This is a genomic window from Phenylobacterium sp. RIFCSPHIGHO2_01_FULL_69_31 (assembly GCF_001824475.1).
Classification (GTDB): domain Bacteria; phylum Pseudomonadota; class Alphaproteobacteria; order Caulobacterales; family Caulobacteraceae; genus Phenylobacterium.
On record NZ_MHXN01000010.1, the window covers coordinates 1 to 41,562 of the forward strand.

Annotated in this window: 39 protein-coding genes; 16 read left to right on the top strand and 23 right to left on the bottom strand. The window is 69.1% G+C overall.

From position 1 onward, the window contains the following. From A2790_RS07315 to flbT, 3 genes are all read right to left on the bottom strand, one after another. Positions 1-309, bottom strand: a 309-nt coding sequence (locus A2790_RS07315; RefSeq protein WP_293389315.1) for a flagellin, incomplete at its 3' end; no start/stop codon positions are given. A 275-nt stretch (positions 310-584) separates the two neighbouring features. Then, positions 585-953, bottom strand: a complete 369-nt coding sequence (gene flaF / locus A2790_RS07320; RefSeq protein WP_293389317.1) for a flagellar biosynthesis regulator FlaF — start codon at positions 951-953, stop codon at positions 585-587. Further along, entirely contained in the window at positions 913-1,338 is a 426-nt protein-coding gene (gene flbT, locus A2790_RS07325) for a flagellar biosynthesis repressor FlbT (protein WP_068878587.1), read from the bottom strand. The genes flaF and flbT overlap by 41 nt, the downstream gene beginning before the upstream one ends. Before the next feature lie 201 nt (positions 1,339-1,539). Here flbT and A2790_RS07330 point away from each other — a divergent pair, with 201 nt between their 5' ends. Continuing rightward, on the top strand, positions 1,540-3,336 hold the full coding sequence (locus tag A2790_RS07330; RefSeq protein WP_293389319.1) for a tetratricopeptide repeat protein: 1,797 nt from the start codon (positions 1,540-1,542) through the stop codon (positions 3,334-3,336). 60 nt (positions 3,337-3,396) lie between these two features. After that, positions 3,397-3,867 carry a hypothetical protein gene (locus A2790_RS07335; protein ID WP_293389321.1) on the top strand — a complete coding sequence of 157 codons (471 nt, stop codon included), beginning with the start codon at positions 3,397-3,399 and terminating at the stop codon, positions 3,865-3,867. On the opposite strand, the gene pseH is transcribed toward A2790_RS07335, so the two are convergent. Then, complete coding sequence (gene pseH / locus A2790_RS07340) at positions 3,864-4,430, bottom strand: UDP-4-amino-4,6-dideoxy-N-acetyl-beta-L-altrosamine N-acetyltransferase (RefSeq protein WP_293389323.1); 567 nt, start codon at positions 4,428-4,430, stop codon at positions 3,864-3,866. The genes A2790_RS07335 and pseH overlap by 4 nt on opposite strands. Beyond that, the gene (locus A2790_RS07345) at positions 4,427-5,125 is read right to left on the bottom strand and encodes a glycosyltransferase family protein (protein ID WP_293389325.1); all 699 of its coding nucleotides are present in this window, start codon (positions 5,123-5,125) and stop codon (positions 4,427-4,429) included. The genes pseH and A2790_RS07345 overlap by 4 nt, the downstream gene beginning before the upstream one ends. A 185-nt stretch (positions 5,126-5,310) precedes the next feature. Here A2790_RS07345 and A2790_RS07350 point away from each other — a divergent pair, with 185 nt between their 5' ends. The 3 genes from A2790_RS07350 to A2790_RS07360 all read left to right on the top strand — a co-directional run bounded on the left by A2790_RS07350 (position 5,311) and on the right by A2790_RS07360 (position 7,851). Beyond that, positions 5,311-6,183 carry a MoxR family ATPase gene (locus A2790_RS07350; RefSeq protein ID WP_293389327.1) on the top strand — a complete coding sequence of 291 codons (873 nt, stop codon included), beginning with the start codon at positions 5,311-5,313 and terminating at the stop codon, positions 6,181-6,183. Between the two features lie 81 nt (positions 6,184-6,264). Further along, entirely contained in the window at positions 6,265-7,101 is an 837-nt protein-coding gene (locus A2790_RS07355; protein ID WP_293389329.1) for a hypothetical protein, read from the top strand. An 87-nt stretch (positions 7,102-7,188) separates the two neighbouring features. Further along, positions 7,189-7,851: a dihydrofolate reductase family protein gene (locus A2790_RS07360; RefSeq protein WP_293389331.1), complete on the top strand. Its 663-nt coding sequence runs from the start codon at positions 7,189-7,191 to the stop codon at positions 7,849-7,851. A gap of 6 nt (positions 7,852-7,857) precedes the next feature. Here the strand turns inward: A2790_RS07360 and A2790_RS07365 are convergent, their stop codons facing one another. Together A2790_RS07365 and A2790_RS07370 are read right to left on the bottom strand one after the other, a co-directional pair. Further along, positions 7,858-8,232: a hypothetical protein gene (locus A2790_RS07365; RefSeq protein ID WP_293389333.1), complete on the bottom strand. Its 375-nt coding sequence runs from the start codon at positions 8,230-8,232 to the stop codon at positions 7,858-7,860. A 31-nt stretch (positions 8,233-8,263) separates the two neighbouring features. After that, the gene (locus A2790_RS07370) at positions 8,264-9,076 is read right to left on the bottom strand and encodes a universal stress protein (RefSeq protein ID WP_293389336.1); all 813 of its coding nucleotides are present in this window, start codon (positions 9,074-9,076) and stop codon (positions 8,264-8,266) included. Between the two features lie 159 nt (positions 9,077-9,235). On the opposite strand from A2790_RS07370, the gene A2790_RS07375 reads away from it, so the two are divergent. Further along, on the top strand, positions 9,236-9,829 hold the full coding sequence (locus A2790_RS07375) for an HD family hydrolase (RefSeq protein WP_068878577.1): 594 nt from the start codon (positions 9,236-9,238) through the stop codon (positions 9,827-9,829). Then, positions 9,826-10,785, top strand: a complete 960-nt coding sequence (locus tag A2790_RS07380) for an NAD regulator (protein ID WP_293389339.1) — start codon at positions 9,826-9,828, stop codon at positions 10,783-10,785. The genes A2790_RS07375 and A2790_RS07380 overlap by 4 nt, the downstream gene beginning before the upstream one ends. A 2-nt stretch (positions 10,786-10,787) precedes the next feature. Here the strand turns inward: A2790_RS07380 and A2790_RS07385 are convergent, their stop codons facing one another. The 3 genes from A2790_RS07385 to A2790_RS07395 form a co-directional block, all read right to left on the bottom strand. Then, positions 10,788-11,705, bottom strand: coding sequence for a sterol desaturase family protein (locus A2790_RS07385; protein ID WP_293389341.1), 918 nt, complete (start codon positions 11,703-11,705; stop codon positions 10,788-10,790). Continuing rightward, entirely contained in the window at positions 11,702-12,091 is a 390-nt protein-coding gene (locus A2790_RS07390) for a hypothetical protein (protein WP_293389345.1), read from the bottom strand. Before A2790_RS07390 ends, A2790_RS07385 begins: the two co-directional genes overlap by 4 nt. Before the next feature lie 154 nt (positions 12,092-12,245). Further along, complete coding sequence (locus tag A2790_RS07395) at positions 12,246-12,794, bottom strand: porin family protein (RefSeq protein ID WP_293389348.1); 549 nt, start codon at positions 12,792-12,794, stop codon at positions 12,246-12,248. 195 nt (positions 12,795-12,989) lie between these two features. Here A2790_RS07395 and A2790_RS07400 point away from each other — a divergent pair, with 195 nt between their 5' ends. Together A2790_RS07400 and A2790_RS07405 are read left to right on the top strand one after the other, a co-directional pair. After that, positions 12,990-14,102 (top strand): beta-ketoacyl-ACP synthase III, encoded by a 1,113-nt coding sequence (locus A2790_RS07400; protein ID WP_293389351.1) that lies wholly within the window; start codon positions 12,990-12,992, stop codon positions 14,100-14,102. A 31-nt stretch (positions 14,103-14,133) separates the two neighbouring features. Then, positions 14,134-15,852 (top strand): D-aminoacylase, encoded by a 1,719-nt coding sequence (locus A2790_RS07405; protein WP_293389354.1) that lies wholly within the window; start codon positions 14,134-14,136, stop codon positions 15,850-15,852. A gap of 39 nt (positions 15,853-15,891) precedes the next feature. On the opposite strand, the gene ppdK is transcribed toward A2790_RS07405, so the two are convergent. From ppdK to A2790_RS07430, 5 genes are all read right to left on the bottom strand, one after another. Further along, positions 15,892-18,585 carry a pyruvate, phosphate dikinase gene (ppdK, locus tag A2790_RS07410; RefSeq protein WP_293389356.1) on the bottom strand — a complete coding sequence of 898 codons (2,694 nt, stop codon included), beginning with the start codon at positions 18,583-18,585 and terminating at the stop codon, positions 15,892-15,894. 17 nt (positions 18,586-18,602) lie between these two features. Then, complete coding sequence (glyS, locus tag A2790_RS07415; RefSeq protein WP_293389358.1) at positions 18,603-20,873, bottom strand: glycine--tRNA ligase subunit beta; 2,271 nt, start codon at positions 20,871-20,873, stop codon at positions 18,603-18,605. 2 nt (positions 20,874-20,875) lie between these two features. Continuing rightward, on the bottom strand, positions 20,876-21,760 hold the full coding sequence (locus tag A2790_RS07420) for a glycine--tRNA ligase subunit alpha (protein WP_293389361.1): 885 nt from the start codon (positions 21,758-21,760) through the stop codon (positions 20,876-20,878). A 97-nt stretch (positions 21,761-21,857) separates the two neighbouring features. Then, complete coding sequence (locus A2790_RS07425) at positions 21,858-22,289, bottom strand: hypothetical protein (protein ID WP_293389363.1); 432 nt, start codon at positions 22,287-22,289, stop codon at positions 21,858-21,860. Between the two features lie 109 nt (positions 22,290-22,398). Continuing rightward, positions 22,399-23,001, bottom strand: a complete 603-nt coding sequence (locus tag A2790_RS07430) for a fasciclin domain-containing protein (RefSeq protein WP_293389365.1) — start codon at positions 22,999-23,001, stop codon at positions 22,399-22,401. Between the two features lie 381 nt (positions 23,002-23,382). Between A2790_RS07430 and A2790_RS07435 the strand changes: the two genes are divergently transcribed. Beyond that, positions 23,383-23,721 carry a P-II family nitrogen regulator gene (locus A2790_RS07435; RefSeq protein WP_068878565.1) on the top strand — a complete coding sequence of 113 codons (339 nt, stop codon included), beginning with the start codon at positions 23,383-23,385 and terminating at the stop codon, positions 23,719-23,721. A 22-nt stretch (positions 23,722-23,743) separates the two neighbouring features. Beyond that, positions 23,744-25,291 carry an ammonium transporter gene (locus A2790_RS07440; RefSeq protein WP_293389369.1) on the top strand — a complete coding sequence of 516 codons (1,548 nt, stop codon included), beginning with the start codon at positions 23,744-23,746 and terminating at the stop codon, positions 25,289-25,291. 88 nt (positions 25,292-25,379) lie between these two features. Here the strand turns inward: A2790_RS07440 and A2790_RS07445 are convergent, their stop codons facing one another. From A2790_RS07445 to A2790_RS07460, 4 genes are all read right to left on the bottom strand, one after another. Then, entirely contained in the window at positions 25,380-26,255 is an 876-nt protein-coding gene (locus tag A2790_RS07445; protein WP_293389372.1) for a 4-(cytidine 5'-diphospho)-2-C-methyl-D-erythritol kinase, read from the bottom strand. A gap of 1 nt (position 26,256) precedes the next feature. Further along, positions 26,257-27,951 carry a tetratricopeptide repeat protein gene (locus tag A2790_RS07450; protein ID WP_293389375.1) on the bottom strand — a complete coding sequence of 565 codons (1,695 nt, stop codon included), beginning with the start codon at positions 27,949-27,951 and terminating at the stop codon, positions 26,257-26,259. Between the two features lie 66 nt (positions 27,952-28,017). Further along, positions 28,018-29,688 (bottom strand): electron transfer flavoprotein-ubiquinone oxidoreductase, encoded by a 1,671-nt coding sequence (locus A2790_RS07455; protein ID WP_293389378.1) that lies wholly within the window; start codon positions 29,686-29,688, stop codon positions 28,018-28,020. Positions 29,689-29,804: 116 nt separating this feature from the next. Further along, positions 29,805-31,202, bottom strand: a complete 1,398-nt coding sequence (locus A2790_RS07460) for a M48 family metalloprotease (protein WP_293389381.1) — start codon at positions 31,200-31,202, stop codon at positions 29,805-29,807. Positions 31,203-31,288: 86 nt separating this feature from the next. Between A2790_RS07460 and A2790_RS07465 the strand changes: the two genes are divergently transcribed. After that, a complete protein-coding gene (locus A2790_RS07465) occupies positions 31,289-32,122 on the top strand; it encodes a uracil-DNA glycosylase (RefSeq protein ID WP_293389383.1) in 834 nt (277 codons plus the stop codon). A 75-nt stretch (positions 32,123-32,197) separates the two neighbouring features. Continuing rightward, on the top strand, positions 32,198-33,799 hold the full coding sequence (locus A2790_RS07470) for a lytic transglycosylase domain-containing protein (protein ID WP_293389385.1): 1,602 nt from the start codon (positions 32,198-32,200) through the stop codon (positions 33,797-33,799). Here A2790_RS07470 and A2790_RS07475 read toward each other — a convergent pair. Next, the gene (locus A2790_RS07475; RefSeq protein WP_293389387.1) at positions 33,707-34,153 is read right to left on the bottom strand and encodes a cell wall biosynthesis glycosyltransferase; all 447 of its coding nucleotides are present in this window, start codon (positions 34,151-34,153) and stop codon (positions 33,707-33,709) included. The genes A2790_RS07470 and A2790_RS07475 overlap by 93 nt on opposite strands. 76 nt (positions 34,154-34,229) lie before the next feature. Here A2790_RS07475 and A2790_RS07480 point away from each other — a divergent pair, with 76 nt between their 5' ends. After that, positions 34,230-35,324: a PA0069 family radical SAM protein gene (locus A2790_RS07480; RefSeq protein WP_293389390.1), complete on the top strand. Its 1,095-nt coding sequence runs from the start codon at positions 34,230-34,232 to the stop codon at positions 35,322-35,324. Positions 35,325-35,347: 23 nt separating this feature from the next. Here A2790_RS07480 and A2790_RS07485 read toward each other — a convergent pair whose 3' ends face one another. Then, positions 35,348-36,640 carry an RNA methyltransferase gene (locus A2790_RS07485; protein WP_293389393.1) on the bottom strand — a complete coding sequence of 431 codons (1,293 nt, stop codon included), beginning with the start codon at positions 36,638-36,640 and terminating at the stop codon, positions 35,348-35,350. 144 nt (positions 36,641-36,784) lie between these two features. Between A2790_RS07485 and A2790_RS07490 the strand changes: the two genes are divergently transcribed. Next, on the top strand, positions 36,785-37,387 hold the full coding sequence (locus A2790_RS07490) for a glycine zipper 2TM domain-containing protein (protein WP_293389396.1): 603 nt from the start codon (positions 36,785-36,787) through the stop codon (positions 37,385-37,387). A 58-nt stretch (positions 37,388-37,445) separates the two neighbouring features. Here the strand turns inward: A2790_RS07490 and A2790_RS07495 are convergent, their stop codons facing one another. Next, positions 37,446-38,174, bottom strand: a complete 729-nt coding sequence (locus A2790_RS07495; RefSeq protein WP_293389406.1) for a TlyA family RNA methyltransferase — start codon at positions 38,172-38,174, stop codon at positions 37,446-37,448. Beyond that, positions 38,171-39,925 carry a class I adenylate-forming enzyme family protein gene (locus A2790_RS07500; RefSeq protein WP_293389399.1) on the bottom strand — a complete coding sequence of 585 codons (1,755 nt, stop codon included), beginning with the start codon at positions 39,923-39,925 and terminating at the stop codon, positions 38,171-38,173. Before A2790_RS07500 ends, A2790_RS07495 begins: the two co-directional genes overlap by 4 nt. A gap of 235 nt (positions 39,926-40,160) precedes the next feature. Between A2790_RS07500 and A2790_RS07505 the strand changes: the two genes are divergently transcribed. Further along, positions 40,161-41,531, top strand: a complete 1,371-nt coding sequence (locus A2790_RS07505; RefSeq protein ID WP_293389402.1) for a TonB-dependent receptor — start codon at positions 40,161-40,163, stop codon at positions 41,529-41,531. Positions 41,532-41,562: the final 31 nt, after the last annotated feature.

Sequence of the window (41,562 nt, forward strand, 5' to 3'; positions counted from 1 at the left end):
CGAGGCGTCGGCGGCGGCCAGGGCCTTTTCCTTCATCTGAAGGAGCAGGTCCGACACGGTTTCGCCGGCCGAGATGGCCACGTCCACCGTGGATTGACCGCGCTGCAGAGACTCGCGGACGGCGTTCAACGACTGGGACGTCGCACGCTGGTTCTGAGCGATGGCCCAGACAGCGCCGTTGTCCTTGGCGTTGGCGATCCTCAGTCCGGTGTTGATCCTCCCCTGCGTCTTGTTGAGATCCGCATTGGTCATGTTCAGGTTTTGCAGCGCGATCATCGCGCTGACGTTCGTGTTGACCGAGTTGGCCATGGGTAGATCCTTCCATTCTGGAGGGGTTGTCCGGACTTCTGCCGGCGGGCGATTTTTCGCCCATGCACGACCAAGCAAGTCCCAGGCCAGGATTAACCACGCCAGGACCGCCTCAGAATGTTGTTTTTATTGCTATTTCCGGATATCAGCGTGCGCCGTTTGGACCGTCGCCATTAGCCATTTCTGCAGCCCGGCAGGACCTGCCGACCACATGGCGCGCAAGCAAAAGGCCGCGGGGTCGCCGCGGCCTTTGAAACCTACGAAGCGGTCGGGCGTCAGGCCGCGGCCTGGGATCCCTGGCTGGCGAGGCCCTGCATAATCATGCGGTTGATCTCGATCAGGGGCTCGATCTCCTCCTGGTTCCGGATGACCAGGGTGGTGTGCTTGCTGACCCAGATGCTGAGCGAGATGAACGAGGCCCGCAACGGCGCCGGCAGGCCGTTCTGGGGGTTGGCGCAATCCGTGCCCAGCGTCGCCCACATCCGGCGGTTCCAGTCGAGCGCGTCGACGCGCTTGCCGACCTCCGTACGATCGAGGGCGGCGGCTTCCATCAGCGCGCGGGTCACCTGCGCGAACAGGCGGTATTCCATGTCGCGGGGGTTTTCAGCCCGCGTCGCCGCCTGTTGATACGCCTGAAGGGACATTCCCCAGCCTTTCGTCTTCGTACTCGATGAGCTTCCGGCAGAGCATCAGCGCCTTGTAGTACTCGCGCGCCATGCAGTGCTTCGAGATGTTCACGCAATCCGCCAGCACCGAGGGGTTCGTGATCACCCCCATGAACTCGGTCAGCCGGCGCACGAACTCGTCGTAGTGGCGTTCGGCGCCCCCCTCGTCGAGGTACATCATCATCACCGGGAAGTAGATCCGCCGCGCGGGCGTCTGAACCTCGTCGGGCTGCATGATGTCCTTCTCGCGAAGGACCGAAGCCTTGTTCTGGAGGACGAGCACAGCCCGGCGGTCGCCGTTCTGAACGACAGCGCCGTTCAGGACGAACTTCTCACCAGGCCTCAGTGACAGCTTCAGCGGCACGTCCCGCCCCCTGTTTTCGGAGCCTGTGAATCGGCGAAGCGATTCGTGTGAACCATATTCGCCCTCCTTCGGTCCGAACGCATCCCACGCTTATCGACGGAGCGTTAACGCCGGATTGCCGGCCCACTTCGCCGCAGGCCTTAAGCGGGAATTAAGCATGATCGGGGCATCTGGCGGACCATCCTCCGGAGTCTCCGCCCGATGTCCATCAAGGCCCCGCCCAGCGCTGCGTCCGCCCTCGCGCTCGAGAGCGCTGTGGGGCCCGCGGCCAGCGCCGCCCGGATGGTGGGCGGCCCCATGGGCGAAGCCGGCTCGAAGGAGGCGCTGTCCAAGCTGACCCAGGCGATGGGCGAACTGCGCGCCCTGGCGGTCAAGCCGATGCTGGACCGCGCGGTCGCCGCCCTCAACGCGGAGAAGCACCAGGAGGGCGCCGAGTGGGCCCTCAAGGCGCTGGAAAAAGACGAGACCAACGGCTTCGGCTGGTACTTGCTGGCCATCAGCCGCGAGCGCGCCGGCGACTTCGGCTCGGCCATCACGGCCTATGAGACGGCGCTGCGCCTCCTGCCCGATCACGCCGAGGTCGCCAACGATCTCGGCCGCCTGGCCTACCGCCTCGACATGAAGGACCACGCGGAGAAGTTCTTCCGCCACTTCCTGGCCCGCTTCCCCGGCCACCACGAGGGCGCCAACAACCTCGCCTGCGTCCTGCGCGACCGCCTGGCCTACGGCGAGGCTATCGAACTGCTGCGGCCGGCGATCGTGGCCAATCCCGAAGTAGCCATGCTCTGGAACACCATGGGCACGGTGATGGCCGAACAGGGCGACTATGCCAACGCCGAGGTCTTCTTCCGCGAAGCCGTCCGCCTCAACGAGAGCTTCGCCAAGGCCCGCTACAACCTCGGCAACGCGAGACTGTCCCAGGGCGACGCCGAGGAGGCGCTCGCACTCTGCGAAAGCGCCCTGCGGCACGAGATGGCCGACCACGAGCGGCAGATGATGCGCCTGTCGCTGTCGACGATCCTGATCGCCCTCGGCCGCATCGCCGAGGGCTGGGAAGAGTACGAGGCCCGCCTTCACCCGGCGCATCCCGACGTCACCCACTTCCTGGTCGACGTGGCGCGCTGGGCGCCCGGCGCGGACCTGCGCGGCAAGTCGCTGCTGGTCGTCGGCGAGCAGGGGCTGGGCGACGAAGTGCTCTTCGCCAACCTGCTGCCGGACGTGATCGAGGCGCTGGGCCCCGAGGGCAGGCTGACCATCGCCGTGGAGCCGCGGCTGGTGACGCTGTTCCAGCGCAGCTTCCCGACGGCCACGGTCGGCGCGCACGCGACCTACCTCAAGGCCGGCCGCACCTATCGCACCCTGCCCTTCGTCACCGACTTCAAGGCCTACGACCTCTGGACGCCGATGGCCTCCCTGCTGCGCGAGTTCCGTCGCACCACGGGCGCCTTCCCCGAGCGCGTCGGCTTCCTGACGCCGGACCCGGAACGCGTCGCCTACTGGCGGGCCGAACTGGCCAAGGCGCCGGCCGGCGTGAAGGTCGGGCTGCTCTGGAAGAGCAACCTGCACAACGGCGCCCGCCACCGCTTCTTCTCGCCCTTCGCGGCGTGGGCGCCGGTGCTGCGGGCCCCGGGCGTCACTCTGGTGAACCTGCAGTACGGCGACTGCTCCGAGGAGATCGCCCAGGCCGAACGTGACTATGGCGTGCGCATCTGGACGCCGCCGGGGATCGACCTGAAGCAGGACCTCGACGACGTGACCGCCCTCTGCGCGGCCATGGACCTGGTCGTGGGCTTCCAGAACGCCACGCTGAACCTTGCTGCGGCCGCCGGCGCGCCGACCTGGCTGATCTCCACGCCGGGCTCCTGGACACGGTTGGGGACGGCCCGCTTCCCCTGGTACCCCCAGGTCCGGACCTTCACCGCCACCGCCTTCGGCAACTGGGAGCCCGTCATGGCTTCCGTCGGAGAGGCCGTGGAAGCGTTCGCCGCGGAACGCTGACCGCGCCCAGGGATTGATCGCCCAGGCGCCGCTCCGGCGCCGGATGCGAGGAGCCCGGAGATGTCCGAATCCCCCGACCTGGACGGCCAGGAAGGCGCAGAGGCCTACGACGCCCTGCTCGACGACGACGGAAGCGGCCTCGGCGAGGAGCGCACGTTCGAGGAACTGCCGGAGGTCGAGGATCTGACCCAGCTCGCCGGCGACCGTGACGAAGACGAGGCGCTCGCACTCGACGCGGACGAGTTCGACCCCGAGGCCATCGACGACGGCGACACCGAGGAAGACAACGAGCTCGACTATCGCGCCGCCACCGCCGAGCGCGAGGACGATCTCGACGGCCAGGGCCCCGAGGACGGCTTCGACGAGAGCCGGGTCGCCGCGTCTGACATCGATGGCCTGGAAGAGACGGGCGATGCGCTGTCGGTGGAAGGCGGCGAGGACGACTTCACCAACTTCGAAGCCAAGAAGGTCGACGACGCCGACCTTGCCGACCTGGGCTACGCCCGACCGGACGGCCGCGCGCGCAGCTAGGCGAGGTCGAAGCCCTTCTCGCGCAGGCGGGCCAGGCTGGTCGGGCGCACGCGCGCCCAGTCCTCGGCCAGCAGGCCCAGCCCCACCACGTCCAGCGGCTGGCCGTGCTTCCAGACATGGGCGCGGAGCAGGGCCTCGCGCTGGAAGCCGAAGGATTCGTGCAGCTTCCACACCGCCTCGTTGCCGATCAGCACCTCGCAGCACAGCTTGTTGAGGCCGTGGTCGGCGAAGACGTGCTCGATCACCTGGAACTCCACGAAGGCCCCCACCCCCTTCCCCCGCGTGGCGGGGTCGGCCAGGTAGTAGGCCCACGAGCATTTCCGATGCGCCGGGGCGATGTCGTACAGGTTCGCCAGCCCCACGGGGCGGCCATCGAGCTCGATGATCCAGTACTTGCGCGCGGGATCCGCCATGGCCGCGTTGAACCAACGCTCGTGCTCGGCCTCCGAGATCTCGTGATCGCTGTACATCCAGGCCGAGATCTCCGGCAGGTTCCGCCAGGTGCGGAGCTGGGCCTTGTCGGCGGCCTCGACGGGCCGCAGGACGATCTGTGGCGCGCTCATGCCACGGCTCCCGAACTGTTGTGTTCCAGCGCCGCGACGTCGGCGCTCGTGAAGGCCGGATTGCCCGGATAGAGCCGCTCGTAAACGTCGCGGACGAAGGCCAGGTCCTCGGGCAGATCCACCGTCCACCGCAGGTGCGCCTGCGACACCGGCTGCGAGAGGTAGGCCAGGCGGAACCGGCCCGGCCGCCGATAGATGAACGGCGTCACATGCTCTCGCTCATAGGGGTCGGTGGCCTCGCGGCACGCCGCCTCCAGCGCCGTGCGGCGCATCACCTCGGTATCCAGCCCGTGCGCATAGGTGCGGACGGCAGGCGTATTGCTGGCGTAGTCGGCGCCGGTGTCGCGGAAGTGGTCGATGGTCGCGTCGATCACGCGCCAGTCCGCCAGCGGGCAATCCGCCGTCAGCCTCACGATCGTGTCGGCGTCGGGAACCAGGGCCATCGCGCCGGCGAAGCGGGCCAGCACGTCCGTCAGCGAGCCGCGGAAGACCGGATGCCCAAGGCCGGCCACATAGTCGGCCAGCGGATCGTCGGAGGGGTCGGTGCTGGTGGCCACGACGATGCGACCGATCCGCGCGGAGCGGCCCAGCCGTTCAAGCTGGCGGCCGATCATCGGCTCGCCCAGCACCGGGGCCATGACCTTGCCGGGGAGCCGACTGGACGTCATCCGCGCCTGAAGGATCGCCAGGTTCAATCCGATGACCTCGAAAGAGCGGCCTGCCCGGTCCAAGCACTATTCCGCGTCTCGCGCGCCCGCAATGGGCCGTCCGTTGCCGTTACGGACAGGCGAACCCGCTTGAACATCCGGTGCAGGACTATAGTCTGGCGCAGACAAACAACTGTTCGAACGTGGGCTTGGCGCCCGCGCGGGGAGCCTAGATGAGCCGTCTGCGTTTCGAGGGAACTGACGATTACGTCGCCACCGAAGACCTCAAGGTGGCGGTGAACGCCGCCATCGCACTGGAGCGCCCGCTCCTGATCAAGGGCGAGCCCGGCACCGGTAAGACGGTCCTGGCCGAGCAGATCGCCAAGGCGCTCGGCTCCGAACTGATCACCTGGCACATCAAGTCGACCACCAAGGCCACCATGGGCCTCTACGAGTACGACGCGGTGACCCGCCTGCGCGACAGCCAGCTCGGCGACGAGCGGGTCAAGGACGTCAAGAACTACATCAAGAAGGGCAAGCTCTGGGAGGCGTTCGAACACGGCGGCCGCCCCGTCCTGCTCATCGACGAGATCGACAAGGCCGACATCGAGTTCCCGAACGACCTCCTCCAGGAGCTCGATCGGATGGAATTCTACGTCTACGAGACCAATGAGACGATCAAGGCGGCCGTCCGCCCGATCGTGATCATCACCTCGAACAACGAAAAGGAGCTGCCGGACGCCTTCCTGCGCCGCTGCTTCTTCCACTACATCCGCTTCCCCGACGCCGAGACGATGCAGGAGATCGTCGACGTCCACTATCCGGGGATCAAGAACAAGCTGGTCGCCGAGGCGCTGCGCATCTTCTACGACATGCGCAAGGTGCCGGGCCTGAAGAAGAAGCCCTCTACCTCCGAGCTGCTGGACTGGCTGAAGCTCTTGATGGTCGAGGACATCGACGGCGACATGCTGGCGGAGAAGGACCCCACCAAGCTGATCCCGCCGCTGCACGGCGCGCTCCTCAAGAACGAGCAGGACGTGCACCTGTTCGAGCGCTTGGCGTTCCTGGCGCGGCGCGAGGGCGCGGCCCGGCCAGGCCAGCAGTAACCCTCGGCGTTACGCCGAATTCACTCGCCTTTTCGAAGGGCTCCGACCACCTTTTCGAAGGAACGGACGGAGCCCTTTTTCATGAAGCCGCTATATCTCGCCTGCGCCTCGGCCATGGCCCTGACCGCCGCGGCGTGCGGCCCCAAGGTCCCGGCGGCGCGCGCGGCGCTGGAGTGCCCCATGAAGCAGGGCGATCTGACGCGGACCTCCGCCTCGTCGGACGGCAAGACCTGCACCTATGCGGCCGAAGGCGGCGCCGAGGTCACCCTGCAACTCGTGTCGACCCAGGGCGGCGTGGACTCCACGCTGGCGGCCATCGAAACCAATCTTCTGGCCAACCGCCTGACGCCCGAACAGCAGGCCGCCGCGGGCGCGGCGACGGGCGCCGCGGCCGGCGGTTCCGCCGCTTCCGCGGCGGCCGCCGATGCGGCCGCCAAACAGGCCGCCGCCGACACCAAGGGCCTGGACCTCGACCTCAAGGTCGACGGCAAGGCCGTCGACGCCGTGAACGTCGAGATGAAGAACGGCAAGACCGTGGTCACCGAGGGCGAAGGCTCGACCACGCGCATCGACCTGCCGGGGATCCACATCGTGGCCAACGACAGCGACGACACCGCCAACATCCGGGTGGGCCCCGTCAATATCGACGCCGACGAAGATACGGCCACGATCCGCGTGCGCCGCGACGTCCGCCTCCGCGGCGAGGCGCTCAATCCCGAGAAGCGGGGGCTCCGCGCCACCTTCATCTATACGGGCGGCGATCTGCCCGACGGCTATCGCTTCGTCGGCTATGAGGCTGGTGGGCCGAAGCGAGGCCCGCTGACGGTGGCCGTCGTCCGCTCCAAGTCCGGAGGCCCGGACGGCGAAGACCTCTATCCCGATGTGAAGAAGCTGGTCCGTAAGAACGGCGGGGTCTGACCGCTCCTTACGGATATTTCTGCGCGCCTGTCGGGTCGGCAGGCGTCGGCCCGTCCTTGTTGCAAACGTCCAGATTGGAGCAGCAGGATGAGAAAGGTTGTCGCCGCGGCGTTCGTGAGCCTCGATGGCGTCATCCAGGGCCCGGGCATGCCGACGGAAGACCCCACGGGCGGCTTTCGCTTCGGCGGCTGGCTCTGGCCACACTCCGACGACGTGAACGGCGGATGGGTCGGCGAACTGTTCGCGGAACCTTTTGACCTGCTGCTCGGCCGCAAGACCTATGAGATCTTCGCCGCCTACTGGCCCTTCATGCCGGAAGAGCACCCCGTCGCCGCTCCGTTCAACCGCGTCACCAAGTATGTCGCCACGCGGACGGGGGCACCGATGACCTGGGCCAATTCGGTGGCGCTCACCGACGCCGCGGCCGACGTCGCCCGGCTGAAGCAGCAGGACGGACCCACGCTGCTTACCCAGGGCAGCGGCGACCTGCTGCAGACCCTGATGGCCGAGGGACTGATCGACGAGTTCCGGGTGATGACCTATCCGGTCATCCTGGGCCGCGGGAAGCGCCTCTTCGGCGAGCGCGCCGCCCCGACCTCCCTCACACTCACCCGCACCGCCGTCTCGCCCAAGGGCGCGACGCTCAGCGTGTACGAGCCCGCAGGGCCCGTGCAGACGGGCTCGTTCGGAAGCCTGGAGCCGAATCCGCTGGAAACGGCCCGCCAGGCGCGGATGAAGCGCGAGGGTTGAGGTCGGTCAGGCGGCCGGCTGCACCTCGACGACCTTGTAGGTCAGCGGCCGGCCGTCTTCGTCCGTGACCGTCACGTACTCGCCCACGGCGAACCGGTGCTGGCCAAGGCGGTGAACCGGCTCGTTGTCGGCCGCGTCGTCCTCGTCGTAGTCGAAGAACCAGCGCTGGCCCTTGCGCGCCAGCCGGCCGTCGATCGGGTCCTCGTCCGGGGCGAAGCGACGGACGGTGCAGGCGTCGCGCGCCTTCCCGTAGGCGGCCTCGTCCAGCATGCCGTCCGGGGTGAGCGGAGCGGTCAGGGAATAGCCGCGGTGGTCGTCTCCCCCGGCGAATTCGGTCCCGGGGTTGCGGGCGAGCCGCATCACGATGCGCGACAGGGACATGAAATCACCTCCTGGCAGTCAGATAAGAGTTCTAGTGTGAGAGAAACAGGCTGGGGCTGTCCGAGTTCAACAGCGTGCGGGTGGTCCCGCCGAAGATGAACTCCTGAAGCCGCGGATGGCCGAACGCGCCGGCCACCAGGATATCGGCGCCGGCCGCCGCCACGGCGTGCAGGATGGCCGGCGCGGCGTCGCCGCTGTCGGTGAGAAGCTGCACTTCCGACGTAACGCCCCGGGCGGCGTAGTAGCTCTGCAGCCGGGCGGGATCGAACGTGCGCGAGCTGGCCTTGGGCGCGGCGATGATCACCACCTTGGACGCCTTTTCCAGCAGCGGGGTGGCCAGGCGCGCCGCGCGGGAGGCTTCCTTGCCGCCGTCCCAGGCCACGGCCATCACGCCGCCGACCTTCAGGCCCTCGCGGGCGACCAGGACCGGGCGCTGTTCGTCGGCGACCATCTGCTGGAACGCCTCGGCCAGCGGCCCGCGGCCTCGCGCCGGGTCATTGGTGAAGACGACCACGTCGGACAGGCGGCTCTCGGCCGAAAGCCCGGCCCAGACCGGCGTCTGCAGCGCCACGAACTGGGATTTGGCATAGTTGGCCCCCTCGGCCGCCTTGCGGGCGTTGATCTCGCCGGCGGCCGTGGCCTCCTTGAGCGACTCCAGCGCCGTCGTCTGGACGCCGCCCAGGAAGCCCTCGCCCATCCAGGGCATGACGTCGGCCACGTCGGCCGGGGTGTAGACGCAGGCGAGCTCCGCCCCGAACGGCGCGGCGATCATCGCGGCGGCCTTCACCGCGGCGGCGTCGCCCTGGCCGCCCGACAGCGGCGCCATGATGCGGGCCCAACTCATGTGTGCATCCCTTTCACGCCCCATCATCCCCTATGCTGAAACGGCCCGGATTGATCTTTGTCAGTCCCTGGGCCAGTTCACGATCTCGACAGTGAAAGGAATACGCCCGTGAGGAAAGGGCTGCGTCGCACAAAGGAGGCGCCCCGGGCCTGGCAACGGATGCTTTCGGGCCGTCGCCTGGACCTGCTCGACCCCTCCCCCATGGACATCGAGATCGAGGACATCGCCCATGGCCTCGCCCGGGTGGCGCGCTGGAACGGCCAGACCGTCGGCGAGCACGCCTTCTCCGTGGCCCAGCATTCCGTGGTGGTCGAGGAGATCGTCGCCCACATCCAGCCCGACATCGAGCCCCGCTGGCGGCTGGCCGCCCTGCTGCACGACGCCTCTGAATATGTGATCGGCGACATGATCAGCCCGTTCAAGGCGGCCCTGGGCGTCGACTACAAGGTCTTCGAGGAGCGGCTGGAGACGGCCATCCACGTCCGCTTCGGCCTGCCGGCGAAGACGCCCCTGGCCATCAAGAAGCTGATCAAGCAGGCCGACCGCGCCTGCGCCTTCTTCGAGGCCACCCAACTGGCCGGCTTCAGCCACGCCGAGAGCCTGGACTTCTTCGGCGCGCCCCCCGCCGGTTACACGCTGACGATCGAGCCCCAGGCGCCGTTCGAGGCCCAGGCGCACTACGTCCGCCGGTTCGAAGTCCTGTCGGAGGCCGCCGGCTACGTGGCCCACGCCCAGGCGTTCGATACGGAATGACCAGCTCGCTCGTCATCGGCCTGTCGGCGGTGGTGGTGGCCATCAAGGAGGGCGAAGCCGTCGTCCTGACCGTCCGCCAGAAGGCGGTCGGCGGCGATCTCGGCCTGCCCTTCGGGCCCTTCGATCCCGACGGCCACCGCACGTTCGAGCTGGCGCTCCGCGCCTTCGTGACCGAGCAGACGCGCTTCGACCTCGGCTATGTCGAGCAGCTCTACACCTTCGGCGACAAGGGTCGCGACGCGCCGCTGGCGGACCTCGGCGGCGGCAGCACGGCCGCGCGGGTGATCTCGGTGGGCTATCTCGCCCTGGCGCCGGCCGCCGTGGACACCCACTTCGCCGGCAGCGAATGGCGGCCGTGGTCGCGGATCTTCCCCTGGGAGGACTGGCGCGCCGGCCGACCGGCGGCGTTCGACACCGTGGAGGCTGCCCTGCGGGCCTGGGCGGGCAACGACGCGCAGAAGCTGGCGCGGGCCCGGCTGCTGTTCGCCCTGGACGGCGCGCCCTGGAACGAGGAGCGCGTGCTGGAGCGCTACGAGCTGCTCTACGAGGCCGGCCTGGCCCCCGAGGCGGCGCGCGACCGCGGCGAGGCCGCGCCGGCGCGCGCAGAAGCTCTGATGGCCGCGCTGGGCGAGCCCATGATCTCCGACCACCGGCGCATCCTCGCCACGGCCCTGGGGCGGCTGCGCGGCAAGCTCAAGTATCGCCCGGTGGTGTTCGAACTGATGCCCGACGCCTTCACCCTCTCGGCCCTGCAACGGACCGTGGAGGCCATCGCCGGGGTTCCCCTGCACAAGCAGAACTTCCGCCGGGCCCTGGAACGGGCGGAGCTGGTGGAGGGCCTGGGCCGCCTGGACGCCGAGACGGGCGGGCGCCCCGCCGAGCTGTTCCGCTTCCGCCGCGAAATCCTCGGCGCCCGCCCGGTCAGCGGACTGAGCCTGCCGCTTCTTCGCGACTAGCCTTACGCGGCCTCCCGAATAGCGCCGGCAGGCTGAGCCGGCGCCTCCGCAGCGCGCGCCTTGATCATGGCGCTGGTCTCCCGGCTGCCGTCGTGGCTCCAGCCAGGCGGCCCGAAGATATAACCCAGGGCATGGCGGGGATGGCGGACGACGTCCTGTACGATCCCGGCCCACTCGTGGAACGCCACCCGCAGGATGTTGAAGGTGGCCATGTTCTTCACCAGGCCGTAGCGGCAGGGCTCCTCGTCCAGCTCGGGCTGGAAGGTGCCGAACATACGATCCCAGATGATCAGTATGCCTGCGTAATTCTTGTCCAGGTACAATGGGTTACGCGCGTGATGGACCCGGTGGTGCGACGGTGTGTTGAACACCGCCTCGAACCAGCGCGGCAGCCTGCGGATCGCCTCGGTGTGGATCCAGTACTGGTAGACCAGGCTGATCCCCTTCTGGATGGCGATCATCGCCGGGGGGAATCCGAGCCAGGCCAGGGGCAGCCACAGCAGCCAGGTTCCGGCCACCCCGCCGGTCCAGGTCTGCCGCAGCGCCGTGGACAGGTTGTAGTGCTGCGAACTGTGGTGGTTCACATGGCTGGCCCACCAGAACCGCCGCTCGTGACTGACCCGGTGGAAGACGTAATAGGTCAGGTCCTCCAGCAGGAAGATCGCCACCCACGCCCAGATCGCCGTCATGGGGATCGTGAACAGCCGGTGTTCGTAGACCCAGACCGTCGCGGCGAAGATCAGCCCGGCGGTAAACACGCCCGCCACCGTGGAGCCCAGTCCCATGCCGAGGGAGACGGCGGTGTCCTTGGCCTCATAGCGCGCCTGCGCCTTCCCCATCCGCGCCAGCACGATCTCCAGGATGATCGAGAGGATGAAGAACGGCGTCGCCAGGGTGACCGGGTCGAACTCGGCCTTCATGCGGCGAGGTCCTTGGGCGGCCAGGCGGGCAGCGACAATGTGGCGCGGGGGGCGGCGATGTCCGCCAGGTCGACGCACAGCTTGCCGTTCTTGAAACTGGACGAGATGGCCTGGGCCCAGGGGATCTGGCGGGCCGCAAACCCGTCGCCAACCTGACAGATCACCAGGGCCAGCCCACCCGACTTCGCCAGGGCCCCTGCCCCGTCGGAAGCGACCCACACCGCGTCCAGCCGACGACCCGGAAACTCGTATTCCAACAGGCCGCGGGCCTTGTGTTCGTCCAGGGGGCCGGCCGGCCTGGCGATCTTGGCCCAGGCCGCGATGCCGACCAGCACGCCGACCGCCGCCGCCGAAAGCGCCAGTTGAACGAAGAACGCCTCGTTCATCGCGGTCCCTCCCAAACCTTCGTTTCGAAGACCGTGGGCGTCCGGCCCCGCCCGGTCAAGGAAAAGGCCGCTCCCTCGCGGGGAGCGGCCTTCCTTCAGGCGCCGACGTCCCTGGGAGGGACTGGGAACGCGCCGGCGCCCGAAGCCCTAGGGCTTAGAACCGGCGGGTGTAGCCCACGGTCCAGACGTTGGCGTGGCCCGCGTCGTTCTCGAACTCCTGGCGGGTGAAGTCGACGCGGACGCCGTTCTGACCATCGAAGTGGTGCTGGGCGCCCACGCCGAAGTTCCAGGATTCCTCCGAATCGGAGGCCGAGACGCCGGCGGCCTTGGCGCGCAGCTTGGTCGTGCCGTAGCCGACGCGGGCCAGGAGGTCGGTGTTCGGACCGACCGGCAGGAAGCCCACGCCGTAGACGCCGGCCGAGTGCTTCAGCTTCGTGTTCACGTCCACGCCGCCGATGGTGTCCGTGTCGCTCTTCAGGCCGGTGGCGAGTTCGCCTTCGACGCCGAGGAAGTTGTTGAACCGATAGCCAAGCCGCCCGCCGATCACGCCGAGGTCGGCCTGGCCGCCATCGGCGATGCCGCCATGGATGTTGGCGTAGACGCCCGTGGGCACTTCGGCGGTCGAGGCGATCTGGGCCTGGGCCGCGACGGGGACGACAGCGATAGCGGCCAAAGAGGCCGTGGCGATGAGAGCTTTTTTCATTTTGGGGAGGAACTCCGTACTCGTTCTGGACAGCCCGCCCAGTCCCATCAGGGATCGACGCCAAACGCGGCCCGAGCCCGACGGTTCTTTGGCGAAGGTATGTTCAGTCGGTGTCTGTGGCCTTGCGGCCACATCGCCCCGTGACGCCGGCAATGGTCGTGGTAATCAGGCGGCCAAAGTCCGGAAGGAAACCGAATGACCGATGCGGTGATCGCCGCCACGGGGCTCTACACGCCGCCGAACAGCCTCTCGAACGCCGAGCTGGTCGAGACCTTCAACACCTATGTCGAGCGCTTCAACGCCCGGAACGCCGAGGCGATCGCCGCCGGCGAGTTACAGGCGCTGACCTCCTCGTCCGCCGAGTTCATCGAGAAGGCCTCGGGGATCAAGAGCCGCTTCGTGGTGGACAAGACGGGCCTCGTCGACCCCGAGCGCATGACCCCCAACATCGCCGAACGGCCGAACGACCAGATCTCGGTCCTCGCCGAGATCGCCGTGGCGGCGGCGCAGGAAGCCATCGCCCGCTGGGGCAAGGACATCGGCCGGATCGACGCCGTGATCTGCGCCGCCTCGAACATGCAGCGCGCCTACCCGGCCATGGCCATCGAGGTGCAGCAGGCTCTGGGAATCGAGGGCTTCGCCTTCGACATGAACGTCGCTTGCTCGTCCGCGACCTTCGGGATCAAGACGGCGGCCGACTTCATGGCCTCCGGCGCCCGCGCCGTGCTGATGGTCAATCCGGAGATCTGTTCGGGCCACCTGAACTTCCGCGACCGCGACAGCCACTTCATCTTCGGCGACGTCGCGACCGCCGTAATCGTCGAGCGCGCCGAGGACGCCACGGGCGGCTGGGACATCCTGGGTACGCGCCTGAAGACCCAGTTCTCCAACAACATCCGCAACAACTTCGGCTTCCTGAACCGCGCCGCCCCGGAAGGGATCGGCGCCCCCGACAAGCTGTTCGTCCAGGAGGGCCGCAAGGTCTTCCGCGAGGTGGTGCCGATGGTCTCGGAGATGATCGTGGACCATGCCGCCGACCTGGGGATCGACCCGCACGGCCTGAAGCGCCTGTGGCTGCACCAGGCGAACATCAACATGAACGAGATGATCGGCAAGCGCGTCCTGGGGCGGGAGCCCGCGCCCGGCGAGAACATCATCATCCTGGACGAATACGCCAACACCTCGTCGGCCGGCTCGATCATCGCCTTCCACAAGGCCAGCGACGACTTCCAGACGGGCGAGACCGGCCTGATCTGCTCGTTCGGCGCCGGCTATTCGGCGGGGACGGTGTTCGTCCGCAAGCGTTAGGCTAGGCTCCCTCGCTCGGAGGGAGTCCCGTATGAAATCGCTGCTTGCCGCCACCGCCATGGTGTTGTGTCTCACAGCTTCGGCGGCGGGTTCGGCGCCCCGCTACGACCTGATCGTCCGGGACGGCGAGATCTATGACGGGACCGGCGGTGCGCCCCTCCGCGGGGACGTCGCCATCAGGGGCGAGCGGATCGCCTGCGTCGGCGCCTGTCCGGGTACGGCGAGGACCGTCGTGGACGCTAAGGGCAAGGCGATCGCCCCCGGCTTCATCAACATGCTCTCCTGGTCGACGGACAGCCTGATCCAGGACGGACGCGCCCAGTCCGAGCTGCGCCAGGGCGTGACCCTGCAGGTGATGGGCGAAGGCTCGTCCATGGGCCCGCTGACGCCCGAGATGAAGGCGCTGGAACTCAAACGTCAGGGCGACATCAAGTATCCGATCACCTGGACCACGCTGGACGAATATCTGCGGTTCCTGGAGACCAAGGGCGTCTCGGTGAACGTCGCTTCTTTCGTGGGCGCGGCGACCGTGCGGGTGAACGTGCTGGGCGAAGGCGACGTGGACCCCACGCCGGCGCAGCTGCAGCAGATGCGGGCCATCGTGGTGAAGGCCATGGAGGACGGGGCTCTGGGCGTGGGCTCGTCGCTGATCTATGCGCCGGGGACCTTTGCCGAGACGCCGGAGCTGACGGCCCTTGTCACCGAGGCCGGGCGCTGCGGAGGCATGTACATCAGCCACATGCGCTCGGAGGGCGCGCGGCTGCTCGAGGCCATCGACGAACTGATCGAGATCTCCCGCAACTCCGGCGCGCCGGCCGAGATCTACCACCTGAAGGCGTCGGGGCGGGCCAACTGGGACAAGCTGGACGCGGCGCTAGCCAAGATCGAGGCGGCGCGCGCCTCTGGCCTGCGGATCACCACCGACATGTACACCTACCCGGCCAGCTCCACCGGCCTGGACGCGGCCATGCCGACCTGGGTGCAGGCCGGCGGGGTCGAGGCCTGGATCTCGCGCCTGAAGGACCCCGCCACACGGGCCAAGGTGATCGAGGAGATGCGCTCCGGCTCGCCCAATTTCGAGAACCTGCAGCGCGGCGCAGGCGCCGAGGGCACCCTGCTCGTCGGCTTCAAGAACCCGAAACTGAAGCCGCTCACTGGCAAGACCCTGGCCGAGGTGGCCAAGGCGCGTGGCGTCAGCCCGGAAGACGCCGCCATCGATCTGGTGATCGAGGACGGCTCGCGCGTGCAGGTGGTCTATTTCTCGATGTCGGAGGCGAACGTCGCGCGCCAGGTCGCCCTGCCCTACATGAGCTTCGGCTCGGACGCCGAGGCCCAGGCGCCCGAGGATCCGTTCACCCTGTCGTCCACCCACCCGCGCGCCTACGGCAACTTCGCCCGCCTGCTCGCGAAGTACGTCCGGGACGAGAAGCGGCTGACCCTGGGCGAGGCTGTCCGCAAGCTGTCCGCCCTTCCCGCCCACAACCTCGGGCTCCGCGACCGGGGCCAGCTCAAGATCGGAAACTACGCCGACGTGGTCGTCTTCGACCCGGCGACGATCCAGGATCACGCCACGTTCGAGAAGCCGCACCAGTTCTCCACCGGCGTCAGCGAGGTGGTGGTCAACGGCCAGCTCGCGTTGGCGAACGGCGCGCCCACCGCGGCCCGGCCCGGCCAGGTGGTGCGCGGCCGCGGCTGGACCGGCTGGAAGGACGGCGGTTGCCGGACGAGCGCGAAGGACTGGAGCTGGTAGTGAAATTCCTCCCCCGCTGGGGGAGGAACTGCAACTGCGCTAGCGATCCTTCTCGCGCTCACCGATCGCGGCCTGGGCCGCGGCGAGCCGGGCGATCGGCACGCGGTAGGGCGAGCAGCTGACGTAGTCGAGTCCGACGCTCTCGCAGAACTGGATCGAGGCCGGGTCGCCGCCGTGCTCGCCGCAGATGCCGAGCTTCACGCCCGGGCGGGCGGCGCGGCCGCGTTCCGCCGCGATCCTGATCAGGTCGCCGACGCCTTCCTGGTCCAAGCTGACGAAGGGGTCCTTCTCGAAGATGCCCTTCTCGATATAGGCGTTCAGGAACCGGCCGGAGTCGTCGCGGCTGATGCCGAACGTCGTCTGCGTCAGGTCGTTGGTGCCGAACGAGAAGAATTCGGCGTATTCGGCCAGGTCCGCGGCGCGCAGGGCGGCGCGCGGCAGCTCGACCATGGTGCCCACCATGTACTCGATGGCGACGCCCTTCTCGGCCAGCACTTCCTTGGCCGTGCGGTCGGTCAGCTGGCGCAGGAACTTCATCTCCTCGCCCTTGGCGACGAGGGGATGCATGATCTCCGGGATCGGCGCGGTGCGGCCCTCGGCGGCCACCTCGCAGGCGGCCTCGATGATGGCCCGGACCTGCATCTCGTAGATCTCGGGGTACGACACGCCCAGGCGGCAGCCGCGGTGACCCAGCATGGGGTTCACCTCGTGCATTTCCTGCGCCCGGCGCAGCAGCTTGGCGGCGTCCAGGCCAGTGGCCTCGGCCACGGCCTGCACGTCCTCCTCGGTGTGAGGCAGGAACTCGTGCAGCGGCGGGTCGAGCAGCCGGATGGTGACCGGCAGGCCCTCCATGATCTTGAACAGCTCGACGAAATCCTGCCGCTGCATGGGCAGGATCTTGGCCAGCGCCGCCTTCCGGCCGGCCACGTCGTCGGCCAGGATCATCTCGCGCACCGCCGCGATCCGCGCCGGGTCGAAGAACATGTGCTCGGTGCGGCAGAGGCCGATGCCCTCGGCGCCGAACTGGCGGGCGGTCTGGGCGTCCAGCGCCGTCTCGGCGTTGGCGCGGACTTTCAGGCGCCGGACCTCGTCGGCCCAGGCCATCAGGGCGGCGAAGTCGCCCGACAGCTCGGGCTCGATCATCTTCACGGCGCCCTGCAGCACCTCGCCGGTCGAGCCGTCGATGGTGACGATGTCGTACTCGCGGATGGTCTTGCCGCGAGCGCGGAATTCGCGGGCCTTGGCGTCGATGTGGATCTCGCCGGCGCCGGAGACGCAGGGACGGCCCATGCCGCGGGCCACCACGGCCGCGTGGCTGGTCATGCCGCCGCGGGCCGTGACGATGCCGCGGGCCGCATCCATGCCACGGATGTCCTCGGGACTCGTCTCCTCGCGCACCAGGATCACCGCCTCGCCCGAGCCGCCCAGCTTCTCGGCCTCTTCCGCCGTGAACACCACCTTGCCGGTGGCCGCGCCGGGCGAGGCCGGCAGGCCCGTGGCGATCACGTCGCGCGGGCTGGCGGGGTCGATGGTCGGGTGCAGCAGCTGGTCCAGGGAGCCCGGCTCGACGCGCATGACGGCCTCGGACTTGCTGATCAGGCCCTCGTTGGCCAGGTCGACCGCCACCTTCAGCGCCGCCTTGGCCGTGCGCTTCCCGTTGCGGGTCTGCAGCATGTAGAGCCGGCCCTGCTCGACCGTGAACTCGATGTCCTGCATGTCGCGGTAGTGGGTTTCCAGCTTGCCCACCACGTCCTTGAACTGGGCGAACACCTCAGGGAGCGCTTCCTCCATCGAGGGGTTGATGTCGCCCATCTCCTCGCGCGCCACCTTGGTCAGGGGCTGGGGCGTGCGGATGCCCGCCACCACGTCCTCGCCCTGGGCGTTGATCAGAAACTCGCCGTAGAGACGGTTGTCGCCGGTGGAGGGATTGCGGGTGAAGGCCACTCCGGTCGCCGAGCCGTCGCCCATGTTGCCGAACACCATCGACTGGATGTTCACCGCCGTGCCCCAGCTCTCGGGGATGTCGTGCATGCGGCGGTAGAACTTGGCGCGGTCGTTCATCCAGCTGGCGAACACGGCGCCGACGGCGCCCCAGAGCTGCTGGCTGGGATCCTGCGGGAAGGGCTCGCCGCGCTCGTCCTCGACGGCGCGCTTGTAGTCGGCGACCACCGCTTCCCAGTTCTCGGCGGTAAGGCCGGTGTCCACGTGGACGTCCAGGCGGTCCTTATGGTCGTCGAGGATCTCCTCGAACATGTGGTGATCCAGGTCGAGCACCACGTTCGAGTACATCTGGATGAAGCGGCGATAGCTGTCGAAGGCGAAGCGGCGGTCGCCCGAGAGCTTGGCCAGCCCCTCCACGGTCTCATCGTTGAGGCCCAGGTTCAGGACGGTGTCCATCATCCCCGGCATCGAGGCGCGGGCGCCCGAGCGGACCGAGACCAAGAGCGGATTGGCCGCGTCGCCGAAGCGCTTGCCGGTGAGCTCTTCGACCTTCTTCAGGCCCTCGGCCACCTGTTCCTTCAGGCCGGCCGGATAGGCCCGCTCGTTGGCGTAATAGTGGGTGCAGGCCTCGGTGGTGATGGTGAAGCCCGGGGGCACCGGCAGGCCCAGCGACGACATCTCCGCCAGGTTGGCGCCCTTGCCGCCCAGCAGGTTCTTCATCGAGGCGTCGCCGTCGGCCGACCCGCCGCCGAAGGCATAGACCCAACGCGTCTTCACCATCGTCTCGGCCATCTCTGAAGTCCCTTCGCTTAACCTGTAACCTGCGCGAAATCCGCCACTTGTCCCATGGCGTCCCGAACCTTCGCCAGAAGGCGGAGGCGGTTGTCGCGTTCCTCGGATACCGTGGAATTTACTAACACCTTGTCGAAGAAGGCGTCGACGGGCGCGCGGAGCTTCGAAAGCTCGCGCATGGCGCCCGAGAAATCCTCGGCGTCCAGCGCCGTATCGAGCTTGGCGTCCAGCTCGGAGACGGCGGCGATCAGCGCCAGTTCCTCGGGCGAAGACGAGGCCATCCGCGCGGGCGCGCCGTCGGGCAGCGCCCCCTTCTTCTCCTCGGCCTTGAGGATGTTCACGGCGCGCTTGTAGCCCGCCAGCAGGTTCGCCCCGTCCTCGGTCTTGAGGAAGGCGTCCAAGGCGTTCACCCGGGCCACGATGCGGACCAGATCGTCGTCGCCCAGGGCGAAGATCGCCGCCACAAGGTCGTGCCGCTGGCCCCGGTCGCGCAGCCAGACTTCCAGGCGGTCGGCGAAGAAGGCCACGATCTCGTCCGACACCTCGTCGTAGGGCCGGAACTCGTAGAGGACCTTGCCGGTCGGCTTCTCGCGCTCCAGGCGGTCGAAGACGATGTCGACGTCGCGGTCCATGGCCACGACTTGCGGTCCGCCGCCGAGCAGCGCCTCGTCGAACTCGCGCAGATAGACTTCGAACTCCTGCGACTTGGCCCGGCCGCCCGCACCCAGATGGACGGTGACCTTGGGCGTCGAGACCCACAGCGCCCGGCCCGGGTCCACGAAGCAGCGCAGCGAACGGTACCAGTCGGCCACCGCCTGGCGCAGCGGGATGCGCAGCTCGGAGCCCAGCACGATCCGGATCACGCCCAGGGCGGCGCGGCGGAGGGCGAATGGGTCCCGCGAGCCGGTGGGCTTTTCGTTGATGGCGAAGAACGCCGTCAGGGTGTCCAGCTTGTCCGCCAGGGCCACGGCCATGGTCACCGGACGGTCGGGCACGTCGTCATTGGCGCCGGCGGGTTTGTAGTGGTCGCGGACGGCCTCGGCCACCAGGGGCGACAGGCCCTCGGCCTCGGCGTAGTAGCCGCCCATGATCCCCTGCAGTTCGGGGAACTCACCGACCACGCCCGTGCCGAGGTCGGCCTTGGCCAGGCGCGCGGCCTGGGTCGCCTTGGCGGGCTCGGCGCCCACGCGAGGCGCGAGGGCGGCGGCCATCATCTCCAGCCGCTCGACCCGCTCGTACATGGCGCCGAGCTTGGCGTGGAACGTGACGCCCTTCAGCTTCTCGAGGCGGTCCTCCAGGCGGACCTTGCGGTCCTCGTTCCAGAAGAACCGGGCGTCCGACAGGCGGGCCGACAGCACCTTTGCGTTGCCCAGGGCGATGGTCTTGCCGCCGTCGGTGGCGTCGATGTTGGCCACGGTCACGAAGTGCGGGGCGAGCTTGCCGGTGCGCGGATCGCGGACGGCGAAATAGCGCTGGTGCACCCGCATCGACGTGCGGATCACCTCGGCCGGCAGGTCCAGGAACGCCGGGTCCATGTCGCCGAGCACGGGCACGGGCCATTCCACCAGGCCGGCGACCTCGTCCAGCAGCCCCTGGTCCTCGACCAGCTCCAGGTTGCGGGCGAAGCAGAGCGTCTTGGCGGCCTCGAGGATCCGGGACTTCCGCTCCTCGACGTCGAGGACCACGAAATGCTTCTCGAGCTTGTCGGCGTAGGTGTCGAAGTCCTTCGCCTTGAACGACTGGCCCGAGCCCATGAACCGGTGGCCCTGGGTGGTGTCGCCGCTGGGGATGCCCTCGATGTGGAAGGGCACGACGTCCCCGTCGAAGACGCAGAGGATGCGCCGCAGCGGCCGCACCCAGCGCAGCTTGCTGACGCCGGAGACCATCGACTTCGGCCAGGGGAAGTCGCGTACGATCCCCTCCACCATTTCGGCCACGATCTCGGGCGTCGGGCGGCCCTTGCGATGGATGTGCGCGAACCAGATCCCGTCCTTCTCGGTGAGGTCGGTCTTCGCCAGCCCGTTCTTGCGCAGGAATCCTTCCAGGGCCTGTTCCGGCGCGCTGGTCCGGGGGCCCTTCACCTCTTCATGGCGGTCCTTCTGGGCCTCGGGCAGCCCCTCGGCGACCAGGGTCAGGCGCCGGGCGCCGGCGAAGGTCTTCAGCGCCTCGGGCAGCAGGCCTTCGGCGGCGAGGCGTTCGCGGGCCATGCGCTCCAGGTCGCGCGCGGCGCCGGCCTGCATGCGCGCGGGGATTTCTTCGGAGAGCAGTTCGAGCAGGAGTTGGGGCATGCTTAAGCGTTCCCGCCCTGGTCGGCGACCCACGCCTCGGCGCACATCTTACAGAGGTCGCGGATGCGGCCGATGTAGCTCTGGCGTTCGGCCACGGCGATCGCGCCGCGGGCGTCCATGATGTTGAACAGGTGGCTGGCCTTCAGCACGTGGTCGTAGGCGGGCAGCGCCAGCGACTGGCCCTGGCGGCCCTTCGTGGCGACGATCCGCGGGACCTCGCGTTCCATGTCCTCGAACTGGCGCTTCAGGGTCGCGACGTCGGCGACTTCCAGCTCGAAGGCCGAGAACTGCTGCTCGTTGGCGAGGTAGATGTCGCCGTAGCTGAACTCGTCGTTGAACTTGAGGTCGTAGACGTTGTCCTTGTTCTGCAGATAGAGGCTGAGCCGTTCCAGGCCGATGGTCAGCTCCCCGGCCACCGGGAAGACGTCCAGGCCGCCCACCTGCTGGAAGTAGGTGTACTGGGTGATCTCCATCCCGTCGCACCAGACCTCCCAGCCCAGGCCCCAGGCGCCCACCGTCGGGTTCTCCCAGTCGTCCTCGACGAAGCGGATGTCGTGGACCGTCGGATCGATGCCGATGGCCTCCAGACAGCCCAGGTAGAGCTCCTGCAGGTTCTCGGGGTTCGGCTTCAGGATCACCTGGTACTGGTGGTGCTGGTGCAGCCGGTTGGGGTTCTCGCCATAGCGTCCGTCGGCGGGCCGGCGGGAGGGCTGGACGTAGGCCACCTTCCACGGTTTCGGCCCCAGGGTGCGCAGGACAGTCATGGGCGACAGGGTCCCCGCCCCCACCTCGACGTCGTACGGCTGCAGAATCGCGCAGCCCTGACGGCTCCAATAGTCATGGAGTTTCAGGATAAGGCCCTGAAAAGACAGAGGTTGATCAGGCATTGGGGACGATACGTTCGCAGGCGCAAAAAAAGTCGGCGGACCATAGGGCCCGCCGACCTTCGCTTCAACCCAAGCGAGGGCTGATTTCCGAGTGGTTTCAGTTGCCCCGCGCGGCGGTCCGCTTGCCGGCGCGGGACATCGGCTGACCGTACTTCGCGCGGTTCTCGGCCGTATCGGGCACCGGACCGTTGGTGACCGTCGAGGTCGTGACGCTGGCCGACTGGGCATAGGCGCCCGCCGCCGGCGTCGTCGTGGTCTCGGCCGAGGCGGTGGCCTCCGCCGGCGGGGTGGCGGCGGTCACGCCGGTGTCGACCGGCGGCGCGGCGATCCCAGTGGAGGCGGTGGAGCCGACGGGCACGGTCACCTTCTCGGTGTACTGCTTGTCGTCCGAGGGCGCGTGGGCCCCGTTCCAGTCGCCGGTCACCGACCCGGGGGTCGGGGCCTTCGGCATGTTCTGGTCTTGCGCGGAGGCCGCGCCGCCCAGGAGGGCGACGGCGGCCGTTGCGGTAGCGAAAAGGGCGATCTTCATCGTCAGAACTCCGGTTGATGGCGCGATGCTAAGCCCCATCCTCGACGTGCTGACGCTGTACGGCTCAGGCGGGTGTTGGTTCCCGCCGCCGCCCAAGGTTTTACCTCGCCTAGCTCGTCGGCGCGGTGGCCGAGGCGTCCGCCGCGGGGGCGCTGGCGGCCGGCGGCTCGACGGCGCCTTCACCGGAGACCAGCACCTTGTCCACCACGTGCAGCAGGCCGCTGCCGGTGCGCAGGTCCGCCTGGACGATGGTGGCGCCGTCCACCTTGAGGGAACCGCCCTCGTCGCTGCCGTCCAGCAGGATGGTGTCGCCCGCGCCCGACGGGACCGGCCCCTTGGCGCCCTTGATCTTGGTGGAGTCGACGGGCGCGTTGACCACGTGGTGCAGGACGAACTTCTGCATCGCGGCCTTGTCGCTCTTCAGCTTGGCCAGTTGGTCCGCCGGCATGGCGGCGAAAGCGGCGTCGGTCGGCGCAAAGACCGTGAGGTTCTTGTTGGTCTTCAGCAGGCCGGCAAGATTGGTCGCATCGATGCCGCCCACGAAGGTCGTGAACTGGCCCGACAGCTTCAGGGTGTCCACCAGGTCGCCCTGCACGGCGACGGGCTTGGCGGCGGCGGGCGCGGCGGCCGGCGTCTGGGCCGAGGCGGCGAACGGCGCGGTGCTCAGGGCGGCGACGGCGGCGGCGGCGAAGAAGAAGCGGGTCGGCGACATTAGCGGTCCTTGTGTTTGCGGCGGCCCGATCGGGGGGCCGCAGGTGACTTACGCGGGAGAGTTCAAGCGGTTCCAGGCTGACCGCCCGCTGAGACTAGGCCTGGAAGGCGCCGGATTTACGACCGTCAGCGCGTGGGTCAAGCCTGGGTTCGGGCCGCCCGAGGGCGACAATTGCCCAATTCCACGGCGCCGGAGACCCTTGGCGCTCATAAAACAGGCGAGCTTGGCCTTCTTCACCGAAGCGTCATCCCAGCGGTCAGCCCCCGGCGCACCCCCGACATAGCGTCGCTGCGACCACCGCGAAGGGGATAACGGCGCGGGGTCTTCGAACGAACGAGAGGGGTTGGGCCCGCCCTCAGGGCCGGACGCGGGAGCGAGCGGATGAAACTCATCATGGCGATCGTCAAACCGTTCAAGCTGGACGACGTGCGCGAAGCGCTTGTCGGCGCCGGCGTGGAGGGTCTGACGGTCTCGGAGGTCAAGGGATATGGCCGGCAGAAGGGCCAGACCGAGATCTATCGGGGCGCGGAGTACCAGATCAACTTCCTGCCCAAGGTGAAACTCGAGGCCGTCGTCGACGACGCGGCGGCGGGTAAGGCGGTCGAGGCCATCAAGGCCGCGGCTGCGACCGGCAAGATCGGTGACGGGAAGATCTTCGTCCTCGACGTCTCGGAGGCCGTGCGCATCCGGACGGGCGAGACGGGCGCCGCGGCGCTCTAACGGGACAAGGGGACATATGCTTATGAAATTCTTTGGAAAACAGCGGCTGGCCGGGCTTGCGCTCGCCGCCGTGATGGCCGGGGCGCCGCTGGCGGCCCCTGCCCTCGCCCAGGAGGCTGCGGCGCCCGCCGCCGCAGCGCCCGCTGCCGCCGCGCCTGAAGCCGCCGCGCCCGCACCGGCTCCTGAAGCGGCCGCGCCCGCGGCCGAGGCGGCGCCAGCGGCGCCCGCCCAGACGGTCGAAAAGGGTGACACCACCTGGATGATGGTCTCCACCGTCCTCGTGCTGCTGATGATCATCCCCGGCCTTGCGCTGTTCTACGGCGGCCTAGTCCGTCAGAAGAACATGCTGTCGATGCTGATGCAGACGGCCACCGTGTGCGTGATCGGCATGATCGCCTGGGTGACCTATGGCTACAGCCTGGCCTTCACCGACGGGGGCGGTCTCGACACCTTCGTCGGCGGCGCCGGCCGCCTGTTCCTGAAGGACGTCACGCCGGCCTCGAACGTCGCGACGTTCTCCACCGGGATCTACATTCCGGAACTGGCGTTCATCGCCTTCCAGATGACCTTTGCGGCGATCACCGCCTGCCTGGTGCTGGGCGGCGTGGCCGAGCGCATGAAGTTCGCCGCCTGCGTGATCTTCGCCGTCCTGTGGCCGCTGCTCTCGTACTATCCCATGGCCCACATGGTCTGGTGGTGGCCGGGCCCCGACGGCATCGCCACGGCGCCGACCGATCCGGTGAAGTCCGGCCTGCTCTGGGGCTGGGGCGCGCTCGACTTCGCGGGCGGCACCGTGGTCCACATCAACGCCGGCATCGCGGCCCTGATGGGCGCCCTGATCCTGGGCCCCCGCAAGGGCTACCGGTCCGAGCCGATGCAACCGCACTCGCTGACCCTGACGCTTGTGGGCGCCGGCCTGCTGTGGGTGGGCTGGTTCGGTTTCAACGCCGGCTCCAACCTGGAAGCCAACGGCTATGCCGCCCTGGCGGTGGTCAACACCTTCGTCGCGACGGCGGCCGCCGGCTTCTCCTGGGCGATGACCGAGTGGGTGACGCGCAAGAAGGCCTCGCTGCTGGGCATGGCTTCCGGCCTGGTCGCCGGCCTGGTCGCGGTCACGCCGGCCGCGGGCTTCGCCGGACCGATGGGCGCCCTGATCCTGGGCCTCGTGGTCTCGCCGATCTGCGTCTTCTTCTGCTCCGTGGTGAAGAACGCCCTGAAGTACGACGACAGCCTGGACGCCTTCGGGATCCACGCCATCGGCGGCATTGTGGGCGCCCTGGCCACCGGCATCCTGGTCTCGGCCAGCCTGGGCGGCGCCGGGATCGTCGACTACACGACCTGCGCGGCGGACGGGGATATCTCCACCTGCGACGCCCTGGCGAGCTACAGCATGATGGGCCAGTTCATCACCCAGCTTAAGGCTGTGCTGGTGGCGGTGGTCTGGTCTGCGGTGGCCTCCAGCATCGTGTTCTTCATCATCAAGTACACGGTCGGCCTGCGGTCCTCGCCGGAAGCCGAAGAAGAAGGCCTGGACATCGTCGAGCACGGCGAACGCGCCTACCACTCGTAAACTCGGGGGAGTGGCGCCTGCCGCCAAGCGTTGGCAGGCGTCAGTGGGTAGAGACGGGGGTCCTTCGGGGCCCCCGTTTTCGTTCCGGCTATTCCCAGGGTCCGCCCAGGCGGCAGCGTTCGACCCACCAGTGGGGCGCCATGGCCTCGATCCGCTCGGCGAGCGTCTCGGCGGCGATATCGTCGCCGCATAGCGCGAAGCAGGTGCCACCCGAGCCCGACACCCGGGCCAACAGCACCTCCGGCTCGTCCCGCAACGTGTCCAGCACCGTCCCGATCTCGGGCGCCGCCGCGACGGCGGGCGCCTCCAGGTCGTTGCCTTGCGTCGCCAGCCAGGCGGCGACCTCCTGCGGACTCTCAAAAGCGTCGGGCATCACCGGCGGGGTCACGTCCCCGAAGGCGCCGGCTGCATCCAGGCGGCGATAGACCTCGGGGGTCGAGACGGGCACGCCCGGGTTCACCAGCACGGCGTGCAGCACGGGAAGCCCGGGCGCTGGCGTAAGCCGCTCTCCCCGACCCTGCGCGAGAACCGGCCGGCCCCAGAGGCAGGCGGCGCCGTCGGCGCCCAGGCGCGCCGCCACGGCTTCGAGCCGCGCATCGTCGACCTGTGGCGCGAACACGTCCCGGATCAGCCGCAAGGCCGCGCCCGCGTCGCTGGACCCACCGCCCAGGCCGCTGGCGATGGGCAAGCGCTTGTCCAACCCGAACGACAGCTCCGCCATCGGCCGGCCCAGGTCGGCCACGAAGGCGCGCACGGCGCGGATGATGAGGTTGTCCGACTCGCGGCCCAGGCCCCCTGCGAACGGCCCGCTGGCCGTCAGGCGGCCCTCGCCCAGTTCCATCGACACCCGGTCGCCCACGTCGGCGAAAACCATCAGGCTACAGATCGGATGATAGCCGTCGGCCGTCGGCGCGCCGACGTGCAGGAAGAGGTTGACCTTCGCCGGCGCCAGTCGCGCGGGCATCCTACTGCCCGGCGAGCTTGGGTTGCGGGCCCAGGCCCGAGGCCAGCTTCTTCTCCGCGTCGCCCTTGATCCGGTCGTCGGGCTTCAGCGTCAGGACGCGCCGCCACTGGAAGACCGCCTCGTCCTTGCGGCCGACCATCCAGTAGGCGTCACCCAGGTGGTTGTTGATCTCGGGGTCCCCGGCCTCCAGTTCGACCGCCTGCTCCAGCACCTCGACGGCCTTCTTGTAGTCGCCGAGCCGGTAGTGCGCCCAGCCCAGGCTGTCGACGATCGCGCCCGACCGCGGGTTGGACGCCACGGCCCGCTCGACCATCCCCATCGCTTCCTGCAGCCGCTCGCCGCGGTCGATCCAGGCATAGCCCAGGTAGTTCAGCAGTTCGGGCTCGTCCGGCCGCAGTTTGAGCGCCAGGGCGAGGTCGGCCTCGGCTTCCTTCCACCTGCCCGACCGCTCGAACGCCTGGCCCCGCGCATAGTGAAGCTGCCAGTCCGGGGCCTTGGCCTCGGCGATGACGCCGTTCAGGATCTCGATCGCCTCGGGATATTGCTCGTTGGCGCGCAGGAGGTCCGACAGCGTCGTCCGCGCCTCGGTGTCGCCCGTGGCGGCGCCGGTGCGGGCCAGCCGCAGCGCCCCCTCCTTGTCGCCGGCGCTCTGGTAGCTCCAGGCCAGCTTGGCCTGCGCCGCTGGGAATTCGGCCGAGGTGGGCTTGGGCTTGGAATAGGCCAGGCGGGCGCCCTCGACGTCGCCGTTCTGCTGCAGCAAGTCGCCCAGCATCAGCCAGGCGTCGTTGCGCTGCGGGTCCAGCGACAGGGACAGGCGCAGATAGGCCAGGCCGATGGATTCCTGCTTGGCGCTGATCATCGTCGCGGCCGGCGCCAGCAGGGCGAAGGCAGCGCCCTCTTTCAGGGTCGGCATGGCCGGGGCGGTGCGGTTCGCGCCGGCGCGGGCCCGGGCCGCCTTGAGACTGAGGTTCGAGGGATTGCGCTTCAGCGCCGCGTCATAGAGGGCGAGGGCCTCGGGCCGGCGGTTGCGGCGCTCGAGGAAGCCGCCGTAGGCCAGCACGGCGATTTCGCTGGGGTTCTCGCTGGCGGTGACCGCCTTGAAGTCGGTCTCGGCCTCGTCGTAGCGACGGGCCCGCTCGAACAGGTGCGCCTGGCCGATCTGGCCGAAATAGTCGACGCCGGCATCGCCCCGGAGCTGCGGCCGAACCGTGGAGCCTTCGGTGTCGCCGACCGAGGCCGACACCCACGGCCCCAGCAGCGCGGCGGCGGCGCGGTGGGGAAAACCAATCCCGTCGTTCGACAACTCGGCCTTGGCGACCTTACCCTTGCCCTCGCCGATGGCCGCGACGACCTTGACCAGCCGGCCGAGGCGCTTGCCAGGTTCGGAGGCCGTCGGACCGTCGGGCGCCAGCAAGGCCGCCTTCTGGATGTCGCCGGCCATCAGGGCCGCGGTAAAGGCGCGCTCGGCCACGGCGGGATCGTCGCCGCTCTGGCTGCGCGCCAGTTCGAGGAACCGCGCGGCGTCGCCGTTCCGCCCCTCCTGGAGCGCCGCGCTGCCGGCCAGGAACATGCCGTAGGCGCTGTCGGCGGCGATCGGAGCGCCGAGAACCGCATCCTCGGTCTTGGGAACGGCGCTGGCGCAGCCTCCGAGCAGGACGAGCGGGGCGGCGCAGGCGAGCAGCAGGGTACGAAGCATGATCAGACTCTGGGCGCGCGGAGGCTCCGCCGCAAGCGCCCCATCGTCACACGGAAAAAATGGCCACTACATGTTCGGGTAGTTCGGCCCGTCCCCGCCCTGCGGCGTCGTCCAGTCGATATTCTGCGACGGATCCTTGATGTCGCAGGTCTTGCAGTGGACGCAGTTCTGGAAGTTGATCTGGAACTTCGGGTTCTGACCCGCCTCGTCGTACAGCACCTCGTACACGCCCGCCGGGCAGTAGAGGCGCGCCGGCTCCCCGTACTTGGGCAGGTTCACCGAGATGGGGATCGACGGGTCGCGCAGCTTCAGGTGCGCCGGCTGGGCCTCATCGTGGTTCGTGGACGAGAGGAACACGCTGGACAGCTTGTCGAAGCTCAGCACGCCGTCGGGCTTCGGATAGACGATGGGCTTGTAGTCCTTGGCCGCACCGGTGGACTCGGCGTCGCTCTTGCCGTGCTTCATCGTCCCGAAGAACGAGAAGCCGCCCAGGAGGTGCGTGGTCCACATGTCGAACATGGAGACGGCGCCGCCGATGGCCGTGCCGAACTTCGACAGCATCGGCTTGGCGTTGCGGACGACGTTAAGCTCCTTCTTGAGCCACGAGCCGTCGAACGCGGCCTTGTACTCGGCCAGTTCGTCGCCCGAGCGGCCCGCCTGGATGGCGTGGAACGCGGCCTCGGCGGCCATGATGCCGCTCTTGATGGCGGCGTGGCTGCCCTTGATCCGCGGCACGTTCACGAAGCCGGCGCTGTCGCCCAGCAGGACGCCGCCCGGGAAATAGAGCTTCGGGATCGATTGGAGGCCGCCCTCGCTGATGGCGCGGGCGCCGTAGGCGATGCGCTTGCCGCCCTCGAGGTACTTGGCGACTTCGGGGTGGTGCTTGAAGCGCTGGAACTCGTCGAAGGGCGAGAGCCAGGGGTTCTTGTAGTTCAGGTGGGTGACGAAGCCGATCGCCACGTAGTTGTCGCCGAAGTGGTAAAGGAAGCTGCCGCCGCCGGTCTTGTCGTCCAGGGGCCAGCCGGTGGTGTGCTGCACGAGGCCCGGCGTGAACACGGCGTCCGGAACCTGCCACAGCTCCTTGATGCCGATGCCGTACTTCTCCTTGTCGGCGTCCTTGCCCAGCCCGTACTTGGCCTTCAGCACCTTGGCCAGCGACCCTCGGACGCCCTCGCCGATGAAGACGTACTTGCCCCGCAGTTCCATGCCGGGCTCGTAGTTCGGGCCAGGCTTGCCGTCCTTGCCGAAGCCGAACTCGCCGGCGACCACGCCGACCAGCTTGTCGCCCTCGAACACGGGCGCCGAGGCGGCCATGCCGGGATAGATCTCGACGCCCAGGCCCTCAGCCTGCCCCGCCAGCCAGCGGCAGACGTTGCCCAGCGAGGCGATGTAGTTGCCATGGTTGTCCATGAACGGCGGCATGGCCCACATCGGCAGCTCCAGGCTGCCCTGAGGTCCCAGCAGGAGGAAGACGTCCTTCGTGACGGGCGTCTCCAGCGGGGCGCCCAGCTCCTTCCAGTTCGGCAGCAGCTCGGAAAGGCCCTTGGGGTCGATGACCGCACCCGAGAGGATGTGCGCGCCGACCTCGGCGCCCTTCTCCAAGACCGCCACGGTGAGGTTCGCGTCGAGCTGCTTCAGGCGGATCGCCGCGGCCAGGCCCGAAGGCCCGGCGCCGACGATGACGACGTCATACTCCATCGCTTCCCGCTGGATCGACTGGCCGACGTCTTCGCTCATCGCGTTCCCCTTTGGTCCGTCACCGCCGGCCCCCTCGCCGTCCGATGCTCGCGTTATGAAGGGGTCTTATCGGGAGGTCACGGCGGGGCGGTCAAGGGCGAACCCGTACCGGGTGCTCAAGGGCGGCCCTCTACGACGAGTTTAACCTGGGTTCCCGGCCGCAGCGGTTGGCCCGCCTCAAGGGCGTTCAGCATGAGGAAGCGGTCCAGGCGGTCCCGGTCCGGGGCCATCCGGGCCGCCATGGACTCGGCCGTGTCGCCGGGGCGCACCTCGACGACGGCGATCCGGCGTCCGGATATCGCGTCGACCTCCCGGTCCGACAGGCGGCGGAAGGAGTCGAACATCGGGTCGAACAGGCTGGCCTGCCCGGCCGGCGTCATGGCGACGAAGCTGTAGGCCTCGTCGCGGCCCAGCGAATAGGCCACCACCGTCAGGTCGACAGGCCGCCCCGCCGACGTCGCCCGAGCCGGCAGGACCACCGCGTCCAGGCCGTTGATCCTCGTGTGCTGAGGCTGCCCCACCTGGTGGCGGCCGTTGCGCACCACGCCGCGCAGGACCTCCAGGGCGTAGTTTTCCAGTTCCTTTGGCGTGGCGCGCCCGCCCGTGAACTCGGCCAGGGTCCCACCCGGCCCGCTCACCCGCACCGCCTGGGGCTGGTTGACCAGCTGGAAGCCCCGCGGCGCCTCGAAGCGGATGCCGAGCTGCGGATGGATGTAGCTGCCGCCCCGGACGTAGCCCTGCGCCCCCGCCTCGCCGTAGGGCAGACCGTCCACGGCGGCGAGGTAGCTCGCCTCGTCCAGCGTCAGCCCCGCTTGCGGCGGCGTCTTGGCGGCCTGGGCGCTGGCGCGGCGGATCCGGTCCGAGGTCAGGGGATGGGTGCTGGCCCACGGCGCCATCCCGCCCTCCGGCTGCCCCGTCTCGCGCGCTGTGAAGGCCCCCTCCCGCTGCAGGTCGTCCAGGACGCGCGTTAGGCCGTCCGGCGCATAGCCCGCCGCCGGCAGGTAGGTCAGGGCCAGGCTGTCCGCCTCGTACTCCTGGTTCCGCGAGTAGCCGAGCGCGCCTAGCTTGGCGACGCGGCCGGCCACCTTGCCGGCCAGGTCGGATTTGGTGGCGACGCCCAGCAGCGTGGCCGCCAGGCTGCCCATGGTCTCGGCGTTCTGCTGGCGAACCGCGTGGTTGGCCGCCACATGGCCCAGCTCATGGCCAAGCACCGCCGCCAGCTCCGCCTCGGAGTTGACGATGCTGAGCAGTCCGCGCGTCACGTAGACGTAGCAGCCGGGCGGTGCGGTGAAAGCGTTGACGACCTCGGAGTTCACCACCGTGAAGACGCAGCGCTGGCGCATCCCCGCAGCCTGGGCCATCCGCTCCCCGATACGCTGCACATAGTCGGCTTGCGGGCCGAGGTAGGTTCCGCCCAGCTCGGCCACCATTTCGCGGTGCTCGCGCGCCGGCTGGGCCGCGGCGGGCGGGCCGACCAGCACGCAGGCTGCCGCAAGCCAGGCGAACCTCGCCATCGCGTCCGCTCTCCCCATTCCGGGCTGACAAGCCCGCGCTGACGCGCCAAGAGTGGCGCAAGCCTGATCCGGAGTGAACCCAGGGAATGTCGGCCATCGCCGAACCCTTCGACGCCGCCATCGCCGAGAGCCTGCTCGCCTTCTGGGCGGACGCGGGGGTCGACGCCATGCTGCTGGACGAGGCCGTCGACCGGATCGAGGCGGGCAAGATCCTGCCACCCGCGCGCCCCGCAGCGCCCGTGGTGCCCCTGGCCGCGGCGCCCGCGCCCCGGGCTTTCGGCGGCCAGGCCGATATCTCCGGCGCCGTCGCCCAGGCCCAGCAGCTCGCCGCCGGAGCCGCGAACCTCGACGCCCTGGTCGCCGCCATCGCGGCCTTCGAGGGCTGTCCCCTGCGGTTCGAGGGCGCGGCCACCAAGGCCGTGGTCTATCGGGGCGATCCGAAGGCCCCGCTGCTCGTCATCGGCGAAGGCCCGGGCGCCGATGAGGACGCCCGCGGGGAGCCGTTCGTGGGCCGGGCTGGCAAGCTGCTCGACCGCATGCTGGCCGCGGCGGGGCTTACCGATCGGGTCCTGATCACCAACACCGTCTTCTGGCGCCCACCGGGCAACCGGACGCCGACGCCGGCGGAGCAGGCCATCTGCGCGCCCTTCCTCGAGCGCATCGTCCAGCTGGTCCAGCCCCGGATGCTGCTCCTCGCCGGTGGGGCGTCGGCCAAGTCGGTCCTGAAGCGCGAGGAGGGCATTTTGTCGCTGCGCGGGCGCTGGTTCGAATGGCGCTCGGCCGATGGGACGCTGGAATTGCCCGCCATGCCGACACTTCACCCCGCCTTCCTGCTGCGTCAGCCCGGCGCGAAGAAAAAGGCGTGGAGCGATCTGTTGACGCTTTCCGAAAGGCTTGATCGCCCGGAAAGGCCCCTCTAGCTTCGCAACCTGGGACTCAGAGAAAAAGGGGTCCGCGTTCAGCAGACGTTAGTTCTGCCCGCGGATATAGACGGCATGACGCTCGAACAGCGCCTGCGCGTCGGGGTATTGTCCCTCGTCGCCGCCGCCTCGGTTGCCAGCTCTGTCGCGGCGGCCGGATCGCCGAAGGCCCTCTCCGACACCGACGCCCGCGCCTATGCCGCCGCCTTCCAGGCCGTGGACCAGGGCGACTTCGTCGGCGCCCAACTGGAAGCGGCGACGATCAAGGATCGTTCCCTCGACGGCTATCTGTCGTTCCGCGCCCTGATGCATCCCAGCGCCCACAAGGCGTCTTTCGAGGAATTGTCGGGCTGGCTGGCCAGGTTCCGCGACCTGCCGCTTGCCGACCGCGTCTTCTCCCTGGCCGCCAAGCGCCGGCCGGCCGACGCCGTGCCCCTTCCGACGCCCGAGGTGGCGCTGGTTGACACGACGCGCAGCGAGATCACCCGGCCCGCCCGCGAAGCCTTTTACTCCGGCGACGCCCGCACCGCCTTCCAGCTCGCCGTGAACGTGGGCGAGCGCTGGATTGCGGGCCTCTCCGCCTGGCGCCTGCAGGACTATGGCCAAGCGCACGATTATTTCGCCCAGGTGGCCCGCGACGACGAGAGCGACCCGTGGATGCGCGCCGCCGGCGCCTATTGGGCCGCGCGCTCGGCCGTGGCGCTGGGCGACAACGCCACGGCGAACGCCTTCCTGCGCCTCGCCGCCCAGGCCCCGCAGACCTTCTATGGAATGATCGCCGAGCGTCAGGTCCAGATGACCATGGCGGACGCCCAGACCGGGCAGTTCATCCCCGCATCGTTCCGCGCGCCCGAACCGGCGCCGACGCGCCTGCTGGAGAATGACCCCCGGGCCCATCGCGCCGCCGCGCTCGCCCAGATCGGCCGTGTCGACGAGGCGCGCCAGGAGCTCCGCGCCGGCCTCGCCCTCGCCCGCACCGGCGCGGATCGCAAAGCCTGGAACGCGATGCTGGCCGCGCTCGGGCCTTCCGCCGGCCCCGGCTCGCAAAAGCCCCAGTATCTGTCTCTGGGCGACTATCAGGCCCCGCCGCTGGAGCCTCGCGACGGCTTCACGGTGGACAAGGCGCTGGTCTACGCGATCGTGCGGCAGGAAAGCGCATTCAATCCGCGGGCCGTGTCGCCCGTGGGCGCCCTTGGGCTGATGCAACTGATGCCCGCTTCCGCTGCGCTCGCCACCGGGGACGCCATCTACCGCAAGCGGCCGAACGTGCTGTTCAATCCGGCCACCAACCTTCGGGCCGGCCAGGACTACCTCAGCTACCTCATGGACCGCGGCGTCGGCGGCGACATCCTGCACGTGGTGGCGGCCTACAACGCCGGACCCGGCGCAGTGCTGAAGACCACCGCGATGGTGGGCCAGGACGATCCGCTGCTCACCATCGAGTGCCTGCCAGCGCTGGAGACCCGCAACTACGTCGAGAAGGTCATGGCCGCCTACTGGACCTACAAGCGGATGTTCGGCGAGGAGACCCGCACCCTCGACGCCCTGGCCGGCGGCGCGCGCCGGATCGACGTGCGTCTCGACCTAGCCAATCCGGCGAACCCGCAGCCCCAGATCGCGGCGGAGACGCTGCAGATCGGCGCCGCCGGCGGCCTCCAGACGGCCGCGTTCGAGTAGGACGCCGAAAGGACGGCGGCCGAACAGCCCACCGTCCGAAAATCCCGTCACCACGGCCGGCTCGCCACCTCGCGTCAGGTGGGTCTCGAGCGCCTTGATCCAGCCGTCCCGCAGGCGGAGGTCCGCGGGCAGCACCAGCAGTCGATCGGATCGTGACGCCATCGCCGCCGCCTCGAGGGAGAGGCTCGCCTCGGCTCCCATGTCCTCGCAAAGCTCGCCGATCCCTGGCTGGCCTTCCGCCGCCACGATCAGCACCTGTCGCACCAGGCCGTCCACGGCCCCCGCTGTGAGCTGAGCCAGAAGTCCGGGCAGACCGTCAGCCCCTGACCGCGCGTCGATGATCACCGAAAGCATGCCCCGACAGAGCTTGCTTCCCCCTAGGCGGTCAATAGTTCTTGTTTTGTTCTTCTCTGGCGCCTAGGGTTGGCCGATGTCATCCGGCTTCACCTCCCAGATCCCCAAGGTCCCACGCGGCCGAGGCGCCCGCTCCAACGCCAGCGGCCGCTACGAGTCCCAACAGCGCGAGGATTTCGACGACGGCTGGGCGATCGAGGATCCCGCGCCCGGGCAGCTCGACACAGCGGTGACGGCCGAGAAGGCCAGGGTCATCATCAGCCGCAACGACAGCCCCGACGTCGGCTTCTCCGCCTCGATCAACCCGTACCGGGGCTGCGAGCACGGCTGCATCTACTGCTACGCCCGGCCGGCGCACGCCTACATGGGCTTGTCGCCAGGCCTCGACTTCGAGTCCAAGCTCTTCTTCAAGCCGCATGCGGCGCAGCTGCTGGAAAAGGAGCTGGCCAAGCCGCGCTATACGCCGGAGCTGATCCATATCGGCGGCAACACCGACCCCTATCAGCCGGAGGAACGAAGGCTCCGGATCACGCGCGGGGTGATCGAGGTGCTGGTGCGGTTCCGCCACCCGTTCTCGGTCATCACCAAGTCGGCGCTGATCGTGCGCGACCTGGACCTGCTCGCCGAGGCGGCGGCGATGAAGCTGACGCGGGTGGCGATCTCGATCACCAGCCTCGACCGCCAGCTCGCCCGCTCGATGGAGCCCCGCGCCGCGACGCCGGAGAAGCGGATCGACGCCGTGCGCCGCCTGACGCAGGCCGGTGTGCCGGTGACCGTGATGTTCGCGCCCTGCATTCCGGGCCTCAACGATCACGAGATGGAGGCCGTGCTGGAACGGGCGGCCCAAGCAGGCGCGTCCGGCGCCGGCTACGTGGCGCTGCGCCTGCCGCTGGAGATCAAGGACCTGTTCCGGGAATGGCTCGAGACCGACCACCCGGACCGCGCCCGGCGGGTGATGTCGCTGGTCCGCCAGATGCGGGGCGGAAAGGACTACGATGCCCAGTGGGGCAGCCGCATGAAGGGTGAAGGCCCCCTCGCCGCTCTCATGGCTGCGCGCTTCGCTGCGGCCAAGAAGCGGTACGGGCTGGACGTCGGCTGGGGCTCCCTCGACGCGAGCCGGTTCCACGTGCCGCCCCAGCGCGGCGGCCAGATGGACCTGTTCGCAGAATGATCCGCCCTGTCCTCGGCGAGATCCTACCTCTGGAACACCCCCACCAACTCAACGTGCGGCGACCACAGGAACTGGTCCACGGGCAGGACGCGCTCGAGGGTGAAGCCGGCATCCAGCAGGACGCGGGCGTCGCGCGCGAAGGTCGCGGGGTTGCAGGAGACGCCGATGACGCGGGCGACGTTCGAGGCGGCCAACTCGGCGGTCTGTTCGGCCGCCCCGGCGCGGGGTGGATCGAAGACCGCGACGTCGGTGTGCCGCAGGTCGTGGACCAGCAGCGGACGGCGCACGAGGTCGCGGGCCTCGGTCGTAACACCCTTCAGCCCGGGCGCGGAAGCGAGGCCCGCGGTCAGGGCCGCCACGGCTGCCGCGGAGAAATCCGCCGCGTGAACGGGCGCGATCTCGGCCAGGCGGAAGGTGAAAGTGCCCACACCGCAGTAGAGGTCGGCGATCCGGTGCGCGCCGGCCGCCGCCACGGCCACAAACGCGGCCATGGCCACTTCCGCGCCAGGAGTCGCCTGCAGGAAGCTGCCGGGCGGCAGGCCGACCCGCGCCGGCCCCAGCCGCACCTGAGGCATCCGCGCCATATAGGCCATCTCGCCGGCGAGGGTGACGCGGGCGAAGTCTGCCTCCGCGGCACGCTCGGCCAGTTGCATGCGCGCGTCCGCGGACAGGCCCCCGCTCTTGGCCTCGACGCCGGTGATGTCGATGTCGAGGCCGGTGTCGGTCAGGGTGACGTGCAGGGTGGGCGCCGACTTCGGATGCTCGAACAGCGGCGCAGCCAGCCGCTTCAGGGCAGGGATCGCCGCCTGGATGGCCGGGTCGGCGATCGGGCAGACGGCGATGTCCACCAGGTCCCAGGACTTGCGGGCCTTGTAGCCCAGGCGGGCAGCGTCCCGGCCGCCCTTGCGAGCGTGCAGCGCTACACGACGGCGCGTGCCGGGCTCAGCGGCGAAGGGCGCCAGGATTTCCGTCTCGATCCGTTGGCGGGCCAACGTTCCGACGAGTCGCTCGACCTTCCACGCCAGATACGGTGCATGGTCCCAGTGCTGCAGCGCGCAGGCACCGCAGGCGAAAAAGTGCGGGCACGGCGGCTCGACCCGCTCGGCGCTGGGCTCCAAGACCTCCAGCAGATCGCGTCGTTCGCCGGCGCCCTGCGCGCGCACGCGCTCGCCTGGCAAGGTGAACGGCACGAAGACCGGCCCGGGCGCGACGCCGTCGCCCTCCCCGCCCACGCTTTCGATGGTGAGCTCGACCGGCGGGCCCGGCGGCGGGCGCGGGTCGGGGCGCCCCTGGGGCCGGCGCTTGGGATACCTCATCGGGCCACCATCGCGGGCCGCGTGGTTAAGCGGAAATGAACGAACATGAACGAGATTCTCAACGGCCGTTCAGGTTCGCGCCAGCATCTTGCCGGAAAGCGTCGCCGTAGTGCGGCCGAGAGCATCGAAATCGAGGGATACCGAATGTCCACGCAGGTCACCATCGCCAAGGCCGCAGCCGCCGCGCTCGCCGGCGTGATCGCGCTGGGCGCGTGCGCTCCGGCGCTGGCCCAACCCGCGGGTCCGTACACCACCCGCACCACCACCGGCTACTACTACGACGCCTGCAGGCGCGATCAGACCCAGCGCGGAACGGTCGGCGCGGTGCTGGGCGGTGGCGCGGGTGCGGTGATCGGCTCCAACGCCGCGGCGCGCAACGCCCGCACGGAAGGCGCCCTGCTGGGCGGCCTGCTGGGCGCGGTGATCGGCGGCGTCGTGGGCAACAAGAGCGCGGCCTGCGTATCGCCCAGCAGCTACTACGACAGCGCCCCGCCCCCGCCACCGCCCGCGGCGTCCAACGGCAGCTACTACGACCGCGACGCCTACGCCGACTCCGCGGCCGCCCAAGCCCGCGAGGACGCTTGGCGCGAAGAGCCCATCGAGCGCTATCGCGCCGCCGAGCGTCCCGCCGAGCCGGACAGCTGCACCCTGGCGGAAAGCCCGATCTACATGCCCGACGGCCGCACCCAGACGCGCTTCGTCCGGGTCTGCCGCGACGCCAACGGCAAGTACGCCGTCGTCGACTGAACCATCTCCAAGTCGAGTGTCAAACTGGGCCGCCCGGCGTATCGGGGCGGCCCTTTTTCTATGGGCGGACGGCCCACAGCAGGAATTCGCGGGCGCCGTCGCCGCCCAGGATCGGACTGTCGGCGACCTCGCCGACGCGCCAACCCTGCCCCTCGACGAACGCCCGAACGGCCTCCAAGGCCCGCGACCGCGCCGCCGCGTCGGTGACGAGGCCCCCCTTACCGACATGCTCACGGCCGACTTCGAACTGCGGCTTCACCAGGGCGATGAGGTCGGCGCCAGCTGCGGCCAGGCCCAACGCCGCCGGCAGCGCCTTTTCCAACGAGATGAAGCTGACGTCGGTGACGATCAGGCCTGGTGGCTCCGGGATCAGGGCCGGCGTCAGGTCGCGCGCGTCGGTAGCCTCCATGGCGACGACGCGCGAGTCGGCGGCGATTCTGGGATGGAGCTGCCCTCGTCCCACGTCGACCGCATAGACCCGCGCCGCGCCGCCCCTCAGGCAGACTTCGGTGAAGCCGCCGGTCGAAGCGCCGACGTCCAGCACAACGCGCCCGGAGACCGGCACAGGCCAGAGATCCAGCGCATGGGACAGTTTCAAGGCGCCGCGTCCGACCCAGGGATGGGCCGCAACGGCCTCGACGACCGCCGCCTCCTCGATCAGTTCGGACGCCTTGGCGACCGGCCGGCCGTCCGCCGTCACCCCACCCGCCTCGATCGCCGCGCGCGCCTTGGCCCGGCTTTCGAACAGGCCGCGGGCGACGAGCAGCAGGTCGGCGCGGGTCCTCAGGCGGGCTCCTCCACGAAGAGCTTCTTCAGTTCGCTCTTCAGGATCTTGCCGTTCGCGTTGCGCGGCAGGGTCTCGTGCCAGAACTTCACCGCCACCGGCACCTTGAAGGCGGCCAACCGCTCCGCCACGTGGGCGCGCAGCTCCTCCTCGGTCGCCTCGTGGCCGGGCTTCAGCGTCACCACGGCGGCCGGCTCTTCTCCCAGGATCCGGTGCGGCTTGGCCACCACGGCGGCGTCCATGACCGCCGGATGGTCATAAAGGACGTTCTCGACCTCGACGCAGTAGATGTTCTCACCGCCACGGATCAGCATGTCCTTAGCCCGGTCGATGATGAAGCAGAAGCCTTCCTCATCGAGCCGCGCCAGGTCCCCGGTCCGCACCCAGCCGTCGACGAAGGTCTGGGCGGTGGGCTCGGGCTTGTTCCAGTAGGCGCGGGCGTTCATCGGCCCCTTGGACCAGAGTTCGCCAACGCTGCCGGGTGGCAGCACGGTGAGGCCGTCCGCGGGATCGCGGATCTGCAGCTCGGCCACCGCGGCGGCCGGCCCGCAGCTGTCGGGACGGTTCTGGTAGTCCTCGGCGCTGTTCGAGGTGACGGTGGCGCAGGTCTCGGTCATGCCCCAGCCCTGGCCGGGCTGCGACTTGGGGAACACCTCCTTCAGCCGCCGGACCAGCTCCGGCGCCGACGGCGCGCCGCCGTACGAGACGCTTTCGAGGGACGACAGGTCGTAGTTGCCACGGGCCGGATGCTCCAGGAGCTGCCAGGCGATGGTCGGCACGCCACCGGCCGTGGTGACCTTCTCCCGCTGGATCAGCTCGAAGGCGCGGATCGGCTCCCACTTGAACATCAGCACCAGCTTGCCACCGGTCGCCAGGGTCGGGTTCAGCACGGCGAAGCAGCCAGTGACGTGGAAGAACGGCACCGACAGCAGGGCCGACCGCTGGGGCGCGTCCGGATCCGGCGCCGGCGGCATCTCGCCCTTGCGCAGGAACGTGCGCGCGCCGGCCGCGCCGGCGGTGAAGATGTTGCAGTTCACGGCCCGGTGGGTGGCCAGCGCGCCCTTGGGCTTACCGGTCGTCCCGGAGGTATAGAAGATCGTGGCGTCGTCGTCGGTGTCGATCTCGACGGGCGGGATCGGCTGGTCGGGCAGCTTCACCCAGTCGTTCGGCGCGCCCAGCACCTCTTCCAGCTTGCTGATGTAGGGGTGGGCGATCTCGTCCACCTCGCGGCTGACGTAGACGTGCTTCAGGTCGGGGCAGTTGCCGAAGTGCTCCGTCATCCGGCTGTAGCGCTCGGCGTCCATGACCGCGACCTTCGTCCCAGAATCGGTCAGGCCGTATTCGAGCTCGGGACCGGTCCACCAGGCGTTCAGCGGCGTTACGATCGCACCGATCGAGGCGGCCGCGTAGAAGGCGACCACCCATTCGGGCACGTTGCGCATGATGACGGCGACCCGGTCGCCCTTCTCGACGCCCTGAGCCTGAAGCTCGACGGCGAACCGGGCGACGGCCCGATAGAAGGCGTCGTAGGTGACGCGCTCGTCCTCATAGACCAGGAAGACTTTGTCCCCGTGGGTCTTGGCCATCTCCGCCACGGCGCGCAGCGTCGGCGGCTGGTTCTTCCAGACCTTCAGCGGAACGCCGCGGATCGTCGCCTCACCGATCTCGGTCGGCAGGCCGGGCTGGCCCAGCAACGCATGAGCCTGCTGGATGGACATGGCGGGCCAACCGGGCGGCAGAACGGCCTCGGACATATGAACGCTTCTCCCGTTGCGTGCGCCTGGAATCCATGCCCCGGCGTCAACATAGGTGAACAACCATAACCTAGCGCCGGAGGCAAACGCCCGACGGCGTTATCCGCGACGGTCCGCACGGCGACACCGGTGGACATATCGATCTCTTGCGAACAATTCGCAACAACTTGCTCCGCTAGCCCCGCCTCGCTAAGACGCGATTGCGAGTCATTCGCATATCTTCGAGGAGTACCGCGTGCGCCGCCTTTTGAACTTCGTTTCGCCTCTGGCCCTCCTGACCGCAACGCCCGCGCTCGCGGACGCCGCGGGCGACGCCCCCGCCTATCTGGAGGGCGTGGTCGTCGAGGGCGAACTGATCCGGACGGCGGCGGGCAAGACCGACACGGCGGTGATCGACACGCCGCAGGCGATCAGCGTGGTGACGAGCGCGCAATTCCTGGAGCGCGGCGCACAGAACCTCCAGGAGACCCTGCGGTATACGGCGGGCGTGGTCGCGGAGGCCTATGGCAACGACGGGCGCAATGATGACTCCTTCGTCCGGGGCGTCGAGGCGCCAATCTATCTTGATGGCCTGCGCCAGACCTTCGGCTACTACAGCCCGCGCACCGACATCCACATGCTGGAACAGGTGGAGGTGCTGAAAGGTCCCGGCGGCTCGCTTTACGGGTCCGGCGCCATCGGCGGTTTGATCAACCAGACCAGCAAGCGCCCGCAGTTCACCCGCGCCGGCGAGGTCTCGGTCGCATACGGCACGCACCATCGCTACGAGGCGGCGGCCGACGTCACCGGACCGTTGGACGAGGCGGGAACGCTGGCCGTGCGGCTCGTCGGCGTCCTGCGGGAGTCCGGAACCCAGACCGACTATGTCGAAGACGACCGGTTCCTTCTGGCCCCCTCGCTGACCTGGGCCCCCAACGAGCGGACCACGCTGACCCTACTCGGCCGCTATCAGAAGGACCAAGGCGGCACGATTTCGACCTTCGTGCCGATCGCCGCCAGTCTGGGCGCGGCCCCGGGCCGCCGTCTGCCGACGTCGCGCTTCCTCAGCGAGCCCGATTGGGAAAAGTACGACACCGAGACCTTTGCCGTCAGCCTGCTGGCCGAACACCGACTGAGCGACGCCATGACACTGCGCAGCAACAGCCGTTACCTGGACGCCAACGTCGACTACCAGAGCATCTATCCGGACAGCTATTCGAACCCCACCCAGCCGTTCGTCGACCCCGATCGGCGGGTGCTGAACCGCTACATCTGGGCGATCTATCCCGAGATCGAGACCTTCACGACCGACAACCACCTGCAGGCGGGGTTCGCCACGGGCGGGCTCCAGCACGAACTGCTCGTGGGGGTCGAGTATCAGAAGTATTCCGAGAAGAGCGAGTTCGCCTCGGGCCTCACCACCCCGATCGACGCCTACGCGCCGGTCTACGGGAACTACACGGTCCCCGACCGCCTCGCGAACCCCACCGACCGCCTCAGCCAGGTCGGCTTCTATGTCCAGGACCAGATCAGGCTGGACCGGGTTTCGGTCCTGCTGGGCGTGCGCCGGGATCGCGCCATGTCTGGACGGCTCCCCGTTGGCAAGGTTGATCTGAGAGTTCTGTGAGGCTGGTCGGTGCGGCCATGTCTTCGACCTG

What these genes read in the sequence shown, in the direction of transcription:
- A2790_RS07395 (WP_293389348.1), bottom strand. Translation starts at nt 12,794, where the DNA reads ATGAAAAAAGCTCTCATCGCCACGGCCTCTTTGGCCGCTATCGCTGTC.
- A2790_RS07375 (WP_068878577.1), top strand. Translation starts at nt 9,236, where the DNA reads ATGCTTTCGGGCCGTCGCCTGGACCTGCTCGACCCCTCCCCCATGGAC.
- A2790_RS07500 (WP_293389399.1), bottom strand. Translation starts at nt 39,925, where the DNA reads ATGTCCGAGGCCGTTCTGCCGCCCGGTTGGCCCGCCATGTCCATCCAG.
- A2790_RS07385 (WP_293389341.1), bottom strand. Translation starts at nt 11,705, where the DNA reads ATGAAGGCCGAGTTCGACCCGGTCACCCTGGCGACGCCGTTCTTCATC.
- A2790_RS07465 (WP_293389383.1), top strand. Translation starts at nt 31,289, where the DNA reads ATGTCGGCCATCGCCGAACCCTTCGACGCCGCCATCGCCGAGAGCCTG.
- A2790_RS07350 (WP_293389327.1), top strand. Translation starts at nt 5,311, where the DNA reads ATGAGCCGTCTGCGTTTCGAGGGAACTGACGATTACGTCGCCACCGAA.
- A2790_RS07380 (WP_293389339.1), top strand. Translation starts at nt 9,826, where the DNA reads ATGACCAGCTCGCTCGTCATCGGCCTGTCGGCGGTGGTGGTGGCCATC.
- A2790_RS07405 (WP_293389354.1), top strand. Translation starts at nt 14,134, where the DNA reads ATGAAATCGCTGCTTGCCGCCACCGCCATGGTGTTGTGTCTCACAGCT.
- A2790_RS07490 (WP_293389396.1), top strand. Translation starts at nt 36,785, where the DNA reads ATGTCCACGCAGGTCACCATCGCCAAGGCCGCAGCCGCCGCGCTCGCC.
- A2790_RS07400 (WP_293389351.1), top strand. Translation starts at nt 12,990, where the DNA reads ATGACCGATGCGGTGATCGCCGCCACGGGGCTCTACACGCCGCCGAAC.
- A2790_RS07425 (WP_293389363.1), bottom strand. Translation starts at nt 22,289, where the DNA reads ATGAAGATCGCCCTTTTCGCTACCGCAACGGCCGCCGTCGCCCTCCTG.
- A2790_RS07475 (WP_293389387.1), bottom strand. Translation starts at nt 34,153, where the DNA reads ATGCTTTCGGTGATCATCGACGCGCGGTCAGGGGCTGACGGTCTGCCC.
- A2790_RS07330 (WP_293389319.1), top strand. Translation starts at nt 1,540, where the DNA reads ATGTCCATCAAGGCCCCGCCCAGCGCTGCGTCCGCCCTCGCGCTCGAG.
- flaF (WP_293389317.1), bottom strand. Translation starts at nt 953, where the DNA reads ATGTCCCTTCAGGCGTATCAACAGGCGGCGACGCGGGCTGAAAACCCC.
- A2790_RS07440 (WP_293389369.1), top strand. Translation starts at nt 23,744, where the DNA reads ATGAAATTCTTTGGAAAACAGCGGCTGGCCGGGCTTGCGCTCGCCGCC.
- A2790_RS07365 (WP_293389333.1), bottom strand. Translation starts at nt 8,232, where the DNA reads ATGTCCCTGTCGCGCATCGTGATGCGGCTCGCCCGCAACCCCGGGACC.
- A2790_RS07435 (WP_068878565.1), top strand. Translation starts at nt 23,383, where the DNA reads ATGAAACTCATCATGGCGATCGTCAAACCGTTCAAGCTGGACGACGTG.
- A2790_RS07470 (WP_293389385.1), top strand. Translation starts at nt 32,198, where the DNA reads ATGACGCTCGAACAGCGCCTGCGCGTCGGGGTATTGTCCCTCGTCGCC.
- pseH (WP_293389323.1), bottom strand. Translation starts at nt 4,430, where the DNA reads ATGAGCGCGCCACAGATCGTCCTGCGGCCCGTCGAGGCCGCCGACAAG.
- A2790_RS07455 (WP_293389378.1), bottom strand. Translation starts at nt 29,688, where the DNA reads ATGAGCGAAGACGTCGGCCAGTCGATCCAGCGGGAAGCGATGGAGTAT.
- A2790_RS07420 (WP_293389361.1), bottom strand. Translation starts at nt 21,760, where the DNA reads ATGCCTGATCAACCTCTGTCTTTTCAGGGCCTTATCCTGAAACTCCAT.
- A2790_RS07355 (WP_293389329.1), top strand. Translation starts at nt 6,265, where the DNA reads ATGAAGCCGCTATATCTCGCCTGCGCCTCGGCCATGGCCCTGACCGCC.
- A2790_RS07480 (WP_293389390.1), top strand. Translation starts at nt 34,230, where the DNA reads ATGTCATCCGGCTTCACCTCCCAGATCCCCAAGGTCCCACGCGGCCGA.
- A2790_RS07370 (WP_293389336.1), bottom strand. Translation starts at nt 9,076, where the DNA reads ATGAGTTGGGCCCGCATCATGGCGCCGCTGTCGGGCGGCCAGGGCGAC.
- A2790_RS07445 (WP_293389372.1), bottom strand. Translation starts at nt 26,255, where the DNA reads ATGCCCGCGCGACTGGCGCCGGCGAAGGTCAACCTCTTCCTGCACGTC.
- A2790_RS07450 (WP_293389375.1), bottom strand. Translation starts at nt 27,951, where the DNA reads ATGCTTCGTACCCTGCTGCTCGCCTGCGCCGCCCCGCTCGTCCTGCTC.
- A2790_RS07460 (WP_293389381.1), bottom strand. Translation starts at nt 31,202, where the DNA reads ATGGCGAGGTTCGCCTGGCTTGCGGCAGCCTGCGTGCTGGTCGGCCCG.
- A2790_RS07430 (WP_293389365.1), bottom strand. Translation starts at nt 23,001, where the DNA reads ATGTCGCCGACCCGCTTCTTCTTCGCCGCCGCCGCCGTCGCCGCCCTG.
- ppdK (WP_293389356.1), bottom strand. Translation starts at nt 18,585, where the DNA reads ATGGCCGAGACGATGGTGAAGACGCGTTGGGTCTATGCCTTCGGCGGC.
- A2790_RS07360 (WP_293389331.1), top strand. Translation starts at nt 7,189, where the DNA reads ATGAGAAAGGTTGTCGCCGCGGCGTTCGTGAGCCTCGATGGCGTCATC.
- A2790_RS07335 (WP_293389321.1), top strand. Translation starts at nt 3,397, where the DNA reads ATGTCCGAATCCCCCGACCTGGACGGCCAGGAAGGCGCAGAGGCCTAC.
- glyS (WP_293389358.1), bottom strand. Translation starts at nt 20,873, where the DNA reads ATGCCCCAACTCCTGCTCGAACTGCTCTCCGAAGAAATCCCCGCGCGC.
- A2790_RS07485 (WP_293389393.1), bottom strand. Translation starts at nt 36,640, where the DNA reads ATGAGGTATCCCAAGCGCCGGCCCCAGGGGCGCCCCGACCCGCGCCCG.
- A2790_RS07390 (WP_293389345.1), bottom strand. Translation starts at nt 12,091, where the DNA reads ATGAACGAGGCGTTCTTCGTTCAACTGGCGCTTTCGGCGGCGGCGGTC.